A 56,679-nucleotide genomic window follows, 5' to 3' on the forward strand; every position below is an offset into this window, starting at 1 on the left:
CGACAAGCCACACCCCACTCGGGGGTTCTCCTCACTTCAAGCCGACACGCCTGCTACCAACCTCATGGCCAGGTACACCTAGTCGGACGACGATCAAGCGGCGAAACGCCGCGTTGAGGAGTCCGACAATTGGCCTAGCGCCGCCTGCGCGACCTCAGGTAGTCGCCGACGACGGCGGCGCCCAACCCGTCCAGATCCGGCACCACGACCCGGCCCTGGACGAGGCGCGCGACCTGATCGATGAATTTGGCCAGACCTGGATCGCTGCCGAGCCGGAAGATCGTCACCTGTGCACCAAGCCGCGCCACGTCCTCGAATCCCTTGACGGTGTGCTGGATGGTGCGCCGATGCGGCGGGTAGTCGAAGAACACCGACATGTTTTCACCGTCGAAGTCCTCGAGGTGCGCGGTCGGCTCACCGTCGGTGACGACGAGCACCACCGGTTGGGCGTTGGGGTGACGCCGCAGGTGCCGCGCCGCCAACGCCAACGCATGATGCAAGTTGGTGCCCTGCTCGTAAACGCCTTCCAACCCGGCGAGCTCCGCCGCCGTCACCGTGCGCGCGTAGCGACCGAACGCGATGATCTGCAGCGCATCCGAGCGAAACCGGGTGCTGACAAGATGATTGAGCGCCAACGCGGTGCGCTTCATCGGCACCCAGCGGTTCTCCATCACCATCGAGAACGAGGTGTCAACCAGCAGTGCCACCGCCGCCTGAGTGCGCGTCTCGGTCTCGGAGATCTCGACGTCATCGACGGTGATCTTCATCGGCAACTCGGCGGTTCCGGTACCGGCCTGCCGCAGCACCGCGTTCGTCAGCGTGCGTGTGACGTTCCACGGCTCGGTGTCGCCGAACGCCCACGGCCGCGTCGCACCGGTCAACTCACCCGCCGCGCCCGCGCGGCGGGTGTCTCGCTCGCCGTGCCTGCCTGAAAGCTGTTGCGCGACATCGCGTAACGCGGTCTGCCCCAACTGACGCATCGCCTTGGGCGACAGCCGCCACTGCCCGTCGGAGCCGCGGTCCAGGAAGCCCTGGTCCATCAGCGCCCGCTCGAGTTCGGCCAGTGTCTTCGCGTCGATGGCCGCGTCATCACCCAACTGGCGGGCCAGCATGTCGAGGTCGACGTCTTCCATGGTGGCGCCCGCGTAGCTCTGCGACAGTGCCTCTGCGAGCTGTTCGAGTTCGGCGATGTCGGCCATCGCCTGCGCTCCCTCGCCCATTCCCATCGGGTTGTCGCCCGAGAACCGTGACGAGCCCGTCCAGTCCTCGCCCGGTCGCGCCGCCTGCAGGTGCGCGTCCAACCGGTTCAGCGCGTTCATCAACGACGGCGAGCCAAAAGCCTGCTGCGCCAACGCATCCAGCTCGGCGCGCTGCTCGGCCGACAGGCTGTTGCGGAACCGTTGAGCGGCCGCGGCGCGTTGGGCCAGCGAGTCGAGCAGTTCCTCGACGTTCTGCGGGTTCTCCGGGAAATACTCGCCATGCTTGGCCATGAAGTCATCAAAATCTTGCTGCGAGTCCTCCCCTCGAGAGTGCTTGTCCAGCAGATCGTTCAGGTCGTCGAGCATCTCGTTGACCCGCTGCCGGTCGTCGTCGGTGGCGTTCTCCAACGCCTGCTTCATCCCGGCGAACCGCTGGTCGAGCATCTCGCGGCCGAGCAGATCCTTGATCTGCTCGTACTTTTCGCGCGCCTCCTGGCTGCGCCAGTCGTAGTCGGACAGTTCCTGCACCGCCTTGGCGGGCGACGATGGCAGCGACTCGATGCGCATCTCGTTGAAGCGGGCGTCGTCGTCCAGCGCGCGGGCCAATTCCCTGCGCTCGGCCAGCACGGCCTCGTCGAGCAGCTTCTTGATCTCCTGCAGGGTGCCGTCGAGATTGTTGCGCTGCAACAACTCCCGGCGGCGACGGTTGGCCTCAGCGGCAAGCCGGTCGGCGCCGCGCATGTTCCTGGTGCCGCGGCGCATCAGCTCCGAGAGCGCCCGCCGTGGCGAGCTGCCCTCCATCACGTCCTGACCGATCTGCTCCAGCGCCTCGCGCAGATCGACGGGCGGCGCCAGCGGGTCCGGCCCGCCGGTGTATCGCGAATACCGCGACGTGTGCCTCGAGCTCATTTGTCGCACTCTCCCCCTACGCTTCGCGCGGGAGGTGCCCCCACAACGCAGCTCGTTCCTCGCTGCTTGATCGTCGCGCTCCTAGCCATAGACCGTTTCGCCTTCTCCAGAAACTTTGTCGATGCGCTTGGCCAGATACAGCGCCTCCAACGCCAGTTCGACCGCGGCGGCACGTTGGCCGTCGGACTTCGCTTCGAGGCGCTGCTGAATCTGCGCGATCGCGGGCACCTCCGGCACCGCGTCCAAAACCGCTCGCGCCGAGACCCGTTCGCCGGTGGTGACCGCAGAGCCGGCCTCGATCGCGGTCACCAGCGGCCCGACGTCGATGCCGCCGAGCAACCGCTGCGCGGTGTCCGCGGTGGCCCGTCGCAGCAGGTGCTCGAGCACCGCCTGCTCACGCCCCTCCTCGCCGGACTCGAACTCGAGCTTGCCGCGCAGCACGTCGACGACGGTGTCGAGGTCGCACACGCGGGCCACCGGATCGGGTTCGCCGAGCACCGCGGCACGGTGCCGCGCCGCGGCGGCGACGGTTTCTGCGGCCGCGATCGCGAATCGCGCCGACACACCGGAGCGCTGGTCTATCGAATGCGACTCGCGCAGATGGCGGGCGAAGCGGGCCAGCACCGCCAGCAGATACTCAGGCACCTCCGCAGCCAGATGCGACTCCTGCTTGATGACGCCCACCTCGGCCTCGAGTCGCAGCGGATAGTGGGTGCGGATCTCGGCGCCGAACCGGTCCTTCAGCGGGGTGATGATGCGGCCGCGGTTGGTGTAGTCCTCGGGGTTGGCGCTGGCCACCACGACGACGTCGAGCGGCAACCGCAGCGTGTAGCCGCGCACCTGAATGTCGCGCTCCTCCATCACGTTCAGCATCGCCACCTGGATGCGCTCGGCCAGGTCGGGCAGCTCGTTGATGGCGACGATGCCGCGGTGCGCCCGCGGGATCAGGCCGTAGGCGATGGTCTCTGGGTCGCCGAGGCTGCGGCCCTCGGCCACCTTGATCGGGTCGATGTCGCCGACCAGGTCGGCGACGCTGGTATCGGGGGTGGCCAGCTTCTCGGTGTACCGCTCGCTGCGGTGACGCCACGCCACCGGCAGGTCGTCCTGCAGGGTGGCGGCGCGCCGGATCGACTCGGGCGTGATCGGGGTGTACGGATGCTCGCCGAGTTCCGAGCCGTCGATCACCGGCGTCCACTCGTCGAGCAGCCCGGTCAGCGCGCGCAGCAGCCGCGTCTTGCCCTGGCCGCGTTCACCGAGCAGCACCACGTCGTGCCCGGCGATCAGCGCGCGCTCCAGCTGCGGAATCACCGTGTCATCGAAGCCGAGGATGCCGGGCCACGGGTCGCGGCCGTCGGCCAGCGCGGCCAGCAAGTTCTCCCGGATTTCGGCTTTGACGCCCCGCTCGCGATGACCGGCGGCCTTCAGCTCGCCAACGGTCCGGGGCAGATCTTGCGCTTGGGTCACCACACCACGCTACGACTCCGTCGGCCGTAGTGTGTGTCAGCACCCCGTCGGCGTCACCCCGCCTCGGGCGGCAGGAACTGGAATCCGGTCAGGATCACTTCGGCGTCGCGCCGGTAGGTGGGGTCGTCGGGGTTCGCGGTCTGGATGGTCACACTCGCCGCGTACGTCGCGTCATCGGTGTGCATGACGGCCATCACCACGGTGCCGGGATGGGTGGCGAGGTTGCCCATCTCCGGCGTCAGGTACTGCACCGTCTCGGCGGGCTGACCGCACAGCGTGTGCTCGGTCACCCGCAGATCGGTGGCGCCGAACCCCGACTCCAGCGCCGCGCGCTGGCTCTCGAACACCTCGGCGGGGTGCTCGAATCCCGGCACGCTCTCCAGAGTCACCACGACGTTCGGGGCGAAGCCGTCGCTGACGAGGTTTCTGTTGATCATCGCGAACCGGAACAGCTCCGAATCCAGCTTCGTCGAACGCGTCCAGCCCTGCGGTTGCGGGATCTTCATCACGGGCTCGTCGTCCTTGACGGCAGCGATCGTGGTCAACGGCGCATCGACGGCTTCGCATTGCGACGCGCCGGGCAGCGGGGACCGGTCGTCGGCGGCGACCGCCCGCGCATCGTCGACATAGCGCGTACAGGACGCCACCAGAAGCGTCGCCAGCGGGAACACCACAGCGGTGGCCCGCGACACCGTCACCATGGTCAGTGCGCGAAGTGCCGAGCGCCGGTCAGATACAGCGTGATTCCGGCCTTGGCCGCAGCCTCGGTCACCACGTCGTCACGCATCGAACCACCGGGGTGGACGATCGCCTTCACTCCGGCCGCCGTGAGCGTCTCGAGGCCGTCGGGGAACGGGAAGAACGCATCCGACGCCGCAACGGCCCCCGCCACCCGGTCGCCGCCCCGCTCGACGGCCAACCTGGCCGCGTCGACGCGGTTCACCTGGCCCATGCCCACCCCGACGGTCGCGCCGCCCTTGGCGACGACGATCGCGTTGGACTTCACGGCGCGGCAGGCCCGCCACGCGAATATCAAGTCCGCCAACGTTTCCGGGTCGGCGGGCTCGCCGGTGGCCAGGGTCCAGTTGAGCGGATCGTCGCCCTGCGCGTCGACCGCGTCCCGTTGCTGCAGCAGCAGACCGCCGCTGATCTGACGGAACTCGGTGCCTGCCTGCTGCGGTTCCGAGGCAACGAGCACACGGATGTTCTTCTTGCGGGCAAGCACTTCCACCGCACCGGGCTCATAGGCGGGCGCGATGATCACCTCGGTGAAGATATCGGCGACGGTCTCGGCCATCTCCACGCTGACCGCGGTATTGGCGGCGATGACACCGCCGAACGCCGACAGCGGATCGCATTCGTGGGCTTTGCGGTGCGCGTCGGCCACTGACACCGACGAGATCGCGATGCCACACGGGTTGGCGTGTTTGATGATCGCCACGCAGATGTCCTCGTGGTCGAATGCGGCCCGCCAGGCGGCGTCGGCGTCGGTGTAGTTGTTGTACGACATCTCTTTTCCGTGCAACTGCTCGGCCTGCGCCAAGCCCGGCCACACGGCGTCGTTGCGGTACAGCGCGGCCTGCTGATGCGGGTTCTCGCCGTAGCGCAGCACCGCCGAGCGCTTCCACGTCGCACCGAGCCACGCTGGCAACGGCACCGCCGGTTGCTCGGGCGCCAGCACCGAGCCCATCCAGGAGGCCACGGCAACGTCGTACTCGGCGGTGTGCCGAAACGCCAACGACGCCAACTTCTTTCGATCGTCCAGCGTGAATCCCCCCGCCCGCACGGCGGCCAGCACGCCGTCGTATCCGAGCGGCTCCACCACCACGGCGACGCTGGGGTGATTCTTCGCCGCCGCACGCACCATCGAAGGGCCACCGATGTCGATCTGCTCCACACATTCGTCGACGCTCGCGCCCGAGTCGACCGTCTCGGTGAACGGGTACAGGTTGACGATCACCAATTCGAAGGCCGCGATGCCCAAATCGGCGAGCGCCGCGACGTGTTCGGGTTTGCGTTGATCGGCGAGCAGACCGGCGTGCACGTGCGGGTGCAGCGTCTTGACCCGGCCGTCGAGCACCTCGGGGAAACCGGTCACCTTCTCGACCGGCGTCACCGGAACACCGGCGTCCGCAATGGTTTTCGCGGTCGAGCCGGTCGAGACGATGTCGACGCCCGCGTCGTGCAGTCCGCGGGCCAGTTCGGCCAGCCCCGTCTTGTCGTATACGCTGACCAGTGCACGGCGGATCGGCCTGCGCCCGTCTCCTGTCATCCTATGGTTGCCTTTCGTCCAGTCCAGGTCACGCCGCGGGTAGCCAGCGCTTCCAAAACGTCCACCAGTAGCCGTCTTTCGACCACCTTGATGCGCTCGTGCAAGGTCGCCTCGTCGTCGTCGTCGTAAACGGGGACGGACTGCTGCGCGAGAAGAGGTCCGGTGTCGGTGCCCGCGTCGACCAGATGCACGCTGCATCCGGTCACCTTCACCCCGTACTCGAGCGCTTCGGCCACCGCATGCGCGCCGGGGAAAGCGGGCAGCAGTGCGGGATGGGTGTTCACGATGCGACCGAGAAACCGGGAAAGAAAGTGCGGTCCAAGGATCTTCATGAAGCCGGCCGACACCACGAGGTCCGGTTCGTGTGCGGCGGTGGCTTCGGTCAGCGCGCGGTCCCAGGACTCGCGGTCCGGATGATCACCCAGGCGCACGACGTAGGTCGGAAGCCCGGCGTCCGCGCCGATCTCGAGCGCCCGGCACTTGCGATCGGCGCCGACTGCGACGATGCGCCCGGGGTAGTCGTCTACAGCCGCCTCGAGCAACGACTCGAGCAGCGAACCGGTTCCCGACGCCAACACCACGACCCGCGCAGGCGCGCTCGGGGGCACACGAAGGGGCTGCTGCACTCCTCGACAATAGTGGGTGCCTAGTCGGCGGCTTCGCCCTTACCGTCGCGCGCAGCGTCGTCGTCAGCAACGAAGTGGTCCTCGGGATCCTCGACGTCGCCGTGATACTCGGCCACCGGTGGCGGCTGGACCCGGACGGGCTCGACCTCGTCGGGTACGGGCTCGTCCTCCAGCGGGTCGGGCTCCTCGGCGAGCACCACAGGTTCCGGCTCAGGCTCCGGTTTCGGCTCCGGCTTGATCCGCTTGGGCCGTCGCGCAATGCCTCCGCTCATCACCACCGTCAACGCGCCGATGCCGACGAACCACAGGAAAACCGCGGGCGCGAACGTGACCTGGTCGACGCCGACATCACCGAAGTTCCCGAGTCGGCCGCCGCCAGCGAACCCCAGCAGCGCCATCGCCAGTGCCGCGATCGCAGCGGCGACCACCAGCTTGCCGAGCGCATGCAGCAGCGGCAGCGGTCTGCGCGCACACTGCTGCCCGACCGCGACACCCGACGCCGCGGCGGCGATCAGCAGCGCCACCCAGATGGGTCCCAGCGGCGGCGTCGGCACCGCCGCCAGCACCGGCAGCGCCGGGATGTCGCCGCCGAACACCGTGAACGAACTGAACGTCGCGAGGCCGACATGCGCACTGGACCCAACGGCTACCGCCGCGGTGCCGACCATCACGTTGGGCACGTACAGCACCGACAGCAGGGTCAGGCTGAACTGGCCGAACACCGAGTCGGTGATCGCGTACAGGTCGTGCATCGTCGACCAGTGCACGATCAGCGAGCCGACCATCACCACACCGGACAACCCGAGCAGGGCCAGCACCCCCGCGGCGGCCGCGCGGATAGCGTCCGGCAACCAGTTCGGCAACGGCGAAGCCGCCAGGGTCCGGCGCCCGATGCGCGAACCGACCCCGATCGCCGCCCCGATCCCGTGCACGGCCAGCACCCCGCCGAACGCTCGCAACGCGTTCGGGGTCTGCAGTTCGGTGAGCACCGAAGCCGCGTCGTGGATCACCGCAAGTGAAATCGCGGCGATCAACAGCGGACCGCCGAGCGCCGCACCGACCACCCACCGGGTCACGAACCACGAATGTTGCGGCGACGTGGCGACCGCGGTGGTGCGCGCCGTCCCCCAAACCATCGCCAGCACCGGCAGCAGCGGCATCACGCCGAGCTCGCTGCCGCCGATCGAGACGGGTACCTGGTGTACGCCCAGCCACATGCTGGCGATCGCGCCGAGCGCGCCTGTCATGTCGCTGTTGGCGATCAGCAGTTGCAGCAACACCACAGCCGCGATGACGACCAGCGCCACGATCGACGGCCCGAATGCGACCCGAAGCAGCTCACGCGCCTGGCGTGTGCCGACTGGTCGTTGGTCCACGGGTAGGGCCGCTCCTCGCGCTAGCTCACGCGCGCGAAGTTGACGCACGCGCGGCCCAGACTACGACGGAGGCGGGCCGGACTGGGTGGAAGACGACGGCTGCGTGGGCACCTGTGTCGTCGGCGCATTGCTCGCGTTGCTCGAACTGCCCGACGACGGCGGCTGGCCATAGGTGGGGAAGCCGGTGGGCGGAGTTGGAGGACCGCTCTGCGGGCCTGACGAGAATCCGCCGCTCGACTGGCCTGCGCCGGGGTAGCCGCCGCCGTACGGCGAACCGTAGCCGGGGCGCTGTTGCTGCTGCTGATGCGGCGGACCGGGCTGATGCGGCTGCCCGTAGTACGGCCCTGGCGCGCCGTATTGGCCGTACTGCTGCTGCTGCTCGTAGCGGGGCTTCGGTGCGGGCGGGCTGATCACGCCCGCGTCGAACAGCAGCACTGCGACGGCGACGATGGCCTGCACCACGCCGAACGCGATGATCAGGTAGAGCCCCCACTTGATCTCGACGCCTTCCGGCGCGGTCAGCACGATCGCGATGGCGAGCAGGAAGCCGAGCACCGACAGCACCGCCACCAGCGCGGGCGCCGACTTCTGCTTGGGCACCAGCGCGACGCCTGCGATCAGGCCGGCGAGCAGCGACGCCACCACGCCGAGGTCGAGCAGCGTCGGCGTGAACAGGTCCGTGCCCGCCGACGCGAACAACGGGCCGTAGCTCGACACGTAGACCGCCAGACCGAGCGCCGCGACCGCGGCGGTCAGATAAAAGGGCAACTTGCTGGGGCCCTCGGCGGCAGGAGCGGACGCAGGCTCCGGCAATTTGCCGAACTGCTGAGTGGGCGCTGCGAACTGAGTTGTCGGTTGCTGCGCTTGCGGATATCCGGGGCTACCGGGCGGGTAGGTCATGACCTCTCCTGTGCTGGCCTGAGGGATTCAGATAACCACGCTAGCGCACCCCCGTTGTGAAGGGTTGTGAAGGCGGCGGACGTCCGCGTCTCAGGCCGACACCAGCACCGGCGAATCCATCGAATCTTGTTCGGAATCCTCGATTTCCCGCACCAGAGGCAGCACTCGCGAACCGAAGTACTCGATTTCTTCCTGGAAGTGCAGGAAGCCGCCGAGGATCAGGTCGACGCCGCGTTTGCGGTACGCCGCAACGCGTTCCGCGATCTGCTCCGGTGTGCCGATCAATTGCGTGCGGAATCCGTCGTTGTACTGCACCAAGTCTTCGTAGGAGGAATCGGCCCACATGCCGCGCTTGTCGGACGTCGAGTTGCCAGCCTGTTGGACGGCGGAGCGGAATCCTTCGACGGCGGGCCGGTTGGCCTTCGCGATGATCTCTCTGAGGACCTCTTTCGCTTCCTTCTCTGTATCGCGCGCGATGATGAATCCGTTCAGCCCGAACCGGACCTCGCGACCCGCGTCGCGGGCGTGGTCGCGCACCTCGACGACCTGTTCGGTCAGCCCGTCGAAATCCTTGCCGTTGGAGAAGTACCAGTCGGCGTAGTAGCCGCCGTTGCGACGCGCGGCGGTCGAGTTGCCGCCCTGGAAACAACTCCGGGTTGGGCCGCGCGGGTGTGTTCAGCGGCTTGGGCTTCAGGGTGAAGTCGTGGATGCGGTAGAAGTCGCCGCGGAAGTCCACGTCGTCCTCGGTCCATATCTTGCGGAGCACCTGCAGGAATTCGGCGCTGCGGCGGTAACGCTCGTCATGTTCCAGCCATGGCTCGCCGAGGTGGGTGAACTCGTCTTTGAACCATCCCGACACCACGTTGACGGCGAACCGGCCGCCCGAGAGGTGATCGGCGGTCGCGCCGAGTTTGGCCAGCACCGCGGGCTGCCACAGGCCTGGGTGGACGGCGGCGATCACCTTGAGCTTCTGCGTGGCCAGCAGCAGCGCCAGCGAGAAACTGGTCGACTCGTGCTGGTACTCGGCGCCGTAGCTGGCCTCATAGCGAACCTGCGACAGCGCGTATTCGAACCCGTTGTTCTCCGCGGTCTGCGCGAGCTTGGCGTTGTATTCGTAGTTCCAGTCGGTGCGCTGCTCGATGTCGCTGGTGACCAGGCCGCCGCTGACATTGGGCACCCAGTACGCGAACTTGACGTGGTCTGCGATCCGTTCGGTCGTCATGGTGTGCATCCCACCAATAGGCGGCCCTGGCCGTCGCGGGTAACGCTCGCCCTGACGTTAAGTGTCGTCACGCGGGGTGACGCGATAGCTGAAGCGCCATATCCGCTCGGCACCAACGGAATCGGCTGGCCGCGAGCCGTGCAGGTAGACGAATGACACCACTTCGTCGCTGGCGACCTGCGACTGCGCGCGTCGTTCGGCGAGTGCAAGGACCTCGTCAGGATGCAGACCCGATGGGACGACCAGCGTGTCCCGCCGCACCTCACCACCTCGCATGCCCCATCGTGACTCCATCGACGTGGCTTCTGCCCGGGTTGCGCACCTCCTCAGCGCAACTGTGACTGACCTGTTTCGGGTCGTTACCAGAAAACAGGAACATCGTTATCGGAAACGGCGCGAATTCGACGGACGCGTCAGTGCACCTGTTACACCATGGCATCCGGGGAGTTTGGTTCGACGAAAACGGGGAGGCCGAAAGGATGCGTCAGCCTGCTGTTGCGCTCACCGTCGCCGTGATCTGCGTGTTGACGGCCGGATGCACGATGACCGGGCGGGCGGTCATGCCGACCACGATTTCGATGATCCCGCGTCCGCTGGTCGAGCGGGAACTGGCCGGGCTGCTGCTCACCGTCGACCAGGTGAACGCCGCGATGGGGTCGACCGCGATGGCGGTGACCAACACCCAGACGACGATGTCGGACAACAGTACGACCATGGCGCCGCCCGAGTGTCTTGCCGTGGATGGCGCCGCCGAGGCCGCGGTGTACGCGGACAGCGGTTTTCAAGCCGCGCTCGATCAAAGCCTCAACGACGGCGACCAGTTCACCCACTACCTCAAGCAGGCCGTGGTGCTGTATCCCCTCGTCGACCAGGCTGCCGCCTTCCTCGATCACTCCGCACTGCAGTGGCGGACGTGCCAGCACTACACGCACATCCAGAGCAACACCCAATGGACCGTAGGCCCGATCGTCTACGCCGGCGGCGCGCTGAGCACCACGGTGACTGAACAGGATGCGGCGGCGCCGGGATGGGGCTGCGGGCGCGCGATGTCGTTGAAGAACAACGTCGTCATCGACATCAACACATGCAGCGCCAACCCCGCCGACTCGGCGTTGAAGATTGCCAACCAGATCGCGCAGAACGTGGCCGCGCGCTGGTGATGTCTAGCCCATCACGATCGGCGTGGCCGGTATCCCGTTGAACCGTGACGCCGTCACGCTGGTGTAGGCGCCCATCCTCGGGCTGACGACGATGTCGCCGACTTCGAGCGCGGGCATCGGGTAGTCCCGGGCGATCACGTCGGCGCTGTCGCACGTCGGCCCCGCCAAGGTCACCGGCTCGTGTGCTGCTGTCGCGTCGTCGGTGAGCTCTCGCAGCGCGACGATCGGAGGGTGCACGTCCTCGGTCATCACGTTGGAATAGCTGCCGTACAGCCCGTCGTCGAGGTAATGCCACACCTCACCGCCGCGCTGCGCGCTGCCCACGACGCTGGTGAGTAAGGTCATACAGTCGGCGGCCAGGTATCGGCCCGGTTCGGCCAGCAAAGTGAACTCGTCGCGCGACGCGCCGAGCGCGGTGTCGACGGCCTCGGCGATGGCGTCGAGCGTGGGCATCCGGTCGCGATAGGTGACCGGGAAACCGCCGCCGATATCGATGATGCGACTCTGCACACCGAGGCTGTGGTCGATGTGCGCGATCAGGTCCAGCGTGCCGCGCAGCGCGGTGGCGTACGGCTGCGGCGAGGAGCCCTGGCTGCCGACATGGAAGCTGAACCCGGCGAACCGTACGCCCGCGGCGAGGACGTGCTTGACCAGCAGGTCGGCGTCGGCCGGTTCGACACCGAACTTCGACGACAGATCGGATTTCGCCGACGGGTTGCGGAAGGCCAACCGCACCAGCAGTTCGATGTCGTCCGGTCGGCCCGCGAATTTATCTGCCTCAGTGGGGTTTTCGACCACGAACAGCCGAATGCCCGCTGCGTAGGCCCTGTCGATGTCGGCGGGCTTCTTGATCGGATTGGTGTGGATGCAGCGGTCCATCGGCACGCCGAGCCCGCCGAGCAGCGTCACCTCGGTGTCGGTGGCGACGTCGAAGCCGCCGCCGCACACCGCGATCGTCGACAACACCAGCGGATGCGGGCACGCCTTGACCGCGTAGTGCAGCTCGAAACCCGGCAGCTTCTCAGCCAGCTCGCGGTAGCGGCGGGCGACCAGGTGCGGTTGCAGCACCAGCAGCGGCGTCCCGTGGCGTTCGGCCATTGCGGTGAACCGGCGAGCTTCCTGCCGAAGTTGTTCACACAGCTTCGACCGCCAACCCGGATTCATCTCTCACCTCCTGACGGCCGACCAACAAACCCTTGAATCGCTCGTAGCTGACGATCGCGAACAGGTAGAACGCGACGTCGGAGACGAGTTTCCCGAAGATCCAGCCTGCGACCGTGCTGCCGAACAGCAGCGGGCCGACGTAGAACGCGGCGGGTCTGACCGCCACGCTGTCGATAAGCTCGGCGGGGCCGAACTCGACGGCCACGCTGCGCAGTGCCAAGAACATGGACACCGCCATCCGCGGCGGCCACGACCGGCGGCTGTTGTCGCGGTAGTTCCAGCGCAGCGCGCTGGTGTAGGCGGCCGCGTAGTAGCCGGCCGATGCGCCGATGGTCGCCGTGATCGCCGCGGCCGCCAACGAGCCCGTCATCAGGTATGCGACCGCCGCGCCGCCCAACTCCCCCACGGTGCCCGCGATCTCGCACGGCAGGTAGCGGCGAAGCCATTCGCGCAGCTTGGCTCTGGTATTCCCCCCGGTTGTCACACCGGGAACCCTGCCGTGCGGGCATGTTCCGGTCGCGAGTAGACAGCTACGCATTTCCGCTTGCGCGCCACTACCTAGCCACCCCGGCCTTGCCCCGCAGACTAGAACACGTTCTAATTCATGGCATGGACTACGGGCTCGTACTTTTCACCAGCGACCGCGGTATCACCCCTGCGGCGGCGGCCAAACTCGCCGATGACCGCGGCTTCACCACCTTCTACGTGCCCGAGCACACCCACATTCCGATCAAGCGGCAGGCCGCGCACCCCACCACCGGCGACGAGTCGCTGCCCGACGACCGCTACATGCGCACCCTGGACCCGTGGGTGTCGCTCGGCGCCGCGTGCGCTGTGACCTCGCGGGTGCGGTTGTCGACGGCCGTGGCGCTGCCGGTGGAACACGACCCGATCACGTTGGCCAAGTCGATCGCGACACTGGACCACCTGTCCGGCGGTCGGGTCAGCCTCGGCGTCGGATTCGGTTGGAACACAGACGAACTCGCCGATCACAACGTGCCGCCGGGGCGGCGGCGCACCATGCTGCGGGAGTACCTGGAAGCCATGCGTGCGTTGTGGACCGAGGAAGAGGCCTCGTATGAAGGCGAATTCGTCAACTTCGGACCCAGTTGGGCGTGGCCGAAGCCGGTCCAGTCGCACATCCCGGTGCTCGTGGGTGCCGCGGGCACCGAGAAGAACTTCAAGTGGATCGCCCGCAGCGCCGACGGCTGGATCACCACTCCTCGGGACTTCGACATCGACGCGCCGGTCAAGCTGCTGCAGGACATGTGGGCCGCGGCAGACCGCGACGGCGCACCGCAGATCGTCGCGCTGGATTTCAAGCCGGATCCCGAGAAGCTGGCCCGCTGGGCCGATCTCGGCGTGACCGAGGTGCTGTTCGGGCTGCCCGACAAATCCGCAGACGACGTCGCCGCGTACGTCGAACGTCTGGCAGGAAAGCTGGCCGCACTCGTCTGAGGCGTTTCGCTGCGGCGGGTAATGGCGCGACCCAATTGCGCGTAGTGCACTACGCATGACGCGCGCCAGTGGCGCGAGAACAGTTCACGGGTGAGCGTGCACAAACGACGGGGAGGACGTGCCATGCCATCCATCAGCCCACTCATTGCCAGGGTTTTCGACGATCCACACGCCGAACATCGTCGAAATGGAAACCAGCCGAAGCGAAATCGGCACGAGTCTCGAGGACGCGTGCAGCGGTCTAAGCGAGGCTAGCGCGGTTGCCGTTGTCGGTCGACCACACGCTGATCGGAGCGCCCAGCGGATCGCCGTCGGACATCAGAGCCACCAGATCGTCATCCTCAGTGGTGGCCATGAAGCGGGAGTCGTCGACGCTGAGGCGGCCGACGATGATCCCGGTGCGGATCGGCCAGTCGTAACGCACCGAATACGTCTCGATCGTCGCGGCGCCGTCCGCAGCGCGGGTCACCGGCACCTTCGGCAGCGCGGCGATCTCCTGGTTCAGTTCCGCGCAACGGTCGGTGCGCCAGTCGACAGGTTCGGTGGAGTAGATGCCGACCGAATACTTGCTCATGATGCCGCCGTTGGCACCCACGAAGCCGAATTGCCCAGGCGCGTTACGCATATCGATAACCGTCTCGGCGATGCCGTGCAGTGAGTAACTGTTGCCGGGACCGCCGAAATATGGCAGTCCGCCGGTGAGCGTCAGACCACGCGGATCGTCGCCGTCGATGCCGAGGGCCTCGCAGGCCACGAAGACCGGGAACGGGAAGCAGCTGTACAGGTCGAAGGTGGCGACGTCGTCAGCACCGATCCCGGCCACCCGCAACGCTTCCCGGACTGCCATCGCCGAGGCCGGGCTGGCCCCGAGATCGAGTCGGTCCAGTGTCGCCTGTTCGACCATGTCGGAATGGCCGTGCAGATACACCCATTTGTCTTCCGGCACACCGAGCCGACGGGCCGCCTCGACCGACATCATGATCGCCGCCGCACCCTGATTCACCTGGTCGCGTGCGACCAGCAGACGCGGATACGGGTCGCAGATCATCCGGTTGTCGTCGCTGACGGTGACGATCTCGTCGACCGACCGTTCCACCGGTGACGACGAATACGGGTTCTTGGCAGCCACTTTCGACATCGGCGCGAACAGTTCGGCCATCTGGTGCCGATAGTCCGCGACAGTGCGGCCCAGCCGTGCGCGGCGGGCGTTCTCCAGCAGTCCGTACTGTACCGGCGCGCCGGTCAGCCCGTGTTGGATGGTGTAGTCGTCGATGTAGCTGAACAGCTGATGGCCGCGGTCTTCTAGCTGCCCCTCGACGTGTTCGGTGAAGTCGGGTTTGTCGTCCCGCTTCGCGAAGTATTTCACCGTCGACCCGGCTTCAGAGCCCATGATCATCACGACGCCCGCAGCGCCCGCCGCGATCGTGTTGCCTGCCTCGGTGACCAGCTTCTGCGGGCCCTGACCGCCGACCGGTTCGAGCACTACACGCGCGGGATCACCGCCGACCCGTTGCATGACCGACCGCGGGTAGTTGTTCGACTTCCCCAGTTTGGCGGGCATCGGTGAGGAGATCTCGAACTGCCGCAGTCCGAACACGGTGTCGATGGCCTTGGCGACCGCGCCGACGTTCGCGCCCGTGTCCGCCAGCGCGGCGCGCGCGGCCTCCGTCGCCAGCTCCACCGCCGACATGCCGCGGTAATCGGCGTCGTCGATGCGTTCGGTGAACTGGCCGACGCCCACTACGACCGGGGTCCGCGGATCGACCATTTCTCAACCTCCTGACAGGTGTTAATTCGTCAGGCTAACCGACAACTGGAACGGGTTCCTAATCGGGGCGAAGCCGATTGGTGCAAGTCTGATGGTCAACGACACCGGGTGCGCGGCCGGTGAGAACATGCTGGCGTGCAGCGGCGGCGACCGCCATGATTTCGTCGTATCCCCAACGGGCAGTTGGGCCTTCTAGCTCGGCCCAACCACCCCGGCGACGCGCTACAGGCTCTGCAGGATCTCCCTGGCCAACCGCGCCGTCTCCGACGGGGTCTTGCCCACCTTGACGCCTGCGGCCTCGAGGGCTTCCTTCTTGGCCTGCGCGGTGCCCGACGAGCCGGACACGATCGCGCCCGCGTGGCCCATCGTCTTGCCTTCCGGCGCAGTGAATCCCGCGACGTAGCCGACGACCGGCTTGGACACGTTGGCCTTGATGTAGTCGGCGGCACGCTCCTCGGCATCGCCGCCGATCTCGCCGATCATCACGATGACCTTGGTGTCGGGGTCCTTCTCGAAGGCCTCGATGGCGTCGATGTGAGTGGTGCCGATGACCGGGTCACCACCGATGCCGATCGACGTGGTGAAGCCGAAATCGCGCAACTCGAACATCATCTGGTAGGTCAGCGTGCCGGACTTGGACACCAGACCGATCGGGCCGGGGCCGCTGATGTTGGCGGGCGTGATGCCGACCAGCGACTGGCCGGGGGTGATGATGCCGGGGCAGTTCGGCCCGATGATGCGCGTCTTGTTGCCCTTCTCGACGTTATAGGCCCACGCGTATGCGCTGTCCTGCACCGGAATTCCCTCGGTGATCACGACCAGCAGCGGGATCTCCGCATCAATGGCCTCGATGATCGCGTCCTTGGCGAATTTCGGCGGCACGAAGATGATCGACACGTCGGCGCCGGTCTTCTCCATGGCCTCCTTGACGCTGCCGAACACCGGCAGTTCGACGTCGTTGTCATCTTTGTCTTTGTGCGACACCGTGGTTCCCGCCTTGCGCGCATTGACGCCGCCGAGAATCTGGGTGCCGGCCTTGAGCATCCGCGCGGTGTGCGTGGTGGCCTCACCGCCGGTGATGCCCTGGACGATGACCTTGCTGTCCTTCGTCAAAAAGATTGCCATTTCAGTCCTTTCAGGCGCTCGCCGCTTTAGCGGCCGCGACGTCGGCGGCTTCGTCCATCGTGCCCACCTCGGTCACCAGCGGGTGGTTGGCTTCGGCCAGGATGCGCCGGCCCTCTTCGACGTTGTTGCCGTCGAGCCGGACCACCAGTGGCTTGTTGGCTTCGTCGCCGAGGATCTGCAGCGCCTTGACGATGCCGTTGGCGACCGCGTCGCAGGCCGTGATGCCGCCGAACACGTTGACGAACACGCTCTTGACCTGAGCGTCGCCCAGGATGACGTCCAGACCGGCCGCCATCACCTCTGCCGAGGCGCCGCCGCCGATGTCGAGGAAGTTGGCGGGCTTCACGCCACCGTGCTTCTCGCCCGCGTACGCGACGACGTCGAGCGTGGACATCACCAGTCCGGCGCCGTTGCCGATGATGCCGACCTCACCGTCGAGCTTGACGTAATTGAGGTCGTGCTCCTTGGCCTTGAGCTCCAGCGGGTCGGTGGCGTCGCGGTCCTCGAACTCGGCGTGGCCGGGCTGACGGAAGTCGGCGTTGGCGTCCAGCGTGACCTTGCCGTCCAGCGCGAGGATCTGATCGTCAGGTGTGCGCACCAACGGGTTCACCTCGACCAGCGTCGCATCCTCGGCGACGAACACCTCCCACAGCTTCTGGATGGTGATCGCGGCCGCGTCGAGCACCTCGGCGGGCAGGTGACCCTGTTCGGCGATGGAGCGCGCGAACGCCAGATCCACGCCTTTGACGGCGTCGACGGGCACCTTGGCCAGCCGTTCGGGCTTGGTCGCGGCGACCTCTTCGATTTCCATGCCGCCCTCGACCGAGCACATCGCCAGGTACGTGCGGTTAGCACGGTCCAGCAGGAACGAGATGTAGTACTCCTCGGCGATGTCGCTGGCCTCGGCGACCAAGAGCTTCTTCACGACGTGGCCCTTGATGTCCAGGCCGAGGATGTTCTGCGCGTGCGTGAAAGCGTCGTCGGGGGTGGCCGCATACTTCACACCGCCTGCCTTGCCGCGGCCGCCGGTCTTCACCTGCGCCTTGACCATGACGGGTCGACCGATTTCGGTGGCGATGGCCTTGGCGCCCTCGGCGGTGTCGGTCACCCGACCCGGCGTGCTGGGCACGTTGTGCTTGGCGAACAGCTCTTTCGCTTGGTATTCGAAGAGATCCATGGACTCACTGTCTTTGTGCGTTGACGTCGAAGGTTTGCGCCCGACGGGCCACGGGGAACTTTATCCACACGGAATAACGCGCTCCGCATCGCCCACCGGTCATGTGGTAGATCTCACCGCCCGCCGTCACGTGATACAAGTCACAATCTGCGGCGGAATACCGTCTCGGGTTGCCACCAACATTGGGATTTGGTTAACGTGCCTCTGGTCTAGATCACGTTTCGGTCACGACTAGAAGGACATTCCAGGTTGGCACGGCACCGTTCGTCTGAATCTCCGGTGGAGGTCACGACGAACGCTCGGCACTCACGGGCCGAACCTGAGGCTTCTGAAATCACGGACATCATTCCATTCAACGAGTTCGGTGACCTCGCTGACCTCGACTTTCGCGAAAACACCGCGTTCGACCGCGAGTCCCAGGTGATTCGCGCCCCCGAGCTCGACGACCTGCACGACACCGACGATCTGATCCCGCTGCGGTTGGCGGTGCCGTCGGAGTTCCGCCCCGATGCGCGCGACGAACGGCGCGTCTCACACGCCTACCGTGACAGCCACACCGACACCAGCAACGGCGTCGCGGCCACCGACATCATCGACATCTCGGGCCGTCGCGGGCTGCACCGCAAGGACGACGTGCCCGTCAAGGGCCGACTGATGGTCGCGGCGATGGCCGTCGGCGCAACGGCCGCAGGCGCCTACACGATGGCCAACACCTCCGACCAGAAGAAGCCGACGGAAGCGGTGCTCGCCGCCGACACGTCGTCGATGGGCGGCGTCGTCAGCGGCTCGACGGACGGCATGCAGATCGTGTCGGTCACGCCAGCGGCCAACTCGTCGGTGCACGCCGAGGAGATCACGAAGGCCGCCGCGTTCGCGCAGGAGCGCGCCGAGCGCGAGGCGCGGCTGAACCGGCCGCTGTTCGTGATGTTCACCAAGGGCGTGTTCACGTCCGGCTTCGGCTACCGCTGGGGCGTGCTGCACGGCGGCATAGACGTCGCCAACGCGATCGGCACGCCGATCTATGCGGTCGCCGACGGCACGGTGATCGACGTCGGCCCCACCGCGGGTTACGGCGCGTGGGTCAAGATCCGGCACAACGACGGCACGGTCACGCTGTACGGCCACGTCAACACCTGGCTGGTCAGCAAGGGCGACCGTGTGATGGCGGGCGATCAGATCGCCACCATCGGCAACCGCGGCAATTCCACGGGGCCGCATTGCCACTTCGAGGTTCTGCTCAACGGCACCAACCGGATCGACCCGGTGCCGTGGCTGGCGCAGCGGGGTCTCAGCCCCGGCAACTACGTTGGCTAAGTGTGAGCGACGGTCCATCCGAACCAACCTCTGACGAATTTCCACGCATCCGGCGCAACGCCGGCACGCCGTCGTCACCGATGCCTGCCGAAGCTGAACCGCAGACGAGCATCATTCGGCGCCATCCGACGGGTGAGTTCCCGGCCCTGACCGAGCCGCAGACGTCCTACATTCCGCGGGCCAAGCCGGTGGCCGTCGGCCCGACGCGGTCGGCGCAAGCCACCCCCACGCCGGCCATCTGCACCACGATCGCCGCGATCCTGTCCGGCTGGGCCACCGCGGTCATCGCCACCGATCTGATCACCGGCTGGTGGCGCTCGGATCGGCTGTTCTGTGTCGCCATCGGCTTCCTCACCGCGGTGTCGGCGGGCGCGCTCATCAGCGGGCTGATCGCGCTGCTGCTGAGGCGGCGAATGGGCAGGCTGCTGATCGTGGTCGGCGCGACCGTGGGGCTGCTGATCTTCACCGGCCTGTTCGTCGCGGGCGCCAACCTGGCGGCGCCGGTGTACGCGATCCCGGTGCTGCCGCTTGCCACCATTCTGCTTGCGCTACTGCCCGCCACTGGCCGCTGGGCGCGCAGCGCGAACCCCTAGGCCGTCGCGGCCCTACGCACCAGCGCCAGCACCACCGCCGCCGTCGCGAACAGGCCGGAGAAGAACCGGTTCAGCAGCCGTTGTTGGCGCGCCCCCAACGCCCTGAGGAGCCGCGTCGCCAAGCCCGCGTAGATGCTCATCACAAGGATGTCAGTGGTGATGATCGTCAACCCGATCACGAAGTACTGCGGTAGCAGCGGCGCAGTCGGGACGACGAACTGCGGCAGCACGGCGAGGAAGAAGGCCAGGGCTTTCGGGTTGGTCGCATTGACCAGAAATCCCCTGGCCAGCAACGGAATTCCCGGCCGCGTGGGCGCGCCGGTGACCTTATCGGCGAGCGCGGACGTGGACGCCCGCCACTGGCGCACAGCGAGGTAGAGCAGATACAACACGCCGGCGAATTTGATGATCGTGAACGCGAGGATCGACTTGGCGACAACTGCGCCAACGCCAAGCGCAACCAGGGTCAGCTGAAGCAACAGGCCCAGTTCCTGGCCGACAATGCTCCAGTACGACCGCAGCAGGCCGTGACTCAGGCCGGACGCCATCGTTTGGATTGCTCCCGCGCCGGGGGAGAACGCGATCGCGATCGACGCACCGAGGAAGCCGAGCCACAGATGCCAGTCGCTGGAGACGGTGTGCACTCCAAGATCAACACGGAGCGGGCGCCGAATCGTTACGCCCGAGCCCGATCTACAGCTTGCTCACAGGAGCATGGTTGTGCATCAGCTTGACCCGGCCCGCGCTGCCGAAGTCGATCAGCGACATCGCCGACTCCCCCACCCCGGACACCTCCTCGACGCGGCCTAGACCGTACTTGTCGTGGGTGACCCGGTCGCCCGGCTCGAGCACGAGCAGCGGGCGCTTGCCTGCCGCCGAACGGGTGGGCGCCGGGCGCGGTGTCCCGAACCGGCCCGCACCGCTTACGGGCGCCGACAACGACGGAGGCGGTTCGACGCGCCGCCAGTCGATGAGCTCCTGCGGGATCTCTTTGAGGAACCGCGATTCGGGGTTGAGCATCGGCTGCCCCCACGACGAGCGGACCCTGGCCCTGCTGACGTACAGACGCTGCCGCGCCCTGGTGATCCCGACATAGGCCAGCCGCCGCTCCTCGGACAGTTCGGTCGGATCGCCCAACGCCCGCATGTGCGGGAACATGCCGTCTTCCCAGCCCGTCACGAACACGACGGGGAACTCCAGTCCCTTGGCGGTGTGCAGGGTCATCATGGTCACCACACCCGCACCGTGCTCGGGTAGTTCGTCGGCGTCGGCGACCAGCGACACCCGCTCCAGGAACTGGGCCAGCACTCCGGTGTCAGGGATGTCCTCGTCTTCCGGGTTGACCTCGCCCATGGCTTGCGCGTTGGCCAGGTCGGTACTGAATTCGTGCGCGACGCTGACCAATTCGTTGAGGTTGTCCAGCCGCGCCAAATCCTGCGGGTCGCTGGAGGACTCAAGCTCGGTGCGGTAGCCGGTGCGGTCGAGGACGGCCTCGACGACATTGCCGAGTTCGTCATCCAGCTTGCCGCGCAGATCGTCCATCAACTCAACGAAACTCGCGATGCACTTCTCCGAGCGGGTGTTCAGCATCGGCACCTTGCCCTCGGCCGCCGCCTGCAACGCGTCGTTGAAACTCAACCCGGTGTTCTCGGCGTACACCGCCACGCACGCCTCAGCGCGATCGCCGATGCCGCGCCGCGGCGTGTTCAAGATGCGCCGCATGCTGACCGAGTCGCCGGGGTTGTCGAGCACCCGCAGATAGGCGACGATGTCGCGGATCTCCCTGCGCTCGTAAAAGCGAACGCCGCCGACGACTTTGTACGGGATACCGGCGCGGATGAACACCTCTTCCAGCGCCCGCGACGAGTTGTTGGTGCGATAGAAAACCGCGACGTCGTTGTACGTGATCTCACCTTTGTCGGCGAGCGCGTCGATCTCCTCGGCCACGAACCGCGCCTCATCGTGCTCGTTGTCGGCAACGTAGCCGACGATCAGCTCGCCCTCCCCCGCGTCGGTCCACAGCCGCTTCTCCCGACGCCCGGCGTTGCGGGAGATCACCGAGTTGGCCGCGCTCAGGATGTTTTGCGTCGAGCGGTAGTTCTGCTCCAGCAGAATGGTTGTGGCATTGGGGAAGTCGCGTTCAAAGTCTTCGATGTTGCGGATCGTCGCACCGCGGAACGCGTAGATCGACTGGTCGGCGTCGCCGACCACACACAGCTCGGCGGGCGCGACGCCATCCTCCGTCTCGCGCCCGACCAGTTCACGCACCAACACGTACTGCGCATGGTTGGTGTCCTGGTATTCGTCGACGAGGATATGCCGGAACCGCCTGCGGTAATACTGTGCAATCTGCGGAAAGGCTTGCAGCACAGCGACTGTCTCGCCGATCAGGTCGTCGAAGTCCAGTGCGTTGGCGGCCCGCAGCCTGCGTTGGTATTCGGCGAACACCTCGGCGATGATCCGCGGCAGATCCTCCATCGCGTTCGACGCGTCGTAAGCCGCCTGCTCCGGCCCGATCAACTCGTTCTTCAGGTTGGAGATGCCGTTGGCCAGCAGCCGCGGCGAGTACCGCTTGGTGTCCAGCCCCATGTCCTTGCCGATCATCAGCAGCAGCCGCCGCGAGTCGTCGGCGTCGTAGATCGAGAAGTTGGAGTTCAGTCCTTTGATCAAGGAGGCCTGGTTGCGCAGGATCCGCACACAGGTGGAGTGGAACGTCGACACCCACATCGACCTGGCGCGGGGCCCGACCAGTTGCACGACACGTTCGCGCATCTCGGCGGCGGCCTTGTTGGTGAACGTGATGGCCAGCACCTGGCCCACGCCGACGTCGCGGGCGGCCAGCAGGTAGGCGATGCGCCGGGTCAGCACCGCGGTCTTGCCGGAGCCGGCGCCCGCCACGATCAGCAGAGGTGTGCCTTCGTGCAGCACGGCCTCGCGCTGTTGCGGGTTCAGGCCGTCCAGCAGGGCTTCGGAGTCGGAATTCAGGTCGGTCACGTGCAAACTCATGTCTGTCCCAACTTACCGCTGAGAGGGGACACCCTTTGCGCTCCCACGGCTTCAAATGGCAGACTTCTAGACGTGCTCATGCAGCAAGGACGATTTTTTTACGGGTACCGGCCAGCGGTGCCCGTGGTCTAGCTGCTTCAGAAGAGCCCCGCGGTCCGCTTCCGGATCCGGGGCTCGTCTCTTGTGTGAGGCCCGAAACCGGATGAGACCGACAACCCACACAATGAGGAGCCGAAATGACTATCGAAATGGAACCCGTGGCTGAGATTGACGACCTGCGCCGCGAGATCGACGAGCTCGATGCGGCCATACTGGCCGCGGTCAAGCGGCGGACCGAGGTATCCAAGCTGATCGGCAAGGCCCGGATGGCGTCTGGCGGCACCCGGCTGGTGCACAGCCGCGAGATGAAGGTCATCGAGCGCTACAGCGAGCTGGGCCCCGACGGCAAGGACCTGGCGATGCTGCTGCTGCGCCTGGGCCGCGGCCGACTCGGGCACTGAGGTCGGCCATCAGGCAGGGCCGACTCGGGCACTGAGGTCGGCCATCGGGCAGGGCCGACTCGGGCACTGAGGTCGGCTCTTTCGCGCCGGTTTTTGCGTTGAGGGCTGTGCGTAGAGGCAATCGACAGCCGTCAGTGCAATAACCGCGGGATCAAGACGCGAGTGTCCGGCACGAACGGCCAGCAAGGGTCTGCCAATCGGTCCGCCAATTGGGCGTCGGTCCACCACCAGCCATCATCGATCTCGCTGGCTTGGTGACGGATCGGCCCGTCGTAGCGCACACCGAACGCGAAAACGTGGCATCGCATCGGCCGGTCCGCCCACTCGCCGTCCCAAGCAGCCGAGGCCAGGGGTGTCAGTGTCTGCCCGGTGATTCCGAGTTCTTCCTCCAGCTCTCGCGTCGCGGTCTGCAATGGCGTCTCGCCAGGATCGATGACGCCACCGGCCAGGCAGTCGTGCATCCCAGCGAACACCGCCTTGGTGGTGGTGCGGCGATGGACATAGATCCGTCGACCGTCCGTGGACCGCAACAACACTCCCGCACTTCCGTGCCAAAGCCCTTCGGCATACACCTGCGACCGCGGCGCCGTCCCCACCACGTTGCCGTGCTCGTCGAATACGGCGACTTCTTCGTCCATCGCTATCGTTTGAGCAGCGCGTCGATCAGCCACGGCGTCAACCACTTGACCGCCTCCGGCGTCGGGTGCACACCGTCGATGCGCATCTTGATGCCGTCGACCTTGTTGGTGTAGTAGCCGTTCGGGCCCAGCTTCTTGTTCAGATCCAGCACGGTGATGTTCGGCCGATTGCCAATCACGCTGCGCAACAACTTGTTCCACCGGTCGGCGCGGGCGGGTTGGTCTTCGGGATACAGGCTGCCGTCGGGCCGCTCGCCGCGACGGTTGTACGGCTCGGTGGTCACCACCAACCGCGCACCGGTCGACGTCAGGATGTCGAGTGCACGTTGCAACTCGCCGCGTAGGTAGGCGTCGTATCCGTCCTCGCCGATGTGCGTCCAGTTGCCCTCGTTGACCCGGTCGACGACCTCCCAACGGCCGATGATCAGCAGCACGACATCGGGCCGGTCGTGGTTGATCCGCTGCGCCCACCGCTGCGGCCAGGCGTCGCATTCGGGTTTCTGGTTCAGCGTCTCGCCGGCATAACGGTAGGGCCCGCCGCGGGCTACCCCGCACCCGATCGTTGTGTAGTTGGCGAAGCTCAGCCCCGGCGTCGGCGGCAGATACCGCATCAGCGTCCACGCGACCGAGTCGCCGAACACCGCGACCCGCTGGGTCCCCGGCGCGACCCGGCCCGACGGCGACTTCACCTCGACCGGCACCTCCGGTGACACCAGCGCCGCCGAGTCGATGCTGCTCAGACCGGGCTCGGCGGGTTTGACGTTGACCGGAAGCACCGTCATGGTCACCACCGCGGCGGTCGCGGCCGTCGCGCCCGCCAACGGCAGCATCGGCACGAACACCGGTCGCCAGCGCCGGATCGGCTGCTCGAGCACCCACCACGACACCGTCGCCACCGCGACCGTCGCCGCGCACCGCACGCCGAACAGCGGCCACCCCGACCAGCCAGTGCGCTCCCCGTTCAGGGCCAAGAAGATCGGCCAGTGCCACAGGTAGACGCCGTAGGAGATGGCGCCGAGCCACACCAGCGGCCGCCACGCCAGTGCCTTCGCCACCGGTGAGCCCTGGTCCAGCGCCACCGGCGCCACCACCAGCACCGCAGCGAGGGCCACCGCGATGAGCAGCCCGTAGGAGAAGTCGCGGGCACTGCCCGTCGCGTAGTGCGCCAGCGCACCCAGCCCGGCCAGTCCCACGAGCGACATCGCGGTCGCGGCCCACCGCCGGTACCGGGTGCGGATCAAGGTGCCGCCCGCGGTCAGCACCCGCCAGTCGCGCACCAGCAGCGCGGCCGCGGCGGCGCCCACCATCAGCGCCTCGATGCGGGTGTCGGTGCCGAAGTAGACCCGGTTGACGTCGGACGACATCAGAATCGCCGCGGCGGCCGAACCCGCGGCGCCGAGCACGGCGAGCCCGCACACCGCCCACCGGGCCCGCGCCCCGAACACCGCGGCGACGGCCAGCACCAGCAACGGCCACAGCAGATAGAACTGCTCCTCGACGCCGAGGGACCAGGTGTGCTGCAGCGGAGACGGCGGGCTGCCCTGCGAGAAGTAGTCGGTCTTCTGCGCGACGAACGCCCAGTTGGCCACCCAGACCAAGGCGGCGACGGCGTCGTCGCGCAGCGTCGTGGTGGCTTCGGAGGGGAAGAACCTGCGCGCCGCGACGACGGCCATCACCATCGCGATCAACGCGGGCAACAGCCGACGGGCCCGCCGGATCCAGAAGTCGCGCAGCCGGATTCGCCCGGTACGGGCCCGCTCGTCAAGCAGCAGCGAGGTGATCAGGAAGCCACTGAGCACGAAGAAGACGTCGACACCCAGGAATCCGCCGGAAACGCCGGGGATGCCGCCGTGTTCGGCAAGCACGAGTGCGACGGCGACGGCGCGGATGCCGTCCAATGCGGGAATCGCCTGGCGCACTGCGCGAAGTCTAGGGCGGCAACCCCAACCAGCAGAGAAGGCGCGCTGGCGACTACTTGACGCCGGGCAACCGCTTCAACGCCTTCAACCCGTACGTCATCAGCCACGCGTATCGGTCGGCGCGCAGCCACGACGGCGCGCCGACGGGCAGCAATCGCTCCATCGCAATGGTCTGCGACTCGGTGTACTTGAGAAGGCCGTGCTCACCGTGCCTGCGGCCGACGCCGGAATCCTTCATCCCGCCCATCGGCGCGTCGACCGACGCCCACGCCGCGGCGTAGCCCTCGTTGACGTTGACGGTGCCCGCCTCCAGACGCGCAGCCACCCGCCTGCCCCGGGCCGGATCGGACGTCCAGACGCTGAAGTTCAGCCCGTATGCGCTGTCGTTGGCCTTGGCGATCGCCTCGTCCTCGGTGTCCACCGGGTACAGCGAAACCACCGGCCCGAACGTCTCGTCGGCGTATGCGGCCATCCCCTCCCGCACACCGGACAGGATGGTCGGCTCGTAGAAATACGGGCCGATGTCCGGCCTGCCGCGACCACCAGCAAGCACGGTGGCCCCCTTGGCGACCGCGTCGTCGACGTGGTGGGTGACCGTCTGCAGTTGTTTGTCGTTGATCAGCGAGCCCATGTCCGCCGAATAGTCCAACGCCCCGGACAGCGTCATCGCCTCGGTTGCGGCGACGAAGCGGTCCACGAACTCGCCCCAGAGTGTGGTCGGCACGTAGATGCGCTCGATCGAGATGCACAACTGTCCCGCGTTGGAGAACGCCGCCCTCGCCGCGCCCTTGGCCGCCTTCTTCACGTCGGCGTCGTCGAGCACCAGCAGTGCGTTCTTGCCGCCGAGTTCCATCGAGTAGTCGATGAGCCGTTCGGCCGCCTGGGCCGCGACGGTGCGCCCGACGCTGGTGGAACCGGTGAACATCAGAAAGTCGGACTCTTCGATGATCGGGGCGCCGAGCTCAGCACCCGGTCCGGTGACGACCTGCACGAGACCGCTTGGCATGCCTGCTTTCTCGAGCATTTCCACGGCCCACAGGGCCGAGAACGGGGTGCGGTCGTCGGGTTTGGCGAGGATCGCGTTGCCCGCGACGATCGCCGGTAGCGCGTCGCTGATGCCCAGCGTCAGCGGGTAGTTCCACGGCGATATCACGCCCACCAACCCCTTGGGATGGTGGTGTTCCCACACCTCGGTCAGCATCAGCTGCACGCCTTGGCGCCGCTTGGGGCGTAGGTAGTCCGCGGCGGTGTTCGCGTAGTACCGCGCCGTCAGGCAGACGTCGACGACTTCCTCGAAGGCGTGGCGGCGCGCTTTGCCGTTCTCCAGTTGGATGATGTCGAGTACTTCGTCCTGGTGTTGCAGCACCAGATCGTGGAAGCGCATCAGCATCGCCGCTCGTTCCTCGACCGGCGTCTCGGCCCACTTCTGTTGCACCGCACGGGCTCGCTGCGCCGCCGCGACCACATCCGCCCGGCTGCAGTGCGGGACCCGGCCGAGAGGCTCACCCGTCATCGCGTTGGTGATCTCGCGGTCAGAGCCGGGGTCGACGCCGTCGATGCGGCCGGACAACTGTTCGAGCTCCACGACGACCGGGGTAGCCGGTTGGGGTGCAGCGAAACCCTCGGCGCTATTTGGTCAGCGCGATGTATTTGATGTCGAGGTACTCGTCGATGCCTTCGAAGCCGCCCTCACGGCCGAAGCCGGATTCCTTGACTCCGCCGAATGGTGCGGCCGGATCGGAGATCACGCCGCGGTTGACGCCGACCATGCCCGACTCGATGCCCTCGGCCACGCGCAGCGCGCGGTCCAACGACTGGGTATAGATGTAGGCCGCCAACCCGTACTCGGTGTCGTTTGCCGCCTGGATGCCCTCCTCCTCGGAGTCAAAGCCGGTGATCGGCGCCACCGGCCCGAACACCTCTTCCTTGAGGATCCGCGCGTCAGCGGGCACATCGGCCAACACCGTGGCCGGATAGAAGTTGCCCGGCCCGCCGGGGGCGACGCCGCCGACCGCAACCGTCGCACCGCGCGACACCGCGTCGGAGACCAGGTCCTCGACGGTGGCGACCTGCTTGGCGTTGATCAGCGGGCCGAGCGTCGAGGACTCGTCGATGCCCTTGCCAAGGGTGAACTCGCTCATCCGCTTGACCAGTTTCTCGGTGAACTCCTCGCGGATCGAGTTCGCGACGTGGAAGCGGTTGGCCGCCGTGCAGGCCTCGCCACCGTTGCGCATCTTCGCCAGGATCGCCCCGTCGACGGCTGCGTCGACATCGGCGTCGTCGAACACGATGAACGGCGCGTTGCCGCCCAACTCCATCGACGTGCGCAGCAGCTTGTCCGCCGACTGCTTGACCAACGCCTTGCCCACGCCGGTGGATCCGGTGAACGTCAGCTTGCGCAGCCGACCGTCGTTGATCAGTGCCTCCGTCACCGGCCCCGGGCTGCTGGTCGGCAACACCGACAACACGCCCTTGGGTAAGCCAGCCTCGTCCATCAACTTGGCGAGCAACAGCATCGTCAGCGGCGTCTCCTGCGCCGGTTTGACGATCATCGTGCAGCCCGCCGCAAACGCCGGCCCGATCTTGCGGGTGCCCATCGCCAGCGGGAAGTTCCACGGCGTGATCGCATAACACGGGCCCACCGGCTGCTTGGTCACCAGGACGCGGCCGGTGCCCGCCGGGCTCGGGGTGAATCGGCCGTGCACGCGGACCGCCTCCTCGGCGAACCAGCGGAAGAACTCCGCGCCGTATTTGACCTCGCCCATGCTCTCGGGCAGCACCTTGCCCATCTCGAGGGTCATCAGCGTCGCGATGTCCTCGGCGCGTTCGGTGATTTTCTCGAATACCGCCCGCAGGATCTCACCCCGCTCCCGTGGCGGGGTGGCCGCCCAGTCGGCCTGCACGGCGCACGCGGCGTCCAACGCGGCGATCGCGTCTTCCGGAGTGGCATCGGCGACGGCGGTCAGCACCTGATCGTCGGACGGGTCGAGAACATTGAATGTCGAGGAGCCGTCGCGTTCCTCACCGCCGATCCACAGACCGGTGGGTACTGACTTCAGCAAGGCTTGGGTGTCCATAACTCTCTCTTACACCTTCGGACAATTGACCGCACTAGGGTCGTCTACATGACGATGAACACGCAGCAGATTGCCGATATTTCAGCGACTCCCGCATGGCAGGCCCTGCAGCGGCATCACAACGAAATCAGTGGCAAGACGCTGCGCGAGTTGTTTGCCGAGGATCCCGAACGCGGCACCGAGCTGACACTGAGCGTCGGCGACCTGTACATCGACTACAGCAAGCACCGGGTGTCGCGGGAGACGCTGGGATTGCTGCTCGACCTCGCCCGCGCCGCGAACCTCGAACAGCACCGCGACGCAATGTTCTCCGGTGTGCACATCAACACCTCGGAGAACCGGGCGGTGCTGCACACCGCGCTGCGCGATCCGGTCGGCGTCGAGCTCACCGTCGACGGCCAGAACGTCGTCGAGGACGTGCACGCGGTGCTCGACAAGATGGGCGATTTCACCGACCGGCTGCGCAGCGGCGAGTGGACCGGCGCCACCGGTGAGCGCATCAAGACCGTCGTCAACATCGGCATCGGCGGGTCGGATCTGGGTCCGGTGATGGTGTACAACGCGTTGCGCCATTACGCGGACGTCGGCATCTCGGCGCGGTTCGTCTCCAACGTCGACCCCGCCGATCTGGTGGCAAAGCTCGACGGACTGGAGCCTGCCACAACACTTTTCATCGTCGCATCGAAGACGTTCTCGACGCTGGAGACGCTGACCAACGCGACGGCGGCTCGCCGCTGGCTGACCGAAACGCTCGGTGATGCCGCGGTGGCCAAGCACTTCGTCGCCGTGTCGACGAACACGAAACTGGTCGACGACTTCGGCATCAACACCGAGAACATGTTCGGCTTCTGGGACTGGGTCGGCGGCCGCTATTCCGTCGACAGCGCAATCGGTTTGAGCGTGATGGCAGCCATCGGCCGCGAACGGTTCGCCGACTTCCTGGCGGGGTTCCACATTGTCGACGAGCACTTCCGGACCGCGCCGCTGGAAGCCAACGCGCCAGCGCTACTCGGCCTGATCGGCTTGTGGTACACCAACTTCTTCGGCGCCGAGACGCGCGCGGTACTGCCGTATTCGAACGACCTGTCGCGGTTCGCGGCGTATCTGCAGCAGCTGACCATGGAGTCGAACGGCAAGTCGGTACGCGCAGATGGCACACCGGTGGTGACGAGCACCGGTGAGATCTTCTGGGGCGAACCAGGCACCAATGGCCAGCACGCGTTCTATCAGTTGATCCACCAGGGCACGCGGCTGATCCCGGCCGATTTCATCGGGTTCTCGCAGCCGACAGACGATTTGGCGACCGCCGACGGCTCCGGCAGCATGCACGACCTGCTGATGAGCAACTTCTTCGCACAGACGCAGGTACTGGCGTTCGGCAAGACGGCCGAGGAGATCGCCGCCGAGGGCACGCCGCCAGAAGTCGTCCCGCACAAGGTGATGCCGGGTAACCGGCCGTCGACGTCGATCCTAGGCACCAAGTTGACGCCGTCAGTTGTCGGCCAGTTGATCGCACTGTACGAGCATCAGGTGTTCACCGAGGGCGTCATCTGGGGCATCGACTCGTTCGACCAGTGGGGCGTCGAACTCGGTAAGACGCAGGCGAAGGCGTTGCTGCCGGTGATCACCAGCGACGCCTCGCCTGCGAAGCAGTCGGACACCTCGACGGACGCGTTGGTGCGCCGCTACCGCACCGAGCGCGGGCGCACCGCCTGATTGCGTCTGCTCAAGGGGAGAGGTCAGTTAGCCGGCGGGGATGTTGATGCAACCGACATTCGGGAGGCATCCGCTGGCGCCGCCGGGGCCTGCCGAGCCGCCGGGGCCGTAGGGGGAAAGCGATCCGCTGGCACCGCCGCCATCGGCTGAACCTTCCGGTCCATAGGGAATCGCGCCTTGCGCGCCACCGCCGTCAGCGGTGCCTGCCGGTCCGTAAGGGATATTCACTTGGGCACCATCGGGGCCGACGTTGCCGAGGTCGCTGCAAGGGGTGCCGTCGGCGTTCACACATGGAGGCGGGGGCGCCGGGGGGTCAGCCAATGCGGCCGGTGCTGCGGCGATCGCGGCTGCCGCAGCGCCCGCGAACAGTAGGGGCGTCATCTTCGTCAGTTTTACGATCATGCGGTTCGGCTACCACGCTGGCCGGACCGCTAAACCTCTAGCGCGGCTAATTAGGCGAGCTTGCCAGCCAGGGGCGGCGGCAGCAAGCGCAGCACCTGGACCAGCGGCGCCCACGGCCACCGCGGCACGGCGGCACGGCCCGGTTCGCGTTCGATGGCCTCGACCATCGCGGTGGTCCCGGTGTCGTTGTCCACCATCAGCGTGCTGGTGTCGGCCTTCGCGGTCATCTCGGACTCGATGTAGCCCGGCTCGATCACCGTCACCGTGATCGGGCCCTTCGCGTACTCGGCGCGCAGCGACTCGCCGAGCGACGACAACCCGGCCTTGCTCGCGGCGTACGCCGCACGGACTCCCGGCACGCCCTTGTTGGCGAGCACCGACGAGATCAGCACCAGGTGGCCACCGCCCGCCGCGGTGAACATTTCGATCGCGGTCTCGATTTGCACAAGGGCGGCAACAAGATTCGTCTCGACGGTGGCTTTGTTGGCCCACAGCTTGCCCGACCCGAGTCGCGCGCCCTTGCCGATGCCCGCATTGACGATGATGCGGTCGATGCCACCAAGCGCATCGGATAGTTCGGCGAACACCTTGGGTACCTGTTCGTGGTCGTTGACGTCGAGTGCCGCGACCGCGACCGTGATGCCGGGATGCCGCTCGAGCAGTTCGGCGCGCAACTCGTCGAGGCGGTCGGTGCGACGGGCACACAGCGCCAGATCGCGGCCCTTCGCGGCGAACTTGCGTGCCATGCCTGCGCCGAGGCCCGACGACGCGCCGGTGATCAATATTTTCTGCCGAGTCATCCGAGCAGCCTAACCAGTTTGCACCGTCACCCAACGGGTAGGCAGCGGCCACACCCAACGACTCGAGGAGGACAAATGCCAGCAGGACAAACAGGTTTCGACGATGTCACGTTCGACCTGATCTCCGTCCAGTACCACTCGCTGAAGGCCGGTCATGACTACGGGCAGTACCTGCGAGACGCGAAAAACGCCGGCCTCGACGACGTCGCGTCGTTCTTCGAGAACGTGATGGAGCAGGACGCGACGCGGGCCAAGCGCTGCCACGAATTCCTCAGCCGCCTGCAGGGATCGGAGGTCGCGGGCCCCGCCGTCAGCTAACCCTATTTGAGCAACCGCGACAGCCTTCGGTCGGCCAGAATCTTGCCGCCCGTCTGACAGGTCGGGCAGTACTGAAACGACTTGTCCGCGAAAGACACCTCACGCACGGTGTCCCCGCACACCGGACACGGCAGACCAGTGCGCGCATGCACCCGCAGTCCCGATCGCTTCTCCCCCTTCAGCGTTGCCGCCTGCTGCCCCACCGAACGCGAAACCGCGTCGGTCAGCACGGAGATCATCGCGTCGTGCAGCGCCGCCAGTTGTGCCTCGGTCAGCTTGCCCGCGGTTGCGAACGGAGACAGCTTGGCGACGTGCAGAATCTCGTCGCTGTAGGCGTTGCCGATGCCCGCGATCACCTTCTGGTCGGTGATGACGGTCTTGATCCGCCCGCCCTGCCCGGCCAGCACGCCCGCCAGGTCCTCTGGCCCCAACGACAGCGCGTCTGGGCCGAGGGCCGCGATACCGGGCACCTTCGAAGGGTCGTCGACAAGCCACACCGCCAACCGCTTTTGCGTGCCTGCCTCGGTGAGGTCGAAGCCCGGAGCCGCGCCGGCGGCGACATTCGACCCAGCCGACTCCCCCGGAGTTCCGAGATGCACCCGCAGCGCGATCGGCCCTTTGCCCGGTTTCAGCGGCGCCGCGGCCAGCTTGTCCGACCAGCGCAGCCAACCCGCCCGCGACAGGTGCGTGATCAGATGCAGGTCGCCCGCCTGCATGCCGAGGTATTTGCCCCACCGGTTGGCCCCGGTGACAGCCAGGCCGTGCAGTGCGGTGAGCGGCGGGTCGAACGTCTTGAGCACCGACAGCGCCGCAACGTCGACGCGTCCCACGGTCAGCCCGACGGCGTGACGGCGCAGATGGTCCGCTAGGGCTTCGACCTCAGGTAGTTCCGGCATGTGTCCAGTGTGCCGGTCAACGTCCGACTCGGTCGCCGGCGATCAGCGACAGTACCCAGCTCACGATCGACAGCACGATCGCCGCCCAGATCGCCGTCCACCAGAAATCCTCGATGTAGAGGCCCCAGTGGGTGGTGTGCTCGGTGATCCGCGACGTGATCCACAGCATCAGCGCGTTGATCACGATGTGGAACAGGCCGAGCGTGAGGATGTACAGCGGAATCGAGATCAGCTGAACGATCGGCTTGATGATCGCGTTGACCAATCCGAAGATCACCGCGACGACGAAGATGATGCCGACCCTGGCCAACGTGGTGTCCCCGCCGACGAATTCGATGCCGGGAACGATCTTGGTGACCACCCACAGCGCGACGCCGGTGAGCGCCGCGCGCAGCAGGAAGCTCGCCATGGCCGCTAGTCTGCCGGGCGCAGCAGGTAGGTGTCCATGATCCAGCCGTGCCTGGCCCGCGCGTCGGCCCGCATCTCGACGATGGCCGAACCCACCTCGCCGACGGTGCCGGACATCAGCAACTCGTCGGGCGTGCCGAGATAGGCACCCCACCAGATTCGGGTCTGCGGCGGGCACGCCTGGAATGAACAGTCGCCGTCGAGCATCACCACGGCGCTGCCCGGCAGCCCACTCTCGCGTAGCTGCCTGCCGGTGGTGATCAGCACCGGTTCGCCGATGTCGTTGAGGGGGATGCGGTGTCGCGCGGTCAACGCCTGGATCGCGGTGATGCCGGGTACGACGTCGTAGTCGATGTCGACGCGGGTGGCGACGGACTCGAGGATCCGCAACGTGCTGTCGTACAGCGACGGGTCACCCCACGCAAGAAATGCTCCGGTGGCGCCGTCCGCCAACTCGGCTTCGATTGCGTCTGCCCACAACGCGGCGCGCGCCGCGTGCCAGTCGGCGACGGCCTGCCGATAGTCGCCCGACCTGGCGCGCGAAGGATCGGGAAGTTCGACGAACCGGTAGCCCGGCTCCCGGATGAACCGTTGGCAGATCTCCCGCCGCAGCGCCATCAGATCGTCCTTCTGCGAACCCTTGTCCATCGCGAAGAACACCTGGGTGTCGTTGAGCGCGGCCACCGCCTGCGCTGTCACGTAGTCCGGATCGCCCGCGCCGATGCCGATCACGTGGATCCGTCGAGTCACGGCTGCGAGTATGCGCTAGGAACTCCTGCCCCGCGATCGTCGGAGTCGGCGCGCGCGCTCAATGTCTTTCTTCTCCGCAGCCTCGCCCTTCTTCAGGCCCCTGACATCCTTGGGCGGTAGTTGCAGCTCGCGCTCGGCGGGTAAGCCTGCCTGTAGCTGGCGTCCACGCTCGAGTTCGGCGTCCAATTCGGCGCCGAACAGCAGCGCCAGGTTGGTGATCCACAACCACAACAAGAACACGATCACGCCGGCCAGCGCACCGTATGTCCTGTTGTAGCTGCCGAAGTTCGCGACATAGAAGCCGAATAGAAGCGACGCCACGATCCACACCACGATGGCCAGTCCCGCACCGATACTCAACCACCGGAATTTGGGTTGTTTCACGTTCGGCGTGACGTAGTACAAGATCGCGACGGACACCGCGATGAAGACGAGAATCACCGGCCACTTGATCACGTTCCATGCCGTGACGGCCACATCGCTGAGGCCGACCAAGTTCCCGATCGACTCGGCCACGGGTCCACTGACGGCCAGCATGAACGCGACTATCGCCACCATCACCAGTCCCGCGAGGGTCAGCACCATCTGAACTGGTCGCAGCTTCCACACCGGCCTGCCTTCATCGATCTCGTAGATGCGGTTCATGGCGCGGCCGAAGGCGCCGACGTAACCCGATGCCGACCACAGCGCCCCGGCCATGCCGACGATCAGAGCGAGCCCGGCCGACGGGCTTTCGACGAGTTGTTGAATCGGCTGACGCAACATGTCGACCGCGGATCCTGGCAGGACGTCGTCGGCAATGCCGATCACCGCGTCGGTCGTACGTCGGCCCTGGCCGAACACTCCGAGCAGCGACACCACCACGACGAGAGCCGGGAACAACGCGAGCACGGCGTAATACGTCAACGCCGCCGCCAGGTCCGTGCATTCGTCGTCGACGAATTCAGTCGCCGTCTTCCGCATCACGTACCGCAGCGCGGGCCGGGTCAGGTCCCCCGGCGATGCGGGCTTCTGCGGGTCCTCGGGTTCGGTGATCGCCATGCCACGGCGTAACCCGGTCGCGCCCAAGTCAAACGCTGACGTCAATACCTCGAGTACCCGGTACCGGAGGTATTGACTGCTTGGGGCGGCGCACCTACCTTTGGGCCATGACTGCATCCACTCGCGAGGAATTCGCCGGTCGCCTCTTGAAGGGCTCGGTCAAGAAGTCCTACGCGCCGGTCGTCGACATCGACTGGGATGCGCCACTGGATCCGGACAAGTTCTTCCTTCCGCCCAAGACGGTGTCCCTCTACGGCACACCGCTGTGGGACAACATGAATCGCGCGCAGCAGATCGAACTGTCGCGGCAGGAACTCGTCAATACACTGTCCGCAGGCATCTGGTTCGAGAACATCCTCAACCAGGCTTTGCTGCGCAAGATGATGCATCAGGACCCCACCGCGAACGCCACGCACTACGAACTGACCGAACTGGGCGACGAGACGCGGCACATGGTGATGTTCGGCAAGGCGATCGACCGGGTCGGCGCAAAACCCGTGCGGCCCAGGTACTACCAACGCGTCATCATCAACGCGCTGCCGTTCGCGTTCCAGGGCCCGATGCTGTGGGTGGCCGCGCTGATCGGCGAGGAGATCTTCGACTCGTTGCAGCGCCAGATGATGGACGACGACGAGCTACAGCCAATGATCCAGCGGCTCATGCGTATTCACGTCACGGAGGAGGCAAGGCACATCCAGTTCGCCCGCGACGGTCTGCGCAAACGCGTCCCGCACATGCGGCGACTGCCGAAGTTCTTCGTCGCCAACATCAACGGCGTCGGCGGGCTGTTCTTCCGTTTCCTGTTCACCAACAAGGTCCAGTACCGCCGCGTCGGCCTCGACGTCCGAGAAGCCCGTCGAATGGCAAGGACCAGCCCGCACCGGATCGAAACCCAGATCCTGGGGTTCGCGCCGCTCGCCGCCTTCCTCGAAGAGGTCGGCCTGATGGGCCCGATCGCCAGGCGGATGTGGCGGCGCAGCGGCTTCTTGCCCCGATGACCGCTGTCTACGACGGCCCCGCCGCCATGCGTGTCGACGAGGTCAGCCATCCGGTCCGGGTCCGGCTGACCGGGCACATCGATCCCATCGACGGTAAATACCATTGGCGCGGAACGGTTTTCGAGCTCGGAACCGTCGCGAAGTTGCCGAAAGAGGTCGCGGTGACGATCGGCGGGCGCACCGCCGAAGGGCAGCTGACAGAGGTCACCGCGCAAGGGACCCACGGGATTGCCGGCGTCGGCGCGCCACCGTATCCGTTGGACGCCGGCGGCTGACGGCCGCTGCCAGCAGTCCGACGGCGAACACCCCGCCGACGACTCCCGAAATCAGCAACGGCACCCGGCCGTCGGCGCCCCACAGAAACCCTGCCCACAACCCCGCGCCCAGCACCGCGAACCCGCTGGCGCCTTGGAACACACCCTGCGCGCTGGCCTGCGACTCAGCGTCGACCAGCGACGAAATCCAGGCCTTGCCAACACCATCCGTACATCCGGTGAACAGCCCGTACACGCCGATCAACACCCAGGCCGCCACGGTATTTTCGGTCAGGCCCAAGCCGGTATAGCCGATCGCGAAGAACACCAGGCCGATACCGAACACCGCGGGGCGCGGTATCCGGTCGGCCAACAGTCCGGCCGGGTAACTCGCCAGCGCGTACACCGCGTTGTAGGTGACGTAGGCCAAAATCACCTCGACGACCGAGAAGCCGATCTCGTTGAGCCGCAACAGAAGTAGCGCATCGGGGAAATTGACCAAACCGAACAGCACCAGCACCGCGGTCACCCGCCAGTAGCGGCGCGGTAAGTCACGAACCCTGGCGAACACCGCGCGACGAGCCACGGGCGGCAACGCGCGTCGGGTCTCGCGCACCAAGAACACCAACGCGACGCTCAACACCGCGGGAACGACCGCCACCCACAGCAGCGGCGGGATCTGATGGTCGAGCAGTTCGTACCCGGCCAGGCCGAGCAACGGGCCCACCACAGCACCCAGCGTGTCCGCCGTGCGGTGAAAGCCGAACACCCGGCCCCGCGCCGCGTCGTCGATGTCCACCACCAGCAATGCGTCCCGCGGCGCACCGCGAATTCCCTTGCCCAGCCGATCGACAACGCGTCCGGCAAGCACCCCCGGCCAGCCTGCGGCCGCTGCCACCATCACCTTGCCAAGGGCCGCCATCCCGTAGCCCGTCGCGATGAGCGGCCGCCGCGCGAATCGGTCGCCCAGCGGCCCGGACGCCAGCTTGGTCAGCGACGCCGCGCCTTCGGCCGCGCCTTCGATCGCGCCGACGACCGCCGCAGGCGCGCCGAGCACGGATGTCAGGTAGATCGGCAGCAGCGGATAGAGCAACTCGCTGGCCGCGTCCTGAAGCAAGGAGACAGCAGAGAGCACCCGCACATTGCGGGTCAACCAGGGGCGCACCTAGGCCATGATGCCTGGGCTTACTGAGGACTCTCGTTGGTCAGCGCCTGGAACCCCTTCGCCTGGCCGCGAGCCAGCGCGGCGCGGACGATACCGACGATCAGCCCCTGCACGGCCGCGGCGATGAACGCCTCCCGCGTCGAGCGGGACAGATCCTGCGGTTCGGGCGGCTCCTCGTTGGACGGGCTGACTCGTTGCCATATCTCGGTGAAGATCTTGCCCGCCAGCAGACCGCCGGCGACGCTGCTGCCGATCGACAGTGGTTTGTACAGTGCTTTGGCCGCGCTCATGCACTCCCACGTTCCCTGGAGCACGATCCTTAAACACAAAACTAGAACGTGTTCTAATATGGCGGCGTGCGCTTCACCTTCGCCGAGGCAATGACAGACCCCACCTACTACATCCCGCTGGCCAAGGCCGCGGAGGCCGCCGGGTACCACGCGATGACGATCCCGGACAGCGTGGCCTACCCGTTCGAATCGGATTCGAAGTATCCCTACACCCCCGACGGCAGCCGCGAGTTCCTTGACGGCAAGGCGTTCATCGAGGCCTTCGTGATGGCAGGCGCGCTGTGTGCCGTAACGACGACGCTGAAGTTCAACTTCTTCGTCCTCAAGTTGCCGATCCGCCCGCCCGCGCTGGTCGCCAAACAAGCCGCGTCAGTGGCCGCGCTTTTCGACAATCGACTCGGTCTCGGGGTGGGTACCAGCCCGTGGCCGGAGGACTACGAACTGATGAATGTGCCGTTCGCCAAGCGCGGAAAGCGGATGGACGAATGCATCGAGATCATCAAAGGCCTTACGTCCGGCGAGTATTTCGAATTCCACGGCGAGTTCTACGATATCCCGAAAACGAAGATGATTCCCGCGCCGACCAAGCCGATACCCATACTGGTCGGCGGTCACGCCGAGGCGGCGCTGCGGCGTGCGGCACGATGCGACGGCTGGATGCACGGCGGCGGTCAGCCCGAGGAACTCGATCATTTGATCAAGCGGCTCAACCAGATTCGCGAAGAAGAAGGGCGCACCCGCCCGTTTGAGATTCACGTGATCTCGCTCGACGCGTTCACGCTCGACGGCATCAAGCGTCTCGAGGACAAGGGCGTCACCGACGTCATCGTCGGCTTTCGCTACCCGTACATCATGGGCCAGGACAACGAACCGTTGGACGCCAAGATCCGTCATCTGGAGTCCTTCGCCGAGAAGGTGATGGCCAGAATTTGACCGGAGCCATCGACTCGAAACAGGCGTACCGTCAAGGCCAGGAAGGGGTTATCCAGCGGGGGCACGGGTAACCAGTGTGCAATGGCAAGCACGAACTCCGATGGTGCGGCACAAAAGGTGGTGGCGATAGGCGCCTCCGCCGGCGGCGTCGAGGCCCTCACTCAGTTGGTGGGCAAGCTGCCCGACGACCTTCCTTATGCGGTGTTGGTGGCCCTTCACTTGCCGCCGAACGCACCGAGTGTGCTCGCCCGAATCCTTGATCGCGCCGGGCCGCTACCCGCGCACGCCGCAAGTGACGGCGAAGAATTGACGTCGGGGCGAATACATGTCGCGGTTCCGGACCGTCATCTGTTGGTCAGCGGTCATCGCGTCGTGCTGTCCGAAGGCCCTACGGAAAACGGCCATCGCCCCGCCATCAACGCCCTGTTTCGATCGGTTGCCCTCAATTTCGGCCCTCACGCCATCGGGGTGTTGTGTTCCGGCGTCCTCGACGACGGGGTGCTCGGAGCGGGGGCAATCCGGTCCAGGGGTGGCATCACCGTCGTCCAGAAACCAGACGACGCGCTGTATCCGAGCATGCCGCTCAACGCGATACACGCCGGAGTCGTCGACCATCAGGTCGCCGCCACAGAGGTCGGTCCGCTGTTGACCCGGTTGGCCGAGCGAGACATCGAGGAGCGGGAGATGGAGCCCGACCAGAGCATGGAACTGGAGAATCGGATCGCGATGGGCCGCCGCTTCTCCACCTCATTCGACGCAGAAGCTCTCGGCCCGCATTCCGGCTACACGTGTCCCGATTGCAACGGTTCGTTGATGAGCGTCAGCGAGAACAACTACCGGTGCCGCGTCGGTCACGCGTGGACCGCGGACGCACTCCTCAAGGCTCGCGACGACGAGATCGAGAACGCGCTGTGGGTCGCGCTGCGCAGCCTGAGAGAGAAGGCCACCCTGTCGCGCAGGCTCGCCAATCAGGTCGGTCCCGGCATGCTGCATAGTCGCTACCTCGATCTTGCCGACGAGGCCGAGCACGCGGTGTCTGTGCTTGGCAAGCGATTGTCAGAGGCGGATGCCGATCTAGGAGACCGCGGTGACGGGTGAGCCCTGCAGTACGCTGGACATCGCTACCGAGGAGGTGGACGCGGCCGCGGTCCTGATGACTGCCCGTGGCACGCTCGACAGCGTCACCTACCGGTCACTGCGCGACGGAATCATCAAGGCGGCGCTGGAGGAACCGAAGGCCGTCATCGTCGACGTCACGCATCTGAACGTCCCCGCCGAATCCGCTCTGGTGGTGTTCACCAGCGCACGCTGGTATGTCGCGCAGTGGCCTGAAGTGCCGATCCTGCTGGTGTGCGAGCATCCCGCAGGCCGGTCGGCGATCGCACGCAACGGCATCTCGCGCTATGTGCCGGTCTATCCCAGTGTCCGAACCGCCATCGATGTCGCCTCGTCTGCCCAGTCTCCACGGCTGCGCCGACGTGTTCGTGCCCAGTTGCCGGCCAAGTTGGCCAGCCTGCGCCGCGCCCGCGAACTGGTGGCCGAGTGGCTGACGGCGTGGTCGCAACCCGAGTTGATCGCGGTGACCAAGGTCGTGGTCACCACGCTCGTCGAAAACGTGCTGCGGCACACCGACAGTGCCCCCGGGGTCCGGTTGGAGTTCGACGGCTCGGCGGTGACCGTAGCCGTCGAGGACGCCAGCCACGTCCAGGCCGGCCCGCGCGAGGAGCAGAAGCCATATGTGGCGCCCTCGGGACTACACATCGTTTCGGCACTGTGCCGCGCCTGGGGCAATGCGCCGACGTCGACAGGTAAGACCGTTTGGGCGGTCATCGGTCCGGAGAACAGGCTCTAGCCGAGTATGTTCGGATCGGCGGGCACTGGGTCGACGAATGGACGAGGGTTGAACGGGCACACTCCGGAAAGTGAGGAACCGTTCGAAGCGCTCTTGCGCTACATGCGGGATTCGCGGGGATTCGATTTCACCGGCTACAAACGCACGTCACTGATGAGGCGCGTGCGCCACCGGATGGACTCTGCGGGATACGAAACCTTCGAAGAGTATCTCGACGTGCTGCAGGCCAGTTCCGACGAATTCGCCGCGCTGTTCAACACGATCCTGATCAATGTCACGGCCTTCTTCCGCGATCCCCCCGCCTGGGATTATCTGCGCGATGAGATCATCCCCTCCATATTGGCCGAGCGCGGGCCTTCCGACCCGATCCGGGTATGGAGCGCCGGTTGCGCGTCCGGCCAGGAGGCCTACACGCTGGCCATGATCTTGGCCGACGCGCTCGGGGCCGATGAGTTCCGCCAGCGGGTCAAGGTCTACGCCACCGACGTCGACGAAGAAGCCCTCACCGAAGCCAGGGCGGCCGCGTACGACGCCAAGTCCGTCGAATCCGTCCCACCCGAGCTCATCGAGCGTTACTTCGAATCGGTGAACGGTCGGTACGTCTTTCGCAAAGATCTACGTCGCGCAGTGATCTTCGGTCGCAACGATCTGGTCAAGGACGCACCCATATCGCGGGTCGATCTGCTTGTGTGCCGCAACACCCTGATGTACCTGAACGCTGATACGCAGCGAAATGTCTTGGGTCGCTTGCACTTCGCCTTGGCTCCTCAAGGTACGTTGTTCCTCGGCCACGCCGAGATGCTGTTGAGCCACAGCGACAAGTTCACCCCGCTGAACCTCAAGCACCGCATCTTCCGGAAGACGGCGGGTTCACACAACGGCATCGACCGATTCGAGAATGCGACGGCGTTCTACGACCGGCACGGCGACCTGCCCGGTCTCGCGCCCATCCGCGAATTGGCGTTCCGCGCAAGCCCTGTCGCGCAGATCGTGGTCACGGGCGAGGACACCGTCGCGATGATCAACCAGCAGGCGGAAGCGACGTTCGGACTGTCGGCACGCGACATCGGCCGTCTGCTGCGCGATCTGGAAGTCTCCTACCGCCCGGTGGAACTACGCGCGTACCTCGAGCAGGCAAAAGTGGAGCGTCGGTCGGCCCGCATCCGGGACGTGCAGTGGCAGCGGCCCGGCGCCGACACGGTGTGGTTCGAGATCCACGTGAACCCGCTCGTCGACGCGGAGAACGGGCTGCTCGGCGTCTCGATCGTGTTCTTCGACGTGACCGCGACCAGAGCCCTGCTGGACAAGGTGGTTCAGACCAACCGTCAACTCGAGGCGGCCTACGAGGAATTGCAGTCCACCAACGAAGAACTCGAAACCACCAATGAGGAATTGCAATCGACCGTGGAGGAACTGGAGACCACCAACGAGGAGCTTCAGTCCACCAACGAAGAACTCGAGACCATGAACGAGGAGCTGCAGTCCACCAACGACGAACTGCACACCATCAACGACACCCTGCGCGAGCGCAGCATCGAGCTCAACGAGGCGAAGACATTCCTGGACTCGCTGGTCAACTCCATCAAGCTCGGAATGGTGGTGGTCGACCGCGAGATGCGGGTGGTGGTATGGAACCGCGGCTGTGAAGAACTCTGGGGCCTGCGTGCCGACGAGACGGTTGGAAAACCGTTGAACTCGTTGGACATCGGCCTGCCCACCGACGGTGTGAAGCCGCTGATCGGAAAGGCCTTCGTCGACCCGGACATCACCGAGGAGACGGTGCTGGATGCCGTCAACCGGCGAGGTCGTCAGGCACGCGTGCGGGTCACCTGCACCGCGTTCCGGTCGACCGAGGACAGGGTCAACGGTGCGCTGCTGTTGATGGAAGTCTTGAACTAACCCTGTCGCTGTTGGTCGTGACGTTCCGCCAACCGTTCCTCGGCAGCCGCTTTTTCATGCCGCCGCGCCTCGTCCCGGTGATGCTCGGCGGCGTCCTGATGCTGCTCGCCCCGTCCGTCACCTTCGAGCAGCGCAGCCTGCTCGTGGGCGGCCGCGGCCCGCAAGTGGGCCCGCTCCGCGTCGAGATGCCGTAGGGCGGCCGACTCGTGCGCGTTGCGCGCCCGTTCGAGCGCCTGCTCGGCGCGCCGCCTTGCCTGCGCGACGCTCTGATCGGTCGCAGGCACGCGGCGCGCGAGTTCGTCGAGGCGCTGGTGCAGTTCCGCCGCCCGCGCACGCGCCGACTCTGCACGCGAGTCGGACCGCGTGGAGTCGCTGGTTGGGCCGTTGCCTGTGGTGGTCATCGCTTCCTGCTCGGCATCGACACTGCCGAGTAGAACGATACGTCCGCGGCCCAGGTCAGCGCGAAGAACGGCTATCCGCGCAACGTCGAGTGCGGACTCTGCCCGTACGTCTGGCGATAAAGCACGGCGAAGCGTCCGGTATGGGCGAATCCCCAACGTGCGGCGATCTCGGTCACCGTGCTGTGCGTCCGCCCGCTGGTCAGCAGTTCCTGGTGGGCGTAGTGCAGCCGCAGCCGCCGCAGGTACTGCAACGGGGTCGTCTCCAAGTGCCTGCGGAACATGTACTGCACCGCGCGGGGCGTGACGTGGACGGCCTCCGCGATATCGGTAAGACCGATGTCATTGGTCGCGTTCGCGTCCATGTACTCCATCGCACGGCGGAGTAGGACGGGCTTGGCGTCGGTGCGGTCGTGCGGGGTCGGCGACGTGGCGGACGAGTTGGGAAACGTCGACAACGTGACGGCGGCCAGCATTCGGCTGGCGTTGCCGAGCACCAGCGGCGTGGCGACCGCGTCGTGGGCGAGCAGGCTGCGCCTGATGAAGCTGACCGTGTCCTTCCACAGCCGGGCAGCCTGCGCGTCGATGGGCGCGAAGCTGCAGAACCGGACCGGCAAAGGCGCCTGAGTGCTGGGCAAACCGGTCGCGACGCCCGCTACCAGGGATTGATCGAGCACCACGGAGGTCAGGCGGATGTCGCGAGCTCGACAGCGATGCGGAAGGTGCGGTTGGGACAGCAGCGCGATGTCACCGGCCCTGGCCTCCCCCTCGAGACCGTCGCACGATCCGGACACTTCGCCGCTGGTCGCCCACAGCGCAATCACCTTGTTCAGGGGATCGGGTGACGCCTCCAAGTACCCGGGCGAATACATCTCGTCGATGGCGAACGGCCCCACATCAGTGCGCGCATGCGACAACAACGGGCCTTCTGTCACCGCCTCGTGCCTGCGGGACAGCCGCAGCTTCACCCCATACAGGTCTTCGAGAAATTCGTCTGCGTCCTCGGGGTCCGAGATCTCGACCTTCGTGCGTTCAGGGAGACGAATCGAAATGGCGTTGACGATGATGCTCACCTGTTTCAAGGTGGCGCGACGGGGCATGGGCTCAGCCCCCCGGATACCTTCACCATACGCCGTAGCGCGACGCCCCTGTCAGTTCCGACGCAGTTGTGTGTCAATTGCGGCGGGGCTCAGCACGTGGTCGAGCACCATCGTCGCACTTCCGATGACGCTCGAGCGGTCGCCGTACGTCGACGGCACCACCTGCAGCACCCGGGTGGCGAGTGCAGTTGCGTTGCCGTACAACGTCTCTCGCAGTCCTGCGACGAAGACGTCGTAAGCGCCTGCCATATCCCCTGCCACCACCAGGACGGCGGGGTTGAGCAGATTCACTGCGGCGGCAAGCACTTCGCCGACATGGCGGCCACTGTCGCGGATCATCCGGCGCGCGTCGGCGTCACCGCTGTTGGCCAGCTCCACGACGTCGCGGAGGTGCCCCACCTTGTGGCCATCCGCCTGCAACGCCTTGACCAGGGCCCAACCACCTGCGATCGCCTCCAGGCACCCGGTGTCGCCGCACCGACACGGCAAGCCCGCGGCTGCAGCGGTCTTGTTGTGCCCGAACTCACCGGCCGCCTGTACGGCGCCGCGCTGCAGCACACCTCCCGCGATGATGCCCGCACCGAGGCCTGTCGACGCCTTGAGCACCAGCAGATCGTCGTACGCTTGACGATCGCCGCGCCGTTCGGCCAGTGCAATCACCTTCGCGTCGTTGTCGAGAATCACTGGCGCACGGGTTAATTCAGCGAAATACGGGGGTAGCGGCACGCCGTCCCAGCCCCGCATGATCGGAGAGTCGAGGCTGCACCCCCTGTCGCGATCCACAGTGCCCGGCAGGCTCAACCCGACGCCGTAGATCTTGTTGTCACGGAGGCCGGAGTCGTCGAGCAGCGCATCGAGTCGCTTGACGATGTCAGGCATCAGATCGTCGGGCCCCATGCCGGGTTCCTGGTCGATGTCGGTGGCCGCCAGGATCTCGCCAGCGAGATTGCACACCGCGAGTTGGGTGCGGCTGCGCCCGATCGCCGCCGACAACACCACGCCGCCGTCCGCGTTGAAGGTGACGAAGCTGGCCGGTCGCCCGCCCGTAGACGGTGCCAACTCACGCTCGATGACCACGCCCTGAGCGGCGAGCGCAGCCACGCGCGCCGATACCGCCGTGCGGGATAGCCCGGTGAGCTGACCGATCTCGGTGCGGGTGATGTCACGCCGTGCCCTGATCAAGCCAAAGATCTCACCGGCGGACGTCAACGCTGAAGTCCGGAATAACGTCATCTTGACAGCGTAACTCCGATCACTTTTGCATTCCAAGTACTTAAGTCGGTTTGCACGGAGGCCGAAGTCTCTCTAGCGTTGGCGGCATGGTTCACCCCTGCGACTTCGTCATCTTCGGCGGCACGGGCGACCTCGCCGTCCGCAAGCTGCTTCCCGCGCTGTACCTGCGCGACCGGGACGGCGAGTTGGCCGCCGAGACCAGGATCATCGCCGTTGCGCGGGCCGGTCTCGACGAGCCCGGTTACCGCCACAAGGTCCACGCTGAACTGGGCAGATTCGTCGCTGCCGAGTTCCTCGACGACCACACCGTCGAGCGCTTCCTTGCGAGGCTGCGGTTCGTGAGTATCGACCTCGCCGAGCCCGCGGACTATGCGGCGGTCACCGAGTTGTTGATGCCCTCGGGCGTCGAGGTCCGCGTGTTCTACCTGGCGTGCGCGCCCGCCCTGTTCGGGCCCATCTGCGATGCGCTCGGCCAGCAGGGCCTGGTCACCGAGTCATCGCGGGTGGTGCTCGAGAAGCCGATCGGCCACGACCTTGGGTCAGCGCAGGCGATCAACGATGCGGTGGGCGCTGTCTTCGATGAGCGGCAGATCTTCCGCATCGATCACTACCTCGGCAAGGAGAGCGTGCAGAACCTGCTCGTCACCCGGTTTGCCAACACGCTGCTGGAACCGCTGTGGAACTCCAGCTGGATCGACCACGTGCAGATCACCGCCGCCGAATCGCTCGGCGTCGGCGCTCGCGGCGATTACTACGACAAGTCCGGAGCACTGCGCGACATGCTGCAGAACCACCTGCTGCAGGTGCTCTGCCTGGTAGCGATGGAACCTCCCACCTACATCGACCGGGAAACCGTGCGCGACGAGAAACTCAAGGTGCTGCAGGCGTTGAAGCCGTTGTCAGCCGATGGGATCCAGCGCGATGCGGTCATCGGCCAATACGACGGTTACCGCGACGATGCCGAAAACCCGGACAGCACAACCGAAACCTTCGTCGCCGTCAAGGCTGAGATCAACAACTGGCGGTGGGCGGGGGTGCCGTTCTATCTGCGCACCGGCAAGCGGATGTCGCGGCGCTATTCCGAGATCGTCGTGCAGTTCAAACCTGTTCCGCTGCCGATGTTCCCCGGCAGCCAGGGTGCATCCGAGCCGAACCGGCTGGTGATCTCGCTGCAGCCCGACGAGGAGATGCGCCTCGAGTTGACTGCGAAAGAACCCGGACCCGGTGGCATCCGGATGCGTCCGGTTTCGCTCGCGCTGAACTACACCCAGGCCTTCCAGCGACGCTCGCCGGACGCCTACGAGCGGCTGCTGATGGACGTGATGCGGGGCGATCCGACGCTGTTCATGCGCCGCGACGAGGTCGAGGCGGCCTGGGCGTGGGCGGAACCGATTCTGCGGCAATGGCAGGAGTCCGGCCGGGTGCCGCGGATGTACCCGGCGGGCACCGACGGCCCGGTGGACGCGGCCACTCTGCTCGAGCGTGACGGTCGTCGCTGGCGCGAAGCTGCCGCATGATGCATCCCGTCGTCACGGACGTCACCGACCGCATCGTCAACCGCAGCGCCGAACAGCGCAACCGGTACCTCGACCGGATGGCGGCGGCGGCCGAAACCGGCCCTGCGCGTGGCAGACTCGCGTGCGCGAATCTGGCTCACGGCTTCGCCGCTTCTGACAGCCGCGACAAGACAGCGCTGCGCGCCATGGTCAAGCCCAATATCGCGATCGTGTCGTCGTACAACGACATGCTCTCGGCGCACAAGCCGTTCGAGAGCTATCCGGCGCAGCTCAAGCAGGCGGTGCTGGAAGCGGGCGGCATCGCCCAGTTCGCCGGCGGAGTGCCGGCCATGTGCGACGGCATCACACAGGGCCGCGACGGTATGCAGTTGTCGCTGTTCTCGCGTGACGTGATCGCGATGGCAACCGCGATCGCGTTGTCCCACGACATGTTCGACGGTGCGCTGCTGCTCGGGGTCTGCGACAAGATCGTGCCGGGAATGCTGATCGGTGCGTTGGGCTTCGGCCATTTGCCGGTCGTTTTCGTGCCGGCGGGCCCGATGACGTCCGGCTTGCCCAACAGCGATAAGGCGCGCATCCGTCAACTTCATGCCGAGGGAAAGGTGGGCCGCGAGGCGCTGCTCGACGCCGAGGCCGCGTCCTACCACAGCAGTGGCACATGCACCTTCTACGGCACCGCCAACTCTAACCAACTGCTGATGGAGGCGATGGGACTGCACCTGCCCGGCGCCAGCCTGGTCAATCCGGATACCCCGCTTCGGCATGCGCTCACGGACGAGGCAGGCCGCAGGCTCGTCGGCCTGACCGCCCTCGGTGAGCAGTACACGCCGGTCGGTGCGGTCGTCGACGAGCGGTCTGTCGTCAACGGATGTGTTGCGCTGCTGGCGACCGGTGGCTCCACCAACCACACGATGCACCTGGTGGCTATCGCCCGCGCGGCCGGAATCACATTGTCCTGGAGCGACATCGCAGAACTCTCCGCCGTGGTGCCACTGCTTGCGCGGGTCTATCCGAACGGCAAGGCCGACGTCAACCACTTCCACGCCGCGGGCGGGATGGCCTGTGTCATCAATTCCCTGCTCGACGCGGGCCTGATGCACGACAACGTGAAAACCGTCGCGGGAAACGGACTTCGTCGGTATACGTCGGAACCGCGCCTGGATGGCGACGGCGTCCGGTGGGTGGACGGAACGACGGCGAGTCTGGACACCACGGTGCTGCGGACCGCCGACGACCCGTTCGCACCCGACGGCGGCCTGAAAACGCTGATCGGCAACTTGGGCACCAGTGTCATCAAGACGTCGGCGGTCGCACCGCAGCACCGTGCCGTCACCGCTCCGGCTGTCGTGTTCGACGCGCAGGAGCAGTTCCTCGAGGCCTTCCAATGCGGCTGTTTGGAGCGCGATTTCGTCGCGGTGGTGCGGTATCAGGGGCCGCAGGGGCTCGGCATGCCTGAACTGCACAAGCTCACGCCGGCGCTGGGCGTGTTGCAGGACCGCGGTTATCGGGTCGCGCTGGTCACCGACGGCCGCATGTCCGGTGCCTCCGGCAAGGTGCCTGCGGCCATCCATCTCACGCCCGAGGCGGCAGCGGGTGGCCCGCTGTCCCGCGTCGTCGACGGCGACGTCATCACCCTCGACGCCGACGCAGGAGTGCTGAACATTCACGTGCCCGACGACGAATTCATCGCCCGCATACCGTCGGGGCGCGCACCGTCGGCCGACGAGTGGGTGGGCACGGGACGTGAACTGTTCGCCAGCCTGCGGGCGACGGTCGGGCCCGCCGACGAGGGAGCCAGCATCTTCGGGAGCATGTCATGACAGAACAGACCACACTGCTGGACATCGCACCGGTGATCCCGGTGGTCGTCGTGCACGACGCCGCACATGCGGTGCCGATCGCCAAGGCGCTCGTCGACGGGGGACTGCCGATCATCGAGTTGACGCTGCGCACCCCTGTAGCGCTTGCCGCGATTGAACGCATCGCCGCCGAGGTGCCGGAGATCGTCGTCGGCGCAGGCACTATCGTCGGTACCTCGCAACCCAAGGACGCGCTGGCAGCAGGCGCGCAGTTCCTGGTCTCACCGGGCAGTACCCCGACCCTGCGGGCAGCCATGCGCGACACCGGGTTACCGCACCTGCCGGGAGTGGCCACCGTCTCTGAGGTCATGACACTGTTGGAGGACGGCTACCGCGACATGAAGTTCTTCCCCGCCGAAGCCGCAGGCGGTGTGGCATATCTGCGGGCGATCCACTCTCCCGTGCCGGCCGCCCGCTTCTGCCCCACCGGCGGCATCACGCCGACGAATGTGGCGGAATATTTGAAGACACCCAACGTTGGGTGCGTGGGCGGCAGTTGGTTGACTCCCGCCGACGCCGTCGACAGCCACGATTGGCACCGAATTTCCAGCCTCGCCACAGTCGCTCAAGAGCTGGCCGTTCCCAGTACGCGAAAGCCCAGTAATTCGTGACCATTTCACTTGATCGACCTACTCCCCTGTCCGTCGTCGCGCCCGCTCCTGCGGTGCGCTGGCTGGCCGTACTGGCCTTGGCGTTGGGCGGATTCGCCATCGGCACCACCGAGTTCGTCGCGATGGGGCTGCTGCCCGACATCGCGTCGACGCTCGGTGTCACCGAACCGACCGCGGGCCATGTCATCTCGGCGTACGCGATGGGCGTGGTGATCGGTGCGCCGGTGATCGCCGCGCTCGCCGCGCGGGTGCCGCGCAAAGCGCTGTTGCTCAGCCTGATGGCGGTGTTCACGCTCGGCAATCTGGCGAGTGTGCTGGCCCCGTCGTATCCGACGCTGATGACCGCCCGGTTCGTCGCGGGCCTGCCTCACGGCGCGTACTTCGGGGTGGCTGCGCTGGCGGCCACGCACTTGATGGGACGGCAGAACCGCGCCAAAGCGGTCGCGCACGTGATGTGTGGGCTGACCATCGCCACCGTGATCGGCGTGCCGCTGGCGTCGTGGCTGGGTCAGGTCCTGGGCTGGCGCAGTGCGTTCGGGCTTGTGGTAATCATCGGCGTCGTAACGCTGACGGCGCTGTGGTTCTGGCTGCCCGTCCAGTTGCGCACCATGCACGTCACCAGCCCACTCACCGAACTGGGCGCACTCAAGCGAGTGCAAGTCTGGTTCGCGCTGGCGGTGGGGATGATCGGCTTCGGCGGCATGTTCGCCGTCTACACCTACATCAGCACCACCATGACCGACGTCGCCGGCTTTCCGCGGGCACTCGTTCCGCTGGCGCTCATGGTATTTGGCCTCGGCATGGTAGTCGGCAACCTGATCGGCGGCCGACTGGCGGACGGGTCGGTGATCCGCGCGCTGTACCTGTCGATGACCGCCCTCGGCGCCATCCTCGCGCTGTTCGTGGTCGCCTCGCACAACCCGTGGACGGCCCTGCCGGTGTTGTTCGGCATCGGCGCGGCGGGCTCTGCCGTCGCACCGGCGTTGCAGACCCGGTTGATGGACGTCGCGCTCGACGCGCAGACCCTCGCCGCCGCGCTCAACCATTCGGCGCTGAATATCGGCAACGCGACGGGGGCCTGGATCGGCGGTCTGGTGATCGCGGCGGGGTTCGGCTACACCGCTCCGGCGGCCGCCGGCGCGCTGCTGGCCGCGGCCGGTATCGCGGTGCTCACCGTCTCGGTGGCGCTGCAGCGCCGTCAGCTAGCCTGACCGAGTGTCCGTACTCGACAAGTTCCGACTCGACGACAAGGTCGTCATCGTCACCGGCGCATCGTCCGGCCTCGGCGTGTCGTTCGCACACGCGTGCGCGCAGGCCGGTGCCGACGTGGTGCTGGCCGCCAGGCGCGTCGACAAGCTCTACGCGACAGCGCGTCTCGTCGAGGATGCCGGGCGACGTGCCCTGACGGTCGCGACGGACGTCGCCGACCCGGCCCAGTGCCAGTCCATGGTCGACGCGGCAATGGCCGAGTTCGGCCATGTCGACGTGTTGGTCAACAACGCCGGGGTGGGTACCGCGGTGCCCGCCACCCGCGAGACGCCCGAGGAGTTTCGTGCCGTCATCGACATCAACCTGAACGGCTCGTACTGGGCGGCGCAGGCGTGCGGAAAGGTGATGCAGCCGGGCAGTTCGATCGTGAACATCTCCAGCGTCCTCGGCATCACCACCGCGGGGCTGCCGCAGGCGGCCTACAGCGCGAGTAAGGCCGCGATCTCCGGCCTGACCCGAGACCTGGCGCAGCAGTGGGGCTCTCGTAAGGGCATCCGTGTCAATGCGATCGCGCCGGGCTTCTTTCAGTCCGAGATGACGGACGCTTACGCACCGGGTTACATCGAGAGCCTCAAGCCGCGAGTGTTGTTGGGGCGCATGGGAGATCCGACAGAGCTCGCTGCCACGCTGGTGTGGCTGGCCTCGGCGGCGGGCGGCTTCGTCACCGGCCAGACCATCGTCGTCGACGGCGGAGTGACGATCACCTGATTCATAGCAACCACATATGTTTGTGTTCACTATGAAGGCCTAGCGACCTCATGCACGGCTCACAACACTTGAGTGTATGAAAAACTATGTCGCCTTTGGATTTACCGCTATCACCCTGACGTCGGCCTCGCTTGCGCTTGCCGCCGTCGCCGCCGCGGCGCCGAGCGGTCCGACGACGGTCGACCAGACGGTGCGGACACTGGAAGCCAGCGGCTACCACGTCATTGTCAATCGAACCGGGGCCGCGCCGCTGTCACAGTGCAGCGTCAGCGGTGTGCGCCCAGGTCAGACCCATTCGACGGCTGATTCGCGTGGTGGTAGCTCGATCAACACCACGATCACCTCGAAGACCGTCTACGTCGACGTGGCGTGCTGAGCACTCACGCGAACCTTGGGCAACTTCATCCTGAAAGTCGTTCTACCACTATTAGATTCAGCCTCGATTGTGCCGCCGTGCGCCTCGATGATCGACGCACAGATGGACAGCCCGAGGCCGAAGCTGCCCCCTGACCGCGACTTGTCGGCGCGGACGAACCGCTCGAACAGATGCGGCAGCAGTTCGGCATCGATTCCTGGACCGTCGTCGGCGACGGTCAACTCCACGTATTCCGAACCGGTGGCCAGCGTCGTCGTCACCGTCGTAGCTGCGGGCGTGTGCACCCGGGCGTTGGTCAGTAGGTTGGCGATGGTCTGGTGCAGCCGGGCATGGTCGCCGCGCACCCACACCGCGGCATCGGGAACGTCGGTCAGCCACCGATGTTCCGGCGCGGACACCGAGACGTCGTTGACCGCGTCGGCGACCAGGTCGGTCAGGTCGACCTCGGTGGTGTCGAGGTCTTGGCCCTCGTCGAGCCTCGCCAGTAACAACAGATCTGCCACCAACGCATTCATCCGCCGGGTCTCGGCCTCGATACGGGCAAGCGAATATTCGGTGGTTTCCGGGAGCACCGAGCTGTCCTGCCGGGTCAACTCCGCGTAGCCGTGAATAGCCGCCAGCGGGGTGCGCAGTTCGTGACTGGCGTCGGTGATGAATTGGCGCATCCGCTTATCCGACGCCGCCACGTCGGCCAGCGCCCGCTCCACATGGTCGAGCAGCCGATTGAGTGTGTCCCCGACCAACCCCACCTCGGTGCGCGGATCGGTGTCCCCGGTGGGAACCCGCGGCGTGATCGCATGGTGGTCGCGATCCAGCGGTAGCGCCGCCACTTCGGCCGCGGTCGCGGCCACCCGATCCAGCGGGCGAAGCGCGAACCGCACGATGGCGACCGTGCCCGCGGCGGTGATCAGCAAGGCGAGCGCGGTGATGGCCGCTACGATCCCGGTTTCGCGCGTCATCGCGTCCCACGCCGGCTTGCGCGACACCCCGGTCACCAGTGTCTCGTCGCCGTCGCCGGGGCGGGCGACCATCCGGTAGTAGCCCAGCTCGGGCAGTTTGACGGTCTGCGCTTCCCCACTCGCCCAAGACATTTCAGCGATCTTCTGGACCGCCTCCGATGGAGCTTTCCGCGACTCCCCATCGACGAAGAACGCCGAATCCACCACCTTGCCGTGCTGGATCAGCGCGATCACATTGCCGGGTGCCTGCCCGATCAGGTGGGTCAGCGGCTTCATCGTCCCGGACGCTGGCAGCTTCCCGGACGTATCCGGTGTGATGCGGTATTTCGTCACCGCCTGGCTGAACCCGTTGGCCGAACCCGACAGTTGCGCGTCGATGATGCCGAGCACCGAGCTACGCAGGCTGAGCACCGAGGTCACACCGGCCGCCACAAGCACCACCATGACCACCGCCGAGACGCCGATCACCAACTGCCGCAACAACGTCGCGCTGCGCCAGATCCGTGTCAGCCGCGTCATTCGACCGGCCGCAGCATGTAGCCGACGCCACGCACGGTGTGGATCATCGGCTGTCGTCGGGCGTCGATCTTCTTGCGCAGGTACGACACGTACAAATCGACGATGCTGGACCGACCACCGAAATCGTAGTCCCACACGCGATGCAGAATCTCCTTGCGGCTCAACGCCCGTCGGGGATTGCGCATGAGGAAGCGCAGCAGTTCGAATTCGGTCGACGTCAGCGAGATCGGATGGCCCGCGCGGGTGACCTCGCGGCTTACGCCGTCGAGTTCGAGGTCGCCGACCGTCAGGGTCTCGTCGTCCGCGGGCGTCAGATATGCCGACCGACGCAGCAGCCCGCGCAACCTGGCCACCAGCTCCTCCAGGGAGAAGGGCTTGGTCATGTAGTCGTCGCCGCCCGCGGTCAGCCCGGTGACCCGGTCGACGACCGAGTCGCGGGCGGTCAGGAACAGCGTCGGCGTGTAGGTGTCGGAGTCGCGGATCTGCTGCAACACACCGAGGCCGTCCATATCCGGCAGCATGATGTCGAGCACGATGACGTCCGGCGCGTTGGCGCGGTACTTCGCCACCGCCTCGGCTGCGTCATGGGCGACGTCGATTTCCCAGCCCTCGTACTGCAGCGCCATCCTGACCAGGTTGGTGAGCGCGCGTTCGTCGTCGACCAGCAGCACCCGGATCGGCGATCCGTCGGCGCGGTACATCCGCGGCAGTTGGCCCAGGATGGCGCGACGCGGCCCCCGGTCGCTGGGTGGCAGGGACGTCACCAGACCATTCTTGCGACCTCGCAGCCGGCCGTCACCAACCTCATAGATATTTCACATGGATTCAGACGGTCGTTGCGGCGTAGGTGAGTTCGAACAACGCGCGGTTGTCGTTGAGGAAGTCCTCGACGGTGCTCAGCGGGCGCCCGAGGATGGTCGGCGCCGTATCGGTGATGCCTGCCAGCCGTCCCTCTTGTTGGTCGATGGTGACGGCCTCGAAGTGCCTGAGCTTGGCCGTGTCGTCGGGGATGCCGAGCAGGTCCAAAAACGTCGCGACAGTGGTCCGTTCGAACGGCAGGTCCCTGCCCAGCACGCGACCCACCTCGGCGGCCAGTTCCCGGTGGCTGTATTCGACGGGCCCGGTCAAGGTGTAGGTACGGCCGGCGTGCGCCTGGGGGTCGGCCAGGATGGCGGCCGCGGTCGCCGCGATGTCGCGCCCGGCGATCGGGGCGAAGCGACTGTCGGCGTCATAGGGCATGACGTAGCGGCCGTACCGGATCAGATGGGCGATGTAGGTCAGCCACTCCATGAAGAACGTGACCCGCAGATTCGTGGTCGGCACTGCCGACCAGTCGAAGATCTGCTCGGAGAGCCAGTGATTCTGGGTGGCCTTGCTGCGGGCGTACGGGCGCGACTGAATATGCGACATGTTGACGATCAATTCGAGGTCTTGTTCGCGGGCGGCCTGAGCGAACATCACCGCCGCTTCGACGAGTCCTTCGCCGACCGGAAAGTTGAAGTATCCACGCTGTACGCCGTCGAGAGCTGCTCGGACGTCGCGGAAACTGAGCAGGTCGCCGAAGACCACCTCGGCACCGGCGTCGCGAAGACGTTGGGCACGAGAGTCGTCCCGGCGCACCATCGCCCTCACTTTGAGGCCGCTGTCGAGCAACTCCTCGACCATCGGGCGTCCGGTGTCGCCATTCGCCGTCGTCACCAAAATCGTCGTCATAATTTTCTCCCGTCCACTAGCTGGGTATGGTTTTGTGTACTTAGGTGTAGCACCTGCGTATAGTTAAAGCAACCCAGGGAATCGAGTGAAGTTAGATGACAATCCTTCAAGGACAGCTGGCCGACCGCGATTCGTGGTCACCCGTCGGCATCTGCCAGATCGAGAAGACCATGGATTTGGTTGGCACGAAATCGGCGATGCTGATCATGCGGGAGGCCTTCTACGGCACCTCCCGCTTCGAGGATTTCCGGCGTCGGGTCGGAGTCACCAAAGCGGTGACTTCGGCACGGCTGACCGAACTTGTCGATGCCGGCCTGCTGGAGCGAACGTCCTACAGGGAGCCTGGCCGCCGCAGCCGCGACGAGTATGTCGTCACCGAAGCCGGAGTGGATTTCATGCCGGTAGTGTGGGCGATGTTCGAGTGGGGCAGGCGGCACCTTCCGGGTAGTCCAGCATTGCAGCTCGCCCATCGCGATTGCGGCGCCGAAGCCACCGTGGAGATCTGTTGCGCGCGTGGGCATCACGTGCCCGCCGACGAACTCACCGTTGCGCTCCCGCCGGGGGCACAGCTGGTCTAGAGCCGAAAGCGAGGCCGCAGGGACCCTCGCCATGGCCTGCGCTCAAGAGAAGTACGCGTCGAACGAACCATTGCATACTTATCGTTATTTCACTACAGACGCTCAGAGGGCCGCAGCTCGAATCTTTTCGTCACCACCGTATCGATGGAGTACCTGTTGTGTTGGAGACCCGCGATTAGTGCGACCAGGATGGCGGCGTGAATCAACTGCTCGCCGATCACAGACCAGTTCTGGACGGTGGTCGACCAAATACGAAAACCGTCATGGTGAGCGTGCCGACAATCAGTGCCAGTCTGGTCAGCCTAATCGGCACGATGGAAGTCGCGAACTCGCGCGTCACATGGTCGTGAAAGCTGCCGAGCATTGGGATTCGAACCAGCCCACGGCCGAATAGGCTGCATCCCACCGCCAACCGCAGCAGGAAATAGGCGATCCTGCGATCAGTCTCTTGGCTCATACTCGTTTCGTGGTCGACGCGATGTTCAGTGTTCGGCGCGTTGAGCCACTTGTCAACGGCTGCAACCTTTTACGGCTGTTAGCCTGCTGCATATTCACTGTTGGGTCGCAGTGAGCCGCTCGTCTATCGCCACGGCTGCCTCAATCCATACCGGATTGAGCGGAATTCCATGGCCTGTGTTCTGCAGCGTGATGCAATTCGCGACGATGGCCTTGCCGAGGGACCGAACGGCTTCTGCGGGCACCAACAAGTCCAACTCGGCGGCGAATACCAGCGCGGGTGCCTCCCCCCACCACGCGGCGTCGATCATGTCTTCAGGTGGTGTCCACATCGTGGCCGGATCGATGGGGAGATCGATTGGCTGCGCACCAAATCCGGCTGGTACAACGGGGGGGCAAGCAACGCCAGGCCGACAACCGGATTGGTGCAGGCGTAGGGCCAGGCGACGCGGATCCCGATGACCTGTACATCGCGGTAATCAATGAGCAACAGGGTTCACCTCGAGGACGCCGATCGTTGACGTAACGAACGTCATCCTCTGAAGCCGAGAGCTATACCAGGGTCCGCTCCGCTGAAGCAGGAAGAACCCTTACCTGACGGACAGGAAAACCTTCCCTCGCCGGGCACCAATTCTGACCCTGCGGTGATTACGTTGCCGAGACGCCACGGCGACGATGAAAACCGTACTTGAACCGACTGAAATAGGACCCCCCATGTTTGCGACAGCGAATGACGAGACGGTGCGGATGCGCCCCGTGGAGCCCAAGACAGTGCGGATGCGCTTCGCCGACCT

At 66.1% G+C, this 56,679-nt stretch carries 56 protein-coding genes and 2 pseudogenes (1 of these 58 only partly in view); 21 read left to right on the forward strand and 37 right to left on the reverse strand.

Annotated elements, in window-relative coordinates:
• Positions 1–134: 134 nt before the first annotated feature.
• From A5724_RS27090 to A5724_RS27130, 9 genes and pseudogenes are all read right to left on the reverse strand, one after another.
• Entirely contained in the window at positions 135–2,108 is a 1,974-nt protein-coding gene (locus A5724_RS27090; RefSeq protein ID WP_067809585.1) for a VWA domain-containing protein, read from the reverse strand.
• A gap of 81 nt (positions 2,109–2,189) precedes the next feature.
• On the reverse strand, positions 2,190–3,572 hold the full coding sequence (locus A5724_RS27095; RefSeq protein WP_067809969.1) for a sigma 54-interacting transcriptional regulator: 1,383 nt from the start codon (positions 3,570–3,572) through the stop codon (positions 2,190–2,192).
• A gap of 53 nt (positions 3,573–3,625) precedes the next feature.
• The gene (locus tag A5724_RS27100; RefSeq protein WP_067809588.1) at positions 3,626–4,273 is read right to left on the reverse strand and encodes an LpqN/LpqT family lipoprotein; all 648 of its coding nucleotides are present in this window, start codon (positions 4,271–4,273) and stop codon (positions 3,626–3,628) included.
• Between the two features lie 2 nt (positions 4,274–4,275).
• Positions 4,276–5,844 (reverse strand): bifunctional phosphoribosylaminoimidazolecarboxamide formyltransferase/IMP cyclohydrolase, encoded by a 1,569-nt coding sequence (gene purH, locus A5724_RS27105; RefSeq protein ID WP_067809590.1) that lies wholly within the window; start codon positions 5,842–5,844, stop codon positions 4,276–4,278.
• Positions 5,841–6,470 carry a phosphoribosylglycinamide formyltransferase gene (gene purN / locus A5724_RS27110; RefSeq protein WP_067809592.1) on the reverse strand — a complete coding sequence of 210 codons (630 nt, stop codon included), beginning with the start codon at positions 6,468–6,470 and terminating at the stop codon, positions 5,841–5,843. Before purN ends, purH begins: the two co-directional genes overlap by 4 nt.
• Before the next feature lie 20 nt (positions 6,471–6,490).
• Positions 6,491–7,846, reverse strand: coding sequence for a DUF6350 family protein (locus tag A5724_RS27115; protein ID WP_067809594.1), 1,356 nt, complete (start codon positions 7,844–7,846; stop codon positions 6,491–6,493).
• Positions 7,847–7,906: 60 nt separating this feature from the next.
• Positions 7,907–8,746 (reverse strand): DUF5336 domain-containing protein, encoded by an 840-nt coding sequence (locus A5724_RS27120; RefSeq protein ID WP_067809597.1) that lies wholly within the window; start codon positions 8,744–8,746, stop codon positions 7,907–7,909.
• Between the two features lie 90 nt (positions 8,747–8,836).
• Positions 8,837–9,968 (reverse strand): annotated as a pseudogene (gene sfnG / locus A5724_RS27125) (dimethylsulfone monooxygenase SfnG).
• Between the two features lie 57 nt (positions 9,969–10,025).
• Positions 10,026–10,229, reverse strand: coding sequence for a hypothetical protein (locus A5724_RS27130; RefSeq protein WP_156752474.1), 204 nt, complete (start codon positions 10,227–10,229; stop codon positions 10,026–10,028).
• Positions 10,230–10,447: 218 nt separating this feature from the next.
• Between A5724_RS27130 and A5724_RS27135 the strand changes: the two genes are divergently transcribed.
• Positions 10,448–11,128 (forward strand): sensor domain-containing protein, encoded by a 681-nt coding sequence (locus tag A5724_RS27135; RefSeq protein ID WP_067809602.1) that lies wholly within the window; start codon positions 10,448–10,450, stop codon positions 11,126–11,128.
• A 3-nt stretch (positions 11,129–11,131) separates the two neighbouring features.
• Here the strand turns inward: A5724_RS27135 and A5724_RS27140 are convergent, their stop codons facing one another.
• Together A5724_RS27140 and A5724_RS27145 are read right to left on the reverse strand one after the other, a co-directional pair.
• On the reverse strand, positions 11,132–12,292 hold the full coding sequence (locus A5724_RS27140) for a type III PLP-dependent enzyme (protein WP_067809604.1): 1,161 nt from the start codon (positions 12,290–12,292) through the stop codon (positions 11,132–11,134).
• The gene (locus A5724_RS27145) at positions 12,261–12,776 is read right to left on the reverse strand and encodes a hypothetical protein (protein WP_067809606.1); all 516 of its coding nucleotides are present in this window, start codon (positions 12,774–12,776) and stop codon (positions 12,261–12,263) included. The genes A5724_RS27140 and A5724_RS27145 overlap by 32 nt, the downstream gene beginning before the upstream one ends.
• 125 nt (positions 12,777–12,901) lie before the next feature.
• Here A5724_RS27145 and A5724_RS27150 point away from each other — a divergent pair, with 125 nt between their 5' ends.
• On the forward strand, positions 12,902–13,750 hold the full coding sequence (locus A5724_RS27150; protein WP_067809609.1) for an LLM class F420-dependent oxidoreductase: 849 nt from the start codon (positions 12,902–12,904) through the stop codon (positions 13,748–13,750).
• Positions 13,751–13,991: 241 nt separating this feature from the next.
• Here the strand turns inward: A5724_RS27150 and A5724_RS27155 are convergent, their stop codons facing one another.
• From A5724_RS27155 to sucC, 3 genes are all read right to left on the reverse strand, one after another.
• Positions 13,992–15,518: an acetyl-CoA acetyltransferase gene (locus A5724_RS27155; protein WP_067809611.1), complete on the reverse strand. Its 1,527-nt coding sequence runs from the start codon at positions 15,516–15,518 to the stop codon at positions 13,992–13,994.
• A gap of 222 nt (positions 15,519–15,740) precedes the next feature.
• Positions 15,741–16,643: a succinate--CoA ligase subunit alpha gene (gene sucD, locus A5724_RS27160; RefSeq protein WP_067809613.1), complete on the reverse strand. Its 903-nt coding sequence runs from the start codon at positions 16,641–16,643 to the stop codon at positions 15,741–15,743.
• A gap of 10 nt (positions 16,644–16,653) precedes the next feature.
• Positions 16,654–17,820: an ADP-forming succinate--CoA ligase subunit beta gene (gene sucC / locus A5724_RS27165; protein ID WP_067809615.1), complete on the reverse strand. Its 1,167-nt coding sequence runs from the start codon at positions 17,818–17,820 to the stop codon at positions 16,654–16,656.
• A 279-nt stretch (positions 17,821–18,099) separates the two neighbouring features.
• On the opposite strand from sucC, the gene A5724_RS27170 reads away from it, so the two are divergent.
• Both A5724_RS27170 and A5724_RS27175 read left to right on the forward strand, forming a co-directional pair.
• Entirely contained in the window at positions 18,100–19,134 is a 1,035-nt protein-coding gene (locus A5724_RS27170) for a M23 family metallopeptidase (protein ID WP_232004998.1), read from the forward strand.
• Positions 19,135–19,214: 80 nt separating this feature from the next.
• Positions 19,215–19,727, forward strand: a complete 513-nt coding sequence (locus A5724_RS27175) for a hypothetical protein (RefSeq protein WP_197518796.1) — start codon at positions 19,215–19,217, stop codon at positions 19,725–19,727.
• Here A5724_RS27175 and A5724_RS27180 read toward each other — a convergent pair.
• Together A5724_RS27180 and pcrA are read right to left on the reverse strand one after the other, a co-directional pair.
• The gene (locus A5724_RS27180) at positions 19,724–20,371 is read right to left on the reverse strand and encodes a LysE family transporter (protein WP_232004999.1); all 648 of its coding nucleotides are present in this window, start codon (positions 20,369–20,371) and stop codon (positions 19,724–19,726) included. The two genes, A5724_RS27175 and A5724_RS27180, sit on opposite strands and share 4 nt — an antisense overlap.
• 49 nt (positions 20,372–20,420) lie before the next feature.
• Positions 20,421–22,733, reverse strand: coding sequence for a DNA helicase PcrA (gene pcrA / locus A5724_RS27185; protein ID WP_067809628.1), 2,313 nt, complete (start codon positions 22,731–22,733; stop codon positions 20,421–20,423).
• 236 nt (positions 22,734–22,969) lie between these two features.
• On the opposite strand from pcrA, the gene A5724_RS27190 reads away from it, so the two are divergent.
• Complete coding sequence (locus A5724_RS27190; RefSeq protein WP_067809631.1) at positions 22,970–23,233, forward strand: chorismate mutase; 264 nt, start codon at positions 22,970–22,972, stop codon at positions 23,231–23,233.
• A 131-nt stretch (positions 23,234–23,364) separates the two neighbouring features.
• Here A5724_RS27190 and A5724_RS27195 read toward each other — a convergent pair whose 3' ends face one another.
• Genes A5724_RS27195 through A5724_RS27210 form a run of 4 tightly spaced genes read right to left on the reverse strand, consistent with a single transcriptional unit; the run spans position 23,365 to position 28,867 of the window.
• On the reverse strand, positions 23,365–23,871 hold the full coding sequence (locus tag A5724_RS27195) for an NUDIX domain-containing protein (RefSeq protein WP_067809633.1): 507 nt from the start codon (positions 23,869–23,871) through the stop codon (positions 23,365–23,367).
• A 2-nt stretch (positions 23,872–23,873) separates the two neighbouring features.
• Complete coding sequence (locus A5724_RS27200) at positions 23,874–25,790, reverse strand: acyltransferase family protein (RefSeq protein ID WP_156752475.1); 1,917 nt, start codon at positions 25,788–25,790, stop codon at positions 23,874–23,876.
• Between the two features lie 52 nt (positions 25,791–25,842).
• Positions 25,843–27,375, reverse strand: coding sequence for a succinic semialdehyde dehydrogenase (locus tag A5724_RS27205; protein WP_067809634.1), 1,533 nt, complete (start codon positions 27,373–27,375; stop codon positions 25,843–25,845).
• A gap of 43 nt (positions 27,376–27,418) precedes the next feature.
• A complete protein-coding gene (locus A5724_RS27210) occupies positions 27,419–28,867 on the reverse strand; it encodes an NAD-dependent succinate-semialdehyde dehydrogenase (protein ID WP_067809637.1) in 1,449 nt (482 codons plus the stop codon).
• Between the two features lie 54 nt (positions 28,868–28,921).
• Here A5724_RS27210 and pgi point away from each other — a divergent pair, with 54 nt between their 5' ends.
• Positions 28,922–30,583, forward strand: coding sequence for a glucose-6-phosphate isomerase (gene pgi, locus A5724_RS27215; RefSeq protein WP_197518803.1), 1,662 nt, complete (start codon positions 28,922–28,924; stop codon positions 30,581–30,583).
• 27 nt (positions 30,584–30,610) lie between these two features.
• On the opposite strand, the gene A5724_RS27220 is transcribed toward pgi, so the two are convergent.
• Together A5724_RS27220 and A5724_RS27225 are read right to left on the reverse strand one after the other, a co-directional pair.
• Positions 30,611–30,985: a hypothetical protein gene (locus A5724_RS27220; RefSeq protein ID WP_156752476.1), complete on the reverse strand. Its 375-nt coding sequence runs from the start codon at positions 30,983–30,985 to the stop codon at positions 30,611–30,613.
• 50 nt (positions 30,986–31,035) lie between these two features.
• Positions 31,036–31,785, reverse strand: a complete 750-nt coding sequence (locus A5724_RS27225) for an SDR family oxidoreductase (protein ID WP_067809643.1) — start codon at positions 31,783–31,785, stop codon at positions 31,036–31,038.
• A gap of 75 nt (positions 31,786–31,860) precedes the next feature.
• Between A5724_RS27225 and A5724_RS27230 the strand changes: the two genes are divergently transcribed.
• Positions 31,861–32,103 carry an acyl carrier protein gene (locus A5724_RS27230; protein WP_067809645.1) on the forward strand — a complete coding sequence of 81 codons (243 nt, stop codon included), beginning with the start codon at positions 31,861–31,863 and terminating at the stop codon, positions 32,101–32,103.
• Positions 32,104–32,105: 2 nt separating this feature from the next.
• On the opposite strand, the gene A5724_RS34805 is transcribed toward A5724_RS27230, so the two are convergent.
• The 5 genes and pseudogenes from A5724_RS34805 to A5724_RS27250 all read right to left on the reverse strand — a co-directional run bounded on the left by A5724_RS34805 (position 32,106) and on the right by A5724_RS27250 (position 35,198).
• Positions 32,106–32,573 (reverse strand): zinc finger domain-containing protein, encoded by a 468-nt coding sequence (locus A5724_RS34805; RefSeq protein WP_232005003.1) that lies wholly within the window; start codon positions 32,571–32,573, stop codon positions 32,106–32,108.
• Positions 32,574–32,756: 183 nt separating this feature from the next.
• Positions 32,757–32,999: pseudogene (locus tag A5724_RS34810) on the reverse strand (DNA-formamidopyrimidine glycosylase family protein); the annotation flags it as partial.
• A 16-nt stretch (positions 33,000–33,015) separates the two neighbouring features.
• Positions 33,016–33,408 (reverse strand): phage holin family protein, encoded by a 393-nt coding sequence (locus A5724_RS27240; RefSeq protein ID WP_067809650.1) that lies wholly within the window; start codon positions 33,406–33,408, stop codon positions 33,016–33,018.
• A gap of 5 nt (positions 33,409–33,413) precedes the next feature.
• The gene (gene cobF, locus A5724_RS27245; RefSeq protein ID WP_067809652.1) at positions 33,414–34,157 is read right to left on the reverse strand and encodes a precorrin-6A synthase (deacetylating); all 744 of its coding nucleotides are present in this window, start codon (positions 34,155–34,157) and stop codon (positions 33,414–33,416) included.
• 15 nt (positions 34,158–34,172) lie between these two features.
• On the reverse strand, positions 34,173–35,198 hold the full coding sequence (locus A5724_RS27250; RefSeq protein WP_067809660.1) for a YihY/virulence factor BrkB family protein: 1,026 nt from the start codon (positions 35,196–35,198) through the stop codon (positions 34,173–34,175).
• Between the two features lie 107 nt (positions 35,199–35,305).
• Here A5724_RS27250 and A5724_RS27255 point away from each other — a divergent pair, with 107 nt between their 5' ends.
• Positions 35,306–36,196, forward strand: a complete 891-nt coding sequence (locus A5724_RS27255) for a diiron oxygenase (protein WP_067809662.1) — start codon at positions 35,306–35,308, stop codon at positions 36,194–36,196.
• On the forward strand, positions 36,193–36,471 hold the full coding sequence (locus A5724_RS27260) for a DUF4873 domain-containing protein (protein ID WP_232005000.1): 279 nt from the start codon (positions 36,193–36,195) through the stop codon (positions 36,469–36,471). Before A5724_RS27255 ends, A5724_RS27260 begins: the two co-directional genes overlap by 4 nt.
• Here the strand turns inward: A5724_RS27260 and A5724_RS27265 are convergent.
• Positions 36,401–37,615 (reverse strand): MFS transporter, encoded by a 1,215-nt coding sequence (locus tag A5724_RS27265; protein ID WP_067809667.1) that lies wholly within the window; start codon positions 37,613–37,615, stop codon positions 36,401–36,403. The genes A5724_RS27260 and A5724_RS27265 overlap by 71 nt on opposite strands.
• A gap of 20 nt (positions 37,616–37,635) precedes the next feature.
• Positions 37,636–37,905: a DUF4235 domain-containing protein gene (locus A5724_RS27270; protein WP_067809669.1), complete on the reverse strand. Its 270-nt coding sequence runs from the start codon at positions 37,903–37,905 to the stop codon at positions 37,636–37,638.
• A 66-nt stretch (positions 37,906–37,971) separates the two neighbouring features.
• Here A5724_RS27270 and A5724_RS27275 point away from each other — a divergent pair, with 66 nt between their 5' ends.
• From A5724_RS27275 to A5724_RS27290, 4 genes are all read left to right on the forward strand, one after another.
• Positions 37,972–38,838 carry an LLM class flavin-dependent oxidoreductase gene (locus A5724_RS27275; protein ID WP_067809671.1) on the forward strand — a complete coding sequence of 289 codons (867 nt, stop codon included), beginning with the start codon at positions 37,972–37,974 and terminating at the stop codon, positions 38,836–38,838.
• An 81-nt stretch (positions 38,839–38,919) separates the two neighbouring features.
• Positions 38,920–39,936 (forward strand): chemotaxis protein CheB, encoded by a 1,017-nt coding sequence (locus A5724_RS27280; protein WP_067809674.1) that lies wholly within the window; start codon positions 38,920–38,922, stop codon positions 39,934–39,936.
• Complete coding sequence (locus A5724_RS27285; RefSeq protein WP_082965306.1) at positions 39,926–40,690, forward strand: STAS domain-containing protein; 765 nt, start codon at positions 39,926–39,928, stop codon at positions 40,688–40,690. The genes A5724_RS27280 and A5724_RS27285 overlap by 11 nt, the downstream gene beginning before the upstream one ends.
• Before the next feature lie 6 nt (positions 40,691–40,696).
• Positions 40,697–42,589, forward strand: a complete 1,893-nt coding sequence (locus tag A5724_RS27290) for a CheR family methyltransferase (RefSeq protein ID WP_082965307.1) — start codon at positions 40,697–40,699, stop codon at positions 42,587–42,589.
• On the opposite strand, the gene A5724_RS27295 is transcribed toward A5724_RS27290, so the two are convergent.
• The 3 genes from A5724_RS27295 to A5724_RS27305 all read right to left on the reverse strand — a co-directional run bounded on the left by A5724_RS27295 (position 42,586) and on the right by A5724_RS27305 (position 45,320).
• The gene (locus A5724_RS27295; protein ID WP_067809677.1) at positions 42,586–42,990 is read right to left on the reverse strand and encodes a hypothetical protein; all 405 of its coding nucleotides are present in this window, start codon (positions 42,988–42,990) and stop codon (positions 42,586–42,588) included. The two genes, A5724_RS27290 and A5724_RS27295, sit on opposite strands and share 4 nt — an antisense overlap.
• A gap of 71 nt (positions 42,991–43,061) precedes the next feature.
• Entirely contained in the window at positions 43,062–44,060 is a 999-nt protein-coding gene (locus A5724_RS27300; protein ID WP_232005001.1) for a helix-turn-helix domain-containing protein, read from the reverse strand.
• Between the two features lie 78 nt (positions 44,061–44,138).
• Positions 44,139–45,320: an ROK family transcriptional regulator gene (locus A5724_RS27305; RefSeq protein ID WP_067809678.1), complete on the reverse strand. Its 1,182-nt coding sequence runs from the start codon at positions 45,318–45,320 to the stop codon at positions 44,139–44,141.
• 86 nt (positions 45,321–45,406) lie between these two features.
• On the opposite strand from A5724_RS27305, the gene zwf reads away from it, so the two are divergent.
• The 6 genes from zwf to A5724_RS27335 all read left to right on the forward strand — a co-directional run bounded on the left by zwf (position 45,407) and on the right by A5724_RS27335 (position 51,660).
• Complete coding sequence (zwf, locus tag A5724_RS27310; RefSeq protein WP_067809681.1) at positions 45,407–46,837, forward strand: glucose-6-phosphate dehydrogenase; 1,431 nt, start codon at positions 45,407–45,409, stop codon at positions 46,835–46,837.
• Positions 46,834–48,657: a phosphogluconate dehydratase gene (gene edd, locus A5724_RS27315; RefSeq protein ID WP_067809683.1), complete on the forward strand. Its 1,824-nt coding sequence runs from the start codon at positions 46,834–46,836 to the stop codon at positions 48,655–48,657. Before zwf ends, edd begins: the two co-directional genes overlap by 4 nt.
• Positions 48,654–49,307, forward strand: a complete 654-nt coding sequence (gene eda, locus A5724_RS27320; RefSeq protein WP_067809686.1) for a bifunctional 4-hydroxy-2-oxoglutarate aldolase/2-dehydro-3-deoxy-phosphogluconate aldolase — start codon at positions 48,654–48,656, stop codon at positions 49,305–49,307. Before edd ends, eda begins: the two co-directional genes overlap by 4 nt.
• Positions 49,304–50,518 carry an MFS transporter gene (locus A5724_RS27325; protein ID WP_067809688.1) on the forward strand — a complete coding sequence of 405 codons (1,215 nt, stop codon included), beginning with the start codon at positions 49,304–49,306 and terminating at the stop codon, positions 50,516–50,518. Before eda ends, A5724_RS27325 begins: the two co-directional genes overlap by 4 nt.
• A 4-nt stretch (positions 50,519–50,522) precedes the next feature.
• The gene (locus tag A5724_RS27330; protein WP_067809690.1) at positions 50,523–51,284 is read left to right on the forward strand and encodes an SDR family NAD(P)-dependent oxidoreductase; all 762 of its coding nucleotides are present in this window, start codon (positions 50,523–50,525) and stop codon (positions 51,282–51,284) included.
• Between the two features lie 76 nt (positions 51,285–51,360).
• Positions 51,361–51,660 (forward strand): hypothetical protein, encoded by a 300-nt coding sequence (locus A5724_RS27335; RefSeq protein WP_067809692.1) that lies wholly within the window; start codon positions 51,361–51,363, stop codon positions 51,658–51,660.
• On the opposite strand, the gene A5724_RS27340 is transcribed toward A5724_RS27335, so the two are convergent.
• The 3 genes from A5724_RS27340 to A5724_RS27350 all read right to left on the reverse strand — a co-directional run bounded on the left by A5724_RS27340 (position 51,639) and on the right by A5724_RS27350 (position 54,851).
• On the reverse strand, positions 51,639–53,138 hold the full coding sequence (locus tag A5724_RS27340; protein ID WP_067809695.1) for a cell wall metabolism sensor histidine kinase WalK: 1,500 nt from the start codon (positions 53,136–53,138) through the stop codon (positions 51,639–51,641). The two genes, A5724_RS27335 and A5724_RS27340, sit on opposite strands and share 22 nt — an antisense overlap.
• Entirely contained in the window at positions 53,135–53,839 is a 705-nt protein-coding gene (locus tag A5724_RS27345) for a response regulator transcription factor (RefSeq protein WP_082965309.1), read from the reverse strand. Before A5724_RS27345 ends, A5724_RS27340 begins: the two co-directional genes overlap by 4 nt.
• A 124-nt stretch (positions 53,840–53,963) precedes the next feature.
• Positions 53,964–54,851, reverse strand: a complete 888-nt coding sequence (locus A5724_RS27350; RefSeq protein WP_197518798.1) for an NmrA family NAD(P)-binding protein — start codon at positions 54,849–54,851, stop codon at positions 53,964–53,966.
• A gap of 95 nt (positions 54,852–54,946) precedes the next feature.
• On the opposite strand from A5724_RS27350, the gene A5724_RS27355 reads away from it, so the two are divergent.
• Complete coding sequence (locus A5724_RS27355) at positions 54,947–55,429, forward strand: helix-turn-helix domain-containing protein (RefSeq protein WP_067809703.1); 483 nt, start codon at positions 54,947–54,949, stop codon at positions 55,427–55,429.
• A gap of 217 nt (positions 55,430–55,646) precedes the next feature.
• Here the strand turns inward: A5724_RS27355 and A5724_RS27360 are convergent, their stop codons facing one another.
• Positions 55,647–55,886, reverse strand: coding sequence for a hypothetical protein (locus A5724_RS27360; protein ID WP_067809705.1), 240 nt, complete (start codon positions 55,884–55,886; stop codon positions 55,647–55,649).
• 94 nt (positions 55,887–55,980) lie between these two features.
• Positions 55,981–56,217 carry a hypothetical protein gene (locus tag A5724_RS27365; protein ID WP_156752478.1) on the reverse strand — a complete coding sequence of 79 codons (237 nt, stop codon included), beginning with the start codon at positions 56,215–56,217 and terminating at the stop codon, positions 55,981–55,983.
• 382 nt (positions 56,218–56,599) lie between these two features.
• Here A5724_RS27365 and A5724_RS27370 point away from each other — a divergent pair, with 382 nt between their 5' ends.
• Positions 56,600–56,679, forward strand: partial view of a hypothetical protein gene (locus A5724_RS27370; RefSeq protein ID WP_067809710.1) — the beginning only. Its footprint extends 868 nt past the window's final position; only the first 80 of its 948 coding nucleotides appear in the window; the start codon lies at positions 56,600–56,602; the stop codon falls past the right edge of the window.

It is taken from the genome of Mycobacterium sp. ACS1612, assembly GCF_001667505.1.
Lineage (GTDB): Bacteria > Actinomycetota > Actinomycetes > Mycobacteriales > Mycobacteriaceae > Mycobacterium.

Bases quoted from the DNA above. Each gene is read 5' to 3' on its own strand.
- A5724_RS27295 (WP_067809677.1), bottom strand. From the start codon at position 42,990: ATGACCACCACAGGCAACGGCCCAACCAGCGACTCCACGCGGTCCGAC.
- A5724_RS27155 (WP_067809611.1), bottom strand. From the start codon at position 15,518: ATGGTCGATCCGCGGACCCCGGTCGTAGTGGGCGTCGGCCAGTTCACC.
- A5724_RS27225 (WP_067809643.1), bottom strand. From the start codon at position 31,785: ATGACTCGGCAGAAAATATTGATCACCGGCGCGTCGTCGGGCCTCGGC.
- A5724_RS27350 (WP_197518798.1), bottom strand. From the start codon at position 54,851: ATGACGACGATTTTGGTGACGACGGCGAATGGCGACACCGGACGCCCG.
- pgi (WP_197518803.1), top strand. From the start codon at position 28,922: ATGAACACGCAGCAGATTGCCGATATTTCAGCGACTCCCGCATGGCAG.
- A5724_RS27210 (WP_067809637.1), bottom strand. From the start codon at position 28,867: ATGGACACCCAAGCCTTGCTGAAGTCAGTACCCACCGGTCTGTGGATC.
- A5724_RS27345 (WP_082965309.1), bottom strand. From the start codon at position 53,839: ATGTACCGCGCCGACGGATCGCCGATCCGGGTGCTGCTGGTCGACGAC.
- A5724_RS27140 (WP_067809604.1), bottom strand. From the start codon at position 12,292: ATGAATCCGGGTTGGCGGTCGAAGCTGTGTGAACAACTTCGGCAGGAA.
- sucD (WP_067809613.1), bottom strand. From the start codon at position 16,643: ATGGCAATCTTTTTGACGAAGGACAGCAAGGTCATCGTCCAGGGCATC.
- A5724_RS27335 (WP_067809692.1), top strand. From the start codon at position 51,361: ATGAAAAACTATGTCGCCTTTGGATTTACCGCTATCACCCTGACGTCG.
- A5724_RS27120 (WP_067809597.1), bottom strand. From the start codon at position 8,746: ATGACCTACCCGCCCGGTAGCCCCGGATATCCGCAAGCGCAGCAACCG.
- sucC (WP_067809615.1), bottom strand. From the start codon at position 17,820: ATGGATCTCTTCGAATACCAAGCGAAAGAGCTGTTCGCCAAGCACAAC.
- A5724_RS27135 (WP_067809602.1), top strand. From the start codon at position 10,448: ATGCGTCAGCCTGCTGTTGCGCTCACCGTCGCCGTGATCTGCGTGTTG.
- A5724_RS27150 (WP_067809609.1), top strand. From the start codon at position 12,902: ATGGACTACGGGCTCGTACTTTTCACCAGCGACCGCGGTATCACCCCT.
- purH (WP_067809590.1), bottom strand. From the start codon at position 5,844: ATGACAGGAGACGGGCGCAGGCCGATCCGCCGTGCACTGGTCAGCGTA.
- A5724_RS27305 (WP_067809678.1), bottom strand. From the start codon at position 45,320: ATGACGTTATTCCGGACTTCAGCGTTGACGTCCGCCGGTGAGATCTTT.
- A5724_RS27175 (WP_197518796.1), top strand. From the start codon at position 19,215: ATGCCTGCCGAAGCTGAACCGCAGACGAGCATCATTCGGCGCCATCCG.
- A5724_RS27270 (WP_067809669.1), bottom strand. From the start codon at position 37,905: ATGAGCGCGGCCAAAGCACTGTACAAACCACTGTCGATCGGCAGCAGC.
- A5724_RS27280 (WP_067809674.1), top strand. From the start codon at position 38,920: ATGGCAAGCACGAACTCCGATGGTGCGGCACAAAAGGTGGTGGCGATA.
- A5724_RS27355 (WP_067809703.1), top strand. From the start codon at position 54,947: ATGACAATCCTTCAAGGACAGCTGGCCGACCGCGATTCGTGGTCACCC.
- pcrA (WP_067809628.1), bottom strand. From the start codon at position 22,733: ATGAGTTTGCACGTGACCGACCTGAATTCCGACTCCGAAGCCCTGCTG.
- A5724_RS27365 (WP_156752478.1), bottom strand. From the start codon at position 56,217: ATGTGGACACCACCTGAAGACATGATCGACGCCGCGTGGTGGGGGGAG.
- A5724_RS27290 (WP_082965307.1), top strand. From the start codon at position 40,697: ATGTTCGGATCGGCGGGCACTGGGTCGACGAATGGACGAGGGTTGAAC.
- A5724_RS27250 (WP_067809660.1), bottom strand. From the start codon at position 35,198: ATGGCGATCACCGAACCCGAGGACCCGCAGAAGCCCGCATCGCCGGGG.
- A5724_RS27255 (WP_067809662.1), top strand. From the start codon at position 35,306: ATGACTGCATCCACTCGCGAGGAATTCGCCGGTCGCCTCTTGAAGGGC.
- eda (WP_067809686.1), top strand. From the start codon at position 48,654: ATGACAGAACAGACCACACTGCTGGACATCGCACCGGTGATCCCGGTG.
- A5724_RS27360 (WP_067809705.1), bottom strand. From the start codon at position 55,886: ATGAGCCAAGAGACTGATCGCAGGATCGCCTATTTCCTGCTGCGGTTG.
- A5724_RS27230 (WP_067809645.1), top strand. From the start codon at position 31,861: ATGCCAGCAGGACAAACAGGTTTCGACGATGTCACGTTCGACCTGATC.
- edd (WP_067809683.1), top strand. From the start codon at position 46,834: ATGATGCATCCCGTCGTCACGGACGTCACCGACCGCATCGTCAACCGC.
- A5724_RS27260 (WP_232005000.1), top strand. From the start codon at position 36,193: ATGACCGCTGTCTACGACGGCCCCGCCGCCATGCGTGTCGACGAGGTC.
- A5724_RS27090 (WP_067809585.1), bottom strand. From the start codon at position 2,108: ATGAGCTCGAGGCACACGTCGCGGTATTCGCGATACACCGGCGGGCCG.
- A5724_RS27190 (WP_067809631.1), top strand. From the start codon at position 22,970: ATGACTATCGAAATGGAACCCGTGGCTGAGATTGACGACCTGCGCCGC.
- A5724_RS27220 (WP_156752476.1), bottom strand. From the start codon at position 30,985: ATGATCGTAAAACTGACGAAGATGACGCCCCTACTGTTCGCGGGCGCT.
- A5724_RS27340 (WP_067809695.1), bottom strand. From the start codon at position 53,138: ATGACGCGGCTGACACGGATCTGGCGCAGCGCGACGTTGTTGCGGCAG.
- zwf (WP_067809681.1), top strand. From the start codon at position 45,407: ATGGTTCACCCCTGCGACTTCGTCATCTTCGGCGGCACGGGCGACCTC.
- A5724_RS27100 (WP_067809588.1), bottom strand. From the start codon at position 4,273: ATGGTGACGGTGTCGCGGGCCACCGCTGTGGTGTTCCCGCTGGCGACG.
- A5724_RS27240 (WP_067809650.1), bottom strand. From the start codon at position 33,408: ATGGCGAGCTTCCTGCTGCGCGCGGCGCTCACCGGCGTCGCGCTGTGG.
- A5724_RS27195 (WP_067809633.1), bottom strand. From the start codon at position 23,871: ATGGACGAAGAAGTCGCCGTATTCGACGAGCACGGCAACGTGGTGGGG.